This is a genomic window from Pseudomonas baetica (assembly GCF_051216495.1).
In the GTDB taxonomy this organism is placed as follows: Bacteria; Pseudomonadota; Gammaproteobacteria; order Pseudomonadales; family Pseudomonadaceae; genus Aquipseudomonas; species Aquipseudomonas baetica_B.
This window is the reverse complement of the sequence record NZ_JBPKAM010000044.1, coordinates 1-53480: the sequence shown is the minus strand read 5'-3', so window position 1 is coordinate 53480 and position 53480 is coordinate 1. Positions and strand designations below refer to the sequence as shown.

The following is a 53480-nucleotide window of genomic DNA, read 5'->3' as shown; positions in this document are numbered from 1 at the left end:
CCCCCTCCCCCCCCCCCCCCCCCCCCCCCCCCCCCCCCCCCCCCCCCCCCCCCCCCCCCCCCCCCCCCCCCCCCCCCCCCCCCCCCCCCCCCCCCCCCCACAGGGGTAGAGTCGTCGGTGATATTCAAGGAAGAAGGGGAAAGGTGTGCTTGAGTTGTTGAACCAATGGCCGTTCGACGCAATGGATTGGCTGGTGATTGGAGCAGGGGTCGCTCTGGCTTACATCGTATTCGGTATCGCCGGATTCGGTACCGCATTGGTAGCCGGGCCGATACTGATCCTGTTCATGCCATTGTCGAAAATCGTGCCGCTGCTGGTGTTGCTGGATTTCGTCGCCGCGTTTGGCAATCTGTTGCCTTCACGACGGGACGTGGCCAGGCCGGAGCTATTGCGACTGTTGCCCTGCATGGCCCTGGGCTGCACCCTGGGGGTGATTTTTCTGCTGAATCTGAAATCCGATCTGTTGCTGCTGATGATGGGGCTGTTCATCAGTGCCTATGCGATTTACAGCCTGTGGATAAAGACCCGTCCGGCGCGACTGTCTGCGGTTTGGGCGCTACCGATGGGCACGGTGGGCGGGATGTTCGGCGCGTTGTTTGGCAGCGGCGGTTTTTTGTATGCGATCTATCTGAACAGTCGATTGCCCAAGGACGCAGCGCGGGCGACCCAAAGCGCGTTGATCAGTTGCAGCACGGTGGTGCGGCTGAGTCTGTTTGTAATTGCAGGAGTGTATGCCGAGTTGCCGTTGCTGGTGCTGGCGCTGTGTCTGTTGCCGGCTATGGCGCTGGGTCTGTGGGCCGGGCGACGTTTGACCAGGCGCTTGTCTCGCGAGGCCTTCGTGCGGCTGGTGACGTGGCTGGTGCTGGCGAGCGGGATCGCGTTGATCGGGCGCTATCTCAGTACCTGAACGTGTAGGAGCGAGCTTGCTCGCGAAAAACTCAAGGACGCCGCAGGGCATCTGATTTTACGCGTTATCGTTCGCGTTCTTCGCGAGCAAGCTCGCTCCTACAGTAAAACGGTACGCTGTACTCAGTCGTTGTACTGACTCAACAACCGCTCCAACCGTGCACTCAGGCGACGTTTGATTTCGGTTTCGATGTGCGGGGCGAAGTCGTCGATCACGTCTTGCATGATCAATTGCGCGGCGGCGCGCAGTTCGCTGTCGAGGTACAGCAATGCGTCGGCGTTCTGGCTGGCGCTTGGCGCCGGTTCGGCGGCGGGCTTGGGAGGTGTTGGTTCGACGGTCGGCACGGGGTCGTTGACGGTGTCGAACAGCATGGGAATCTGTTCCTGGTCACCGGCTTCGACCGTGTCGGTCAGTAGCGGCGGTTGCAGGTTGTCATCGCCGAGCAATTGGCGGATCGACTCAAGATCGTCCAGCAATTCCACGGGTTTTTGCAGCGGTTTTGGAGTGTCCATCGGAATGCTCAGAGTCGCTGTAAACGGTGATCTTGCAGAGGATAGCCCTGTTCGCGGTAGAAGCGGAAACTCTCCCGCGCGGCCTGGCGGATCACCGGGTCTTCGACCACCACTTCCGCCACGCGGGCGAAGCGTTGGGCAAAGGCCGGGACCTTCAGGTCGAGGTTGACCAGTAAATCGTGATGCTGACCGCAGTCATCGCCACATCCCAGTACGATCAGGCTGTCCGGTTCGCTTTCGGCAGGGCCGTGGGGCACGAAACTTTCGCCCTTGAAGGCCCACAGGCGCGTATCGAGATCGTCGCGCTGGGTGGCATCGCTGCAATGCAGGTAGACGCGGTGGCCCATGCGCCAGGCTTTCTCGGTGAGCTTGCAGGCGAAGTCCAGGCGTGCCGAGGGATCGGCACTGGGCAGGATATAGAAGTCGACTTTGGTCATTGCATTTCCTGAGCCCTGAGCGGCGTCCCCCGTAAGAGACGCCGCCCGGGGTCATCGGTTTCAGGCTTTGGCGCGGTCCAGCAGGTATTGGGTCAGCAGGGGAACCGGACGGCCAGTGGCGCCCTTGTCCTTGCCGCCGCTGGTCCAGGCGGTGCCAGCGATGTCCAGGTGAGCCCAGTTCAGGTTCTTGGCGAAGCGCGACAGGAAGCAGGCCGCGGTGATGGTGCCTGCTTTCGGGCCGCCGATGTTGGCGATGTCGGCGAACGGGCTGTCCAGTTGCTCCTGGTACTCATCGAACAGCGGCAGCTGCCAGGCACGGTCGTCGGCCGCCTTGCCGGCGCTCAGCAGTTGATCGATCAGTTCGTCGTTGTTGCCCAGCAGGCCCGACGTGTGGGAACCCAGAGCCACCACGCAGGCGCCGGTCAGGGTAGCGATGTCGATCACCGCTTGCGGTTTGAAACGCTCGGAGTAGGTCAGGGCGTCGCACAGCACCAAACGGCCTTCGGCGTCGGTGTTGAGGATTTCCACGGTCTGGCCGCTCATGGTGGTGACGATGTCGCCAGGGCGCGAAGCGGTGCCGCTCGGCATGTTTTCGGCGCAGGCCAGGATGCACACCAGGTTAATCGGCAGTTTCAGCTCGAGCACGGCACGCAGGGTACCGAACACACTGGCGGCGCCGCCCATGTCGTACTTCATTTCATCCATGCCGGCGCCCGGCTTGAGGCTGATGCCGCCGGTGTCGAAGGTGATGCCCTTGCCAACCAGTGCGTACGGCTTCTCGGATTTCTTGCCGCCGTTGTATTGCATGACGATCAGGCGCGGTGGCTGGGCGCTGCCTTGGCCGACGGCGTAGAACGAGCCCATGCCCAGTGCCTTGATCTTCTTTTCGTCGAGGACTTCGACTTTCAGATCCTTGAATTCCTTGCCGAGGTTTTTCGCCTGCTCACCGAGGAAGGTCGGGTGGCAGATGTTCGGCGGCAGGTTGCCCAGGTTGCGGGTGAAGGCCATGCCGTTGGCGATGGCGGTGGCGTGGGTCACGGCGCGCTGCACTTCAGCCTGAGCGGCCTTGATGGTCAGCAGGGTGATTTTCTTCAGGGCGCGCGGTTCGGCTTTCTGGCTCTTGAACTGGTCGAACTGGTACTCGCCGTCCACCAGGGTTTCGGCCAGCAGGCGGGTCTTGCCGTAGCTGTCGCGGCCTTTCACCACGATTTCGTCCAGAGCCAGTACCGCGTCGCTGCCGCCCAGGCCTTTGAGGGTGTTGAGCACGCCCGCGACGATTTTGCGGAACGGACGGTCGCCCAGTTCTTCATCTTTGCCAACGCCGACCAGCAGAACGCGTTCGGCTTTCAGGTTCGGCAGGCTGTGCAGCAACAGGCTCTGACCGACTTTGCCGACCAGGTCGCCACGCTTGAGCACGGCGCTGATCGCGCCGCCACTGAGTTCGTCGAGTTGTTTGGCGGCGGCACCGAGCTTGCGGCCTTCGCCGACGGCGACTACCAGCGTGGCGGTCTTCAACGTTTCCGGGTTAACGCTTTTTACAACCAGTTCCATGTCCGGGTCCCTGAATTGATGGTCAACTCGCAAGCGCTCGTCAGCAGGTGTGCGTCGCTTGCTTATAAAAAAGAAGGCGCCGGTAATGTCCGGCGACGAAGGCCGCAGTTTGAACCTCGCTACCGGCGCCTGACAACCCTCGACAACATTAATGTGCAGGAGCGAGCCTGCTCGCGATGGGCATCCCGTCAACGCTGGCTTTCAGTCAGTTCGCGTCATCGTTGACGCCCATCGCGGGCAGGCTCGCTCCCACAAGGGAGAGATGCATTGCGCAGTGACAGGCGCACCCAATCACAGGATAATGCGCCATCTTTTTCGGCGGCTCTGTCTTGCGGGCTGTCTGATCTGTTTGCTTGTTCGGCCGCCTTAGCCTGACAACCCTGGAGTGTCTGGTTTGATCGTCTTCCGTTATCTATCCCGCGAAGTCCTGTTGACCTTGAGCGCCGTCAGCGCCGTGCTGCTGGTCATCATCATGAGCGGACGTTTCATCAAATACCTCGCGCAAGCGGCCTCGGGTCAGCTGGATCCGGGTTCGCTGTTCCTGATCATGGGCTTTCGTCTGCCGGGCTTCCTGCAACTGATCCTGCCGCTGGGCCTGTTTCTCGGGATCCTGCTGGCGTACGGCCGCCTGTATCTCGAAAGTGAAATGACCGTGCTTTCCGCCACCGGTATGAGCCAGCAACGCCTGTTTCGCATGACCCTGTTCCCGGCCACGCTGGTGGCGCTGGTGGTTGCATGGTTGAGCCTGAGCCTGGCGCCACAGGGGGCCAATCAGTTTCAGCTGCTGCTGAACAAGCAAGATGCCCTGACCGAATTCGATACCTTGGAGCCCGGGCGTTTCCAGGCCTTGCGCGACGGAACCCGGGTGACGTACACCGAACAGTTGTCGGATGACCGTATCAATCTGGGTGGCGTGTTCATTTCGCAAAAGAACATCAGCTCCGACAAGAAGGACCGCGGGATTTCCGTGCTGGTGGCGGAGAAGGGGCGTCAGGAAATTCGCCCTGACGGCAATCGCTACCTGATTCTCGACAATGGCTACCGTTATGACGGTAATCCGGGGCAAGCCGATTACCGGGCGATCAAGTACGAAGAGTACGGCGTGCTGCTGCCCAAGCCGGATGTCAGCGACGAAGTGACAGATCGGGATGCCATGACCACCGCGTCCTTGATGGGTAATGATGACATCCGTTCCCGTACCGAGCTGCAATGGCGATTGTCCTTGCCGCTGCTGGTGTTCGTCGTGACCTTGATGGCGGTACCGCTGTCGCGGGTCAATCCGCGCCAGGGTCGTTTCCTCAAGCTGCTGCCGGCGATTCTTCTTTATATGGCGTACCTGACCATCCTGATTGCCGCTCGCGGCGCCCTTGAAAAGGGCAAGATCCCGCCGGCAATCGGCTTGTGGTGGGTACACGGGATTTTCCTGATCATTGGCCTTGGCTTGCTTTACTGGGAGCCCTTGCGCCTGAAAATGGCGAGTCGCCGCGCAGCGCTGGAGGTGGCCCGTGGTTAAACTGGACCGCTATATCGGCAGCAGTGTGTTCATGGCGATCCTGGCGGTGCTGGGGATCATTCTCGGCCTGGCGACCCTGTTCGCGTTCATCGACGAGATGAGTGAAGCCAGTGACACCTACACCCTGGTCGATATCCTCAGTTATGTATTGCTGACCGCACCGCGCCGGCTTTACGACATGCTGCCGATGGCCGCGCTGATCGGTTGCCTGATCGGTCTCGGCAGCCTGGCCAGCAACAGCGAACTGACCATCATGCGCGCCGCCGGGGTCTCGATCGGACGGATCGTCTGGGCGGTCATGAAGCCAATGCTGGTGCTGATGGTGGTGGGGTTGCTGATTGGTGAGTACGTCGCGCCAGCCACCGAAAGCACCGCACAGGCCAATCGTTCGCTGGCCCAGGGCAGTGGCGATGCGCAGAGCGCCAAGCACGGTTTGTGGCACCGTCAGGGTGAGGAGTTCATCCACGTCAACTCCGTTCAACCCAACGGCCTGCTGTATGGGGTGACCCGCTATCGCTTCGACGATCAGCGCCACATGCTGTCGTCGAGCTTCGCCAAGCGTGCGGAGTTCGATAAGGATCACTGGCAGTTGAGTGATGTCACCACCACGCTGTTCCATGAAAAGAGCACGGAAGTGGTCAGCGCACCGGTCGAGCGCTGGGACGTGGCGTTGAGCCCGCAGTTGCTGAGCACGGTAGTCATGGCGCCTGACTCGCTGTCGATCAGCGGTCTGTGGGGGTACATCCACTACCTGGCGGATCAAGGATTGAACAATGGCCGGTACTGGCTGGCATTTTGGGTCAAGGTGTTGCAGCCACTGGTCACCGCCGCACTGGTGCTGATGGCGATTTCCTTTATTTTCGGTCCGTTGCGCTCGGTGACCCTCGGCCAGCGGGTGTTTACCGGTGTGCTGGTGGGTTTCACCTTCCGTATTGCCCAGGATTTGCTGGGGCCTTCGAGCCTGGTGTTCGGTTTCTCGCCGCTCTTTGCGGTGCTGGTGCCGGCCAGTATTTGCGCCCTGGCCGGGCTCTGGCTGTTGCGCCGCGCCGGCTGAGGGCGAGGTATTCCCGGTTTCACGCGTCAAAATAACGCCCCTGTCCTAGGACCGGGGCGTTTTTGTACGCGCCGTCTGACCTGCGAACGTGACGCTTGCGCCGTGGATCAGGTACAATTCCCGGCTATTTTTCGGCGGGCTATGCCTGCAGCCTTTTTGAGTGTTGATCCGTGAGTGATTTGAGTCATATCCGCAATTTCTCCATCATCGCCCACATTGACCATGGCAAGTCGACGCTGGCCGATCGTTTCATCCAGATGTGCGGCGGCCTGGCCGAGCGTGAAATGGAAGCCCAGGTACTGGATTCCATGGACCTTGAGCGTGAGCGCGGGATCACCATCAAGGCTCACAGCGTTACTCTCTATTACAAAGCCAAAGATGGTATCAACTACCAGCTGAACTTCATTGACACCCCGGGCCACGTTGACTTCACCTACGAAGTCAGCCGCTCGCTGGCGGCCTGTGAAGGCGCGCTGCTGGTGGTCGATGCCGGTCAGGGCGTGGAAGCACAGTCGGTTGCCAACTGCTACACGGCGATCGAGCAGGGCCTGGAAGTGATGCCGGTTCTGAACAAGATCGACCTGCCACAGGCCGAGCCAGAGCGCGTCAAGGACGAGATCGAGAAGATCATCGGCATCGACGCCACCGACGCCGTCACTTGCAGCGCCAAGACCGGCCTGGGTGTCGACGAAGTGCTCGAGCGTCTGGTAACGACCATTCCTGCGCCGACGGGCAACATCGAAGATCCGCTGCAAGCGTTGATCATCGACTCCTGGTTCGACAATTACCTGGGCGTTGTGTCCTTGGTGCGTGTGCGCCACGGTCGCGTGAAAAAGGGTGACAAGATTCTGGTCAAATCCACCGGCAAGGTCCACCTGGTGGACAGCGTCGGTGTATTCAACCCCAAACACACCGCGACTGCCGACCTGAAAGCCGGCGAAGTGGGTTTCATCATCGCAAGCATCAAGGACATTCACGGTGCACCGGTGGGTGACACCCTGACCCTTGCTTCCACACCGGACGTCGAGGTTCTGCCTGGTTTCAAACGCATCCAGCCGCAGGTATATGCCGGTCTGTTCCCGGTCAGTTCCGACGATTTCGAGGACTTCCGCGAAGCGCTGCAAAAGCTGACCCTCAATGACTCGTCGCTGCAATACACGCCGGAAAGCTCCGATGCCTTGGGCTTCGGTTTCCGTTGCGGTTTCCTCGGCATGTTGCACATGGAAATCATCCAGGAGCGCCTGGAGCGCGAATATGACCTGGATCTGATCACCACGGCGCCGACGGTAATCTTCGAACTGGTGCTCAAAACCGGTGAGACGATCTACGTCGACAACCCGTCCAAGCTGCCAGATGTCTCGTCGATCGAAGACATGCGCGAGCCGATCGTGCGCGCCAATATCCTGGTGCCGCAGGAGCATCTGGGCAACGTCATTACCCTGTGCATCGAAAAACGCGGTGTTCAGGTCGACATGCTGTTCCTTGGTTCCCAGGTGCAAGTGACTTACGACCTGCCGATGAACGAAGTGGTCCTGGACTTCTTCGACCGCCTGAAATCCACCAGCCGCGGCTATGCTTCGCTGGACTACCATTTCGATCGATACCAATCGGCTAATCTGGTGAAACTGGACGTGCTGATCAACGGCGACAAGGTCGATGCCCTGGCGCTGATCGTGCACCGTGACAACTCGCACTACAAAGGTCGCCAGTTGACCGAGAAGATGAAAGACCTGATTCCGCGGCAGATGTTCGACGTGGCAATCCAGGCCGCCATTGGCGGTCAGATTGTGGCGCGTACAACCGTCAAGGCACTCAGAAAGAACGTATTGGCCAAATGCTACGGCGGTGACGTCAGCCGTAAGAAAAAGCTGCTGGAAAAGCAAAAGGCCGGTAAAAAACGCATGAAACAGGTCGGTAACGTGGAAATTCCACAAGAAGCCTTCCTTGCCGTGCTCAGGTTGGATAGTTAGGTCCTATGTCACTAAATTTCCCGCTGTTGCTGGTCATCGCCGTGTTCGTCTGCGGCCTGTTGGCGTTGCTTGATGTGCTGTTCCTGGCGCCGCGTCGGCGGGCTGCCGTCGCCTCCTACGAGGGCAGCGTCAGCCAGCCCGATGTGGTGGTGGTCGAGAAGCTGAACAAAGAGCCGCTGCTGGTTGAATACGGCAAGTCGTTCTTCCCGGTGTTGTTCATCGTGCTGGTGCTGCGTTCGTTCCTGGTGGAACCGTTCCAGATCCCGTCCGGTTCGATGAAGCCGACCCTGGACGTTGGCGACTTCATTCTGGTGAGCAAGTTTTCCTACGGGATCCGCTTGCCGGTGATCGACAAGAAAATCATCGAGGTCGGTGAACCACAACGCGGTGATGTGATGGTCTTCCGCTATCCGAGCGACCCTAACGTCAACTACATCAAGCGTGTCGTTGGCTTGCCGGGTGATCAGGTTCGTTACACCGCCGACAAGCGCCTGTTCGTCAACGGTGAGTCGATTGCCGAGCAACTGGTCGGTTCTGAACCGGGCACGTTGGGCAGTGCCGAGCTTTACAAGGAAAAACTCGGTGTCGCCGAGCACCTGATCCGCAAGGAAATGAGCCGCTACCGGGCAACGCCGGACCGTACCTGGACCGTGCCTGCCGGGCACTACTTCATGATGGGCGACAACCGCGACAACTCGAACGACAGTCGCTACTGGGATGATCCGAGCATTCCCAAGGATCTGCTGGGCATGGTTCCCGACAAGAATATCGTCGGCAAGGCCTTTGCAGTCTGGATGAGCTGGCCGGAACCCAAACTCAGTCACCTGCCGAATTTCTCGCGGGTTGGCCTGATCCAGTAATCAAACACGGCGCTGTTGAACACAGCGCCGAATGCATTTCTGGAGCCGGCACAATCGGCACCGGAAGCATGAAGCCAACGATATTCAGGACGTTATTTTTGAACACAGCTTTAATTGTCCCTAGCCTGCGCCAATTTCCGGCGATGGCGGTGGAATCCAACCACGAACTCAGCGTGGGTAAACCGTGAGCGTCTCCTTAAGCCGTCTCGAGCGTCAGCTCGGTTACACCTTCAAGGATCAGGAACTGATGGTCCTGGCCCTGACTCACCGCAGTTTTGCCGGGCGTAACAACGAACGCCTGGAATTCCTCGGTGATGCCATCCTCAACTTCGTCGCTGGCGAGGCGCTGTTCGATCGCTTCCCGTTGGCCCGCGAAGGCCAGTTGTCGCGTTTGCGCGCACGCTTGGTGAAAGGTGAGACCCTGGCCGTGCTGGCCCGTGGTTTCGATCTGGGCGAATACCTGCGCCTGGGTTCCGGCGAGTTGAAAAGCGGCGGTTTTCGTCGTGAGTCGATTCTGGCTGATGCCCTGGAAGCGTTGATCGGTGCGATCTATCTGGACGCTGGCATCGAAGTCGCCCGTGAGCGCGTACTGGCCTGGCTGGCCGGCGAGTTCGAAGGCTTGACGCTGGTCGACACCAACAAGGATCCGAAAACCCGCCTGCAAGAGTTCTTGCAGTCCCGTGGTTGTGAGCTGCCGCGTTACGAAGTGGTGGATATCCAGGGTGAACCGCATTGCCGGACGTTCTTCGTCGAATGCGAAATCATCCTACTGAATGAAAAAAGCCGAGGTCAGGGTGTGAGCCGTCGTATTGCCGAACAGGTAGCGGCCGCCGCAGCACTGATTGCCCTGGGCGTGGAGAATGGCAATGACTGATTCAAACGCAACTCGCTGTGGCTATGTTGCCATCGTCGGCCGTCCGAACGTGGGCAAGTCCACGCTGCTGAACCACATCCTGGGTCAGAAGCTGGCAATCACCTCGCGCAAGCCGCAAACCACCCGTCATAACATGCTCGGCATCAAGACCGAAGGCGACGTGCAAGCGATCTATGTCGACACGCCTGGCATGCACAAGGGTGGCGAAAAGGCCCTGAATCGCTACATGAACAAGACCGCTTCGGCGGCGTTGAAAGACGTCGACGTGGTGATCTTCGTGGTTGATCGCACCAAGTGGACCGAAGAGGACCAGATGGTCCTGGAGCGCGTGCAATACGTGACCGGCCCGCTGATCGTCGCGTTGAACAAGACTGACCGCATCGAGGACAAGGCTGAGCTGATGCCGCACCTGTCCTGGTTGCAGGAACAGCTGCCGAACGCGCAGATCATCCCGATTTCGGCCCAGCACGGGCACAACCTCGATGCGCTGGAGCGAGTGATTGCCGAGCAACTTCCGGAAAACGATCACTTCTTCCCGGAAGACCAGATTACCGACCGTAGCAGTCGTTTCCTGGCCGCTGAGCTGGTGCGCGAAAAAATCATGCGCCAAATGGGCGCCGAGCTGCCGTACCAGATCACCGTCGAAATCGAAGAGTTCAAGCAGCAGGGGAAAACCCTGCACATTCATGCGTTGATCCTCGTCGAACGTGACGGCCAGAAGAAAATCATCATTGGCGACAAGGGCGAGCGCATCAAGCGCATCGGCACCGAGGCGCGCAAGGACATGGAGCTGCTGTTCGACTCCAAGATCATGCTTAACCTCTGGGTGAAAGTTAAGGGTGGCTGGTCCGATGACGAGCGTGCACTGCGTTCGTTGGGTTACGGCGACCTGTAAGTCAACAAAGATCCACTGTGGGAGCGAGCCTGCTCGCGAAGAGGATGTAACATTCAGCATTGATGTTGACTGTTATATCGCTTTCGCGAGCAGGCTCGCTCCCACATTGGTTTTTGGGTGGTTGTAAAACCGTTTCCTTACTGAGAGCTCCATGTCCCAGCCCCTCGGCCAACCCGCCTACGTCCTCCACTCCCGCGCCTACCGCGAAAGCAGTGCGCTGGTGGACTTCCTGACGCCGCAAGGTCGGCTGCGGGCGGTATTGCGCAGTGCGCGGGGCAAGGCAGGCACATTGGCGAGACCGTTCGTGCCACTGGAAGTCGAATTTCGTGGGCGTGGCGAGCTGAAGAATGTCGGGCGTATGGAAAGTGCCGGTGTGTCGACCTGGCTCCACGGCGAGGCGCTGTTCAGTGGCTTGTACCTCAATGAACTGCTGATCCGCCTGTTGCCTGCCGAGGACCCGCATCCCGGCGTGTTCGACCATTACGCCGCCACATTGCTGGCCCTGGCTGAGGGGCGACCGCTGGAGCCGCTGTTGCGTTCGTTCGAATGGCGATTGCTGGACGATCTCGGTTATGGCTTCGCACTCAATACCGACCTGCATGGTGAGCCTATCGCCCCGGATGGCCTTTATCGCCTGCAAGTGGATGCTGGACTGGAACGAGTCCATCTACTGCAACCGGGGCTGTTCAATGGCGTCGAGTTGCTGGCGATGGCTGAAGCCGACTGGTCTGCGCCTGGTGCGTTGTCCGCCGCCAAGCGTCTGATGCGTCAGGCATTGGCTGTCCACTTGGGCGGCCGGCCACTGGTTTCCAGAGAGTTGTTTCGAAAGCCGTAAATTCCCCGTGTATGCTGTGCACCGAACTTTCTCTTCTTCTGGAGCGCTTCCGTGACCACCAGCACCCGCATTCTTCTTGGCGTGAACATCGACCACGTTGCCACCCTGCGTCAGGCCCGGGGGACACGCTACCCGGACCCGGTCAAGGCTGCACTGGATGCGGAAGAGGCGGGCGCTGACGGCATCACCGTGCATTTGCGTGAAGACCGCCGGCATATCCAGGAGCGCGACGTACTGCTGCTCAAGGATGTGCTGCAAACCCGCATGAACTTCGAAATGGGCGTCACCGAAGAAATGATGGCGTTCGCCGAGCGCATTCGCCCGGCACACATTTGCCTGGTCCCGGAAACCCGTCAGGAGCTGACGACCGAAGGCGGTCTGGACGTGGCGGGACAGGAAGCGCGGATCAAGGCCGCTGTGGAGCGCCTGTCGAAGATCGGCTCGGAAGTATCGCTGTTCATCGATGCCGACGAGCGGCAGATCGAGGCTTCCCGTCGCGTTGGGGCCCCGGCCATCGAGCTGCACACCGGCCGTTACGCCGATGCCGAAACGCCGACCGACGTGGCTGAGGAGTTGAAGCGCGTTGCCGATGGCGTGGCGTTCGGTCTGGCCCAGGGGCTGATCGTCAATGCCGGCCACGGTCTGCATTATCACAACGTTGAGGCAGTGGCAGCGATCAAGGGTATCAACGAACTGAACATCGGCCATGCGTTGGTGGCCCATGCCTTGTTTGTAGGCTTTAAATCGGCTGTTTCGGAGATGAAGGCACTGATTCTGGCGGCGGCTGCCAAGGCTTAAGCAACAACACAAAACCAATGTGGGAGCCAGCCTGCTGGCGATGGCGGAGTGTCAGTCAACAAAGATGTTGAATGATAAACCTCTATCGCCAGCAGGCTGGCTCCCACATTTGATTGAAGGTGTCGGGATCAGAGTGGTGCAGGTTCCTGGGCCGGCTTGGTCTTGTCGATACCCGGTACCAACAGTTTGCCCTCGGCCACCTGATCGCCTTCAAGCTGCGGCTGCGTGACCCAGGTCAGGATGTCGTAGTAGCGACGGATGTTGGCCACGAAATGTACGGGTTCGCCGCCCCGGGCGTAGCCGTAACGGGTCTTGCTGTACCACTTCTTCTCGGACAGGCGCGGCAGGATCTTCTTCACGTCCAGCCACTTGTCCGGGTTCAGCCCTTCCTTGGCCGCCAGTTTGCGCGCGTCATCCAGGTGTCCGCTGCCCACGTTGTAGGCTGCCAGGGCAAACCAGGTGCGATCCGGTTCCTGAATTGACTCATCCAACTGATCTTTCATGTAAGCCAGGTACTTGGCGCCGCCCATGATGCTTTGCTTGGGGTCGAGGCGGTTGGACACGCCCATCGCTTGCGCGGTGTTCTGGGTCAGCATCATCAGGCCGCGCACGCCGGTCTTGGAGGTCACGGCCGGTTGCCACAGGGATTCCTGGTAGCCGACTGCCGCCAGCAGGCGCCAGTCGACTTTCTCTTTCTTGGCGTAGGCCTTGAAGTGCTGTTCGTACTTGGGCAGGCGTTGCTGCAAGTGTTGGGCGAAGGTCGTGGCGCCCATGTAGCCGAGGACGTCGACGTGCCCGTAGTAGCGGTCTTTGAGGCGTTGCAGGGTGCCGTTTTTCTTGACCTTGTCCAGGTAGTCGTTGATCTCGTTGAGCAGGCTGTTGTCATCGCCAGGTGCCACGGCCCAGCTCTGGTCCCTGGCGTCGCCCAGGTCAAAGGCCACCCGGATGTTGGTGAAATACACCTGGTTCATCGCGACTTCGTTGGAATCCACCAGGGTCAGGTCGATCTGACCTTCGTCCACCATGCGCAGGAGATCGACGACCTCGACTGCGTCGGACTCTTCGTATTCGATGCCGGGAAATTTCTGTTTCAGTTGCGCCAGTTGTTCGGCGTGGGTGCTGCCCTTGAGCACCATGATCTTCTTGCCCACCAGGTCTTTCGCCTCGGTAGGGCGGGACTGGCCATTGCGGTAGATGACTTGTGGGGTGACTTCCAGATAAGAGTGGGAAAACCGCACCTGCTTCTTGCGTTCTTCGCTGCTGACCAGGCCGGCAGCCGCCAGCACCGGGCCGTTTGGCTTGCCCACCTGATTGAACAGGTCGTCGAGGTTGTCGGCGGTCTCGATCTTCAGCTCGACCCCCAGATCGTCGGCGAAGCGTTTCACCAGCTCGTATTCGAAGCCGGTTTCACCGTTGCGATCCTGAAAGTAGGTGGCGGGGCTGTTACGGGTGACCACCCGCAGCACACCATCCTCCTTTACGCGCTCGAGCGTGTTGGGTTTATCAACACAGCCACCGAGCATCAGGAAGAGTCCGGTTGCGATCAGCCATTTGGCGAATCGCGGACGCAAAGCCGTTGGGGAAAACATTTGCGCAGTATACGCAAAGGACCACGAGCGCCATATCTCGACAGCAAAGGGCTTGTCTGCTAGGCATCACAAAACCGGTCGAAACCCCGCAGAAATGGGCCTTGACGGCGTTTTGTCGTAGCGAAAATAAGCTGTCGTCGAACGCCCGATTAACCTGACTTTCGAGGCAGAAACACAGAATGGCACCTGAGTGCAACCGTGCGTAGCGTTTCGGGTGATGTCGCGAGCTGTTTAGGCTAGAATGCACGGCCTCAAAGCACACCCCTTCCCGAGGCTGTCCCGAAGATGTTGATCCTGCGCGGCGCTCCTGCCCTTTCTGCCTTTCGCCACAGCAAACTCCTTGAGCAACTGAGCCAGAAGGTTCCGGCTGTCAGTGGCTTGTATGCTGAATTCGCTCACTTCGCCGAAGTTACCGGCGTCCTGACCGGCGACGAACAGCAGGTGCTGGCGCGCCTTCTGAAGTACGGTCCAAGCGTTCCGGTCCAGGAGCCGACCGGTCGTCTGTTCCTGGTGCTGCCACGTTTCGGCACCATCTCGCCATGGTCGAGCAAGGCCAGCGACATCGCTCGCAACTGCGGCCTGACCAAGATCCAGCGCCTGGAGCGCGGCATTGCCTTCTACGTGGCCGGCCAGTTCAGCGACGCTGAGGCACAACTGATCGCCGATGCGCTGCACGACCGTATGACCCAGATCGTCCTGGGCAACCTCGAACAGGCCGCCGGTCTGTTCAGCCATGCCGAACCCAAGCCACTGACCGCGATCGACCTGCTGGGTGGCGGCCGTGCCGCGCTGGAAAAAGCCAACACCGAGCTGGGCCTGGCCCTGGCCGAAGACGAGATCGACTATCTGGTCAACGCCTTCGTCGGCTTGAAGCGCAACCCGCACGACATCGAACTGATGATGTTCGCCCAGGCGAACTCCGAGCACTGCCGTCACAAGATCTTCAACGCGAGTTGGGACATCGACGGCGAGAGCCAGGAAAAAAGCCTGTTCGGCATGATCAAGAACACCTATCAGATGCACAACGAAGGCGTTCTGTCCGCTTACAAGGACAACGCTTCGGTGATCGTCGGTTCCGTGGCCGGGCGTTTCTTCCCGGACCCTGAAACCCGCCAGTACGGCGCGGTGCAGGAGCCGGTGCACATCCTGATGAAAGTCGAGACCCACAACCACCCGACCGCGATTGCCCCGTTCCCGGGTGCGTCCACCGGTTCCGGTGGCGAGATTCGCGACGAAGGCGCGACCGGCCGTGGCGCCAAGCCAAAGGCGGGCCTGACCGGTTTCACCGTGTCCAACCTGCAAATCCCTGGCTTCGAACAGCCGTGGGAAGTGCCATACGGCAAGCCTGAGCGCATCGTCAACGCGCTGGACATCATGATCGAAGGCCCGTTGGGCGGCGCTGCATTCAACAACGAATTCGGCCGTCCGGCGCTGACCGGTTATTTCCGTACCTTCGAACAATCCATCACCACCCCGCACGGTGATGAAGTTCGCGGTTACCACAAGCCAATCATGCTGGCTGGCGGCATGGGCAACATCCGTGAAGAACACGTCAAGAAAGGCGAGATCGTCGTCGGTTCCAAGCTGATCGTGCTGGGTGGCCCGGCGATGCTGATTGGCCTGGGCGGCGGCGCGGCTTCTTCCATGGCCACCGGCACCAGCTCGGCGGACCTGGACTTCGCTTCGGTACAACGCGAAAACCCGGAAATGGAACGTCGCTGCCAGGAAGTCATCGACCGTTGCTGGCAGTTGGGTGACAAGAACCCGATCAGCTTCATCCATGACGTGGGCGCGGGCGGTCTGTCCAACGCCTTCCCGGAGCTGGTCAACGACGGCGACCGCGGTGGCCGCTTCGAACTGCGCAACATTCCAAATGACGAGCCAGGCATGGCTCCGCACGAAATCTGGTCCAACGAATCCCAGGAACGTTACGTTCTGGCGGTCGGCCCGGCCGACTTCGAGCGCTTCAAGGCTATCTGCGAACGCGAGCGCTGCCCGTTCGCCGTGGTCGGCGAAGCCACTGCCGAGCCACAACTGACCGTCACCGACAGCCACTTCGGCAACAGCCCGGTGGACATGCCGCTGGAAGTGCTGCTGGGCAAAGCCCCGCGCATGCACCGTTCGGTGGTTCGCGAAACCGAGCTGGGCGACGATTTCGATCCGTCGGCCCTGAACATCGCCGACTGCGTCGAGCGTGTTCTGCATCACCCGGCCGTGGCGAGCAAAAGCTTCCTGATCACCATCGGTGACCGCACCATCACCGGCCTCGTGGCCCGCGACCAGATGGTCGGCCCATGGCAGGTTCCGGTGGCCGACGTTGCCGTCACCGCCACCAGCTTCGACGTCTACACCGGTGAAGCCATGGCCATGGGCGAGCGTACTCCGCTGGCTCTGCTGGACGCTCCGGCGTCGGGCCGCATGGCCATCGGCGAAACCCTGACCAACATCGCGGCTTCGCGTATCGGCAAGATTTCCGACATCAAACTGTCGGCGAACTGGATGTCTGCTGCCGGTCATCCGGGCGAAGACGCGCGTCTGTACGACACCGTGAAAGCGGTCGGCATGGAGTTGTGCCCTGAGCTGGGCATCACCATTCCGGTGGGCAAGGACTCGATGTCCATGGCCACTCGCTGGAACGAAGACGGCGTGGACAAGGCCGTGACTTCGCCGATGTCGCTGATCGTGACCGGTTTCGCGCCAGTGACCGACATCCGTCAGACCCTGACCCCGCAACTGCGCATGGACAAGGGCACCACCGACCTGATCCTGATCGACCTGGGCCGTGGCCAGAACCGCATGGGCGCCTCGATCCTGGCCCAGGTTCACGGCAAGCTCGGCAAACAGGCACCGGACGTCGATGACGCCGAAGACCTGAAAGCGTTCTTCGCCGTGATCCAGGGTCTCAACGCCGACGGTCACCTGCTGGCTTACCACGACCGTTCCGACGGTGGTCTGCTGACCTCCGTGGTGGAAATGGCTTTCGCCGGCCACTGCGGCCTGAGCCTGAACCTGGACAGCGTCGCCGCAACCTCGGCGGAAATCGCTGCCATCCTGTTCAACGAAGAACTGGGTGCCGTGATCCAGGTTCGCCAGGACGCCACCCCGGACATCCTCGCGCAGTTCAGCGCGGCCGGTCTGGGCGATTGTGTGTCGGTGATCGGTCAGCCGATCAACAACGGTGAGATCAACATCACCTTCAACGGTGACACCGTGTTCGAAGGCCAGCGTCGTCTGCTGCAGCGCCAATGGGCCGAGACCAGCTACCAGATCCAGCGCCTGCGTGACAACGCCGACTGCGCGGATCAGGAATTCGACGTCCTGCTGGAAGAAGACAACCCGGGCCTGAACTTCAAGCTCAGCTACGACGTCAACCAGGACGTCGCCGCGCCTTACATCAAGAAAGGCATCCGCCCACAGGTTGCCGTGCTGCGTGAGCAGGGCGTCAACGGTCAGGTGGAAATGGCGGCCGCGTTCGACCGTGCCGGTTTCAACGCGATCGACGTGCACATGAGCGACATTCTGGCTGGCCGTGTCGACCTGAACGACTTCAAGGGCATGGTCGCTTGCGGCGGCTTCTCCTATGGCGACGTACTGGGTGCCGGTGAAGGCTGGGCCAAGTCGGCCTTGTTCAACAGCCGTGCCCGCGATGCGTTCCAGGGCTTCTTCGAACGTAACGACAGCTTCACCCTCGGCGTGTGCAACGGTTGCCAGATGATGTCCAACCTGCACGAGCTGATCCCGGGCAGCGAGTTCTGGCCGCACTTCGTGCGTAACCGTTCCGAGCAGTTCGAAGCCCGTGTAGCCATGGTGCAGATCCAGGAGTCGAATTCGATCTTCCTGCAAGGCATGGCCGGTTCGCGTATGCCGATCGCCATCGCCCACGGTGAAGGCCATGCCGAGTTCGCCAGCGAAGAAGCACTGCTGGAAGCGGATCTGTCCGGTTGCGTGGCGATGCGTTTCGTCGACAACCACGGCAAGGTCACCGAGAACTACCCGGCCAACCCGAACGGCTCGCCGCGCGGGATCACTGGCCTGACCAGCCGCGACGGTCGTGTGACCATCATGATGCCGCACCCGGAGCGTGTGTTCCGCGCCGTGCAGAACTCGTGGCGTTCGGACGACTGGAACGAAGACGCACCTTGGATGCGCATGTTCCGTAATGCGCGCGTCTGGGTGAACTAAGAGCCGTGTACAAGCTCAGCTTTTTCGTTCCCGACAGCCATGTCGAAGTGGTCAAAAGTGCCGTATTCGCCGCCGGTGGCGGGCGGATCGGCACTTACGATCATTGCGCCTGGCAGGTGTTGGGCCAGGGGCAGTTTCGACCATTGGACGGCAGTCAGCCGTTCATTGGCGAAGCTGGGCAGGTCGAACGGGTCGAGGAATGGAAGGTTGAGCTGGTAGTGGCTGATGAGTTGATTCGCCAGGTGGTGGCGGCTTTGAAGCAGAGCCATCCCTATGAGACACCGGCTTATGAGGTGTGGCGGTTGGAGGATTTCTGATCCTCCAAGCTGCTGAAATGAGAAACCCGCTGAAGTGATTTCAGCGGGTTTTTTTATGCCTGGGTTTTTGTGTTGATAATCAGGGCCTCATCGCTGGCAAGCCAGCTCCCACAGTGTTTTATGTCCTTCACAAATGCTGTGTACATCCGAGAACCCTGTGGGAGCTGGCTTGCCAGCGATGAGTCCCGCCCAAGCACCGACAATCTAAACCTTGGCACTCACCTCATTGCGATTGACCAAAGCCTCCAACGCCTGGCTCAAACTCGCGGCCTTGTCCCCAACCAACAGATGCCAGATCCCGCCCTCAAGCTGACTCACACCCTGACACCCCAGCATCTTCAAATCGCACTCCGACAACGCCTTGCCATCCGCCAGTTGCAGGCGAATGCGGGTCATGGCCACGCAGTCCAGTTGCAGCACATTGTCGCCCCCGCCAAGGGCCTTCAGCCATTGCTCGGCTTCGGAAGTTGCCACGGCGATCGTTGGCGTTGCATCGACAGTGACCTCCGGGGTGGTGATTAGAGTGCGACCCAGCGCCGGCATCGCCAGGCGAATCTCATCGGCAATGCTGTCGGCCATTGGCCCCACCACCACTTGCAAACTGCCGCCCTTGCCCGGTCGCACCACCGCCATGGCGCCCAATGCCTTCAAGTCCGCATCGGAGGCCTTGTTGCGATCAACCATGTCCAGGCGCAGGCGCGTGGTGCAGGCGCCGACGGTGATCAGGTTCTCGGCGCCACCCAGTGCCTTGATGTAGGCGCCGGCGCGGTCACTTTCCGCCACCGTTGTTTTTTCGACAGTAGCAGCGTCTTCGCGCCCCGGCGTCTTGAGATTGAAGCGACGAATACAGAAATCGAACACCATGTAGTAGATCACCGCATAGACCAGACCGACCGGGACCACCAACCAGCCGTTGGTGGATTTGCCCCAGCCGAGAATCATGTCGATGAATCCGCCGGAGAAAGTAAATCCCAGGTGAATGTTCAGCAGGTTGGTGACAGCCATGGCCAGGCCGGTCAGCAGTGCGTGCAACAGAAACAGCATCGGCGCAAGGAACATGAAGGCGAATTCGATGGGTTCGGTAACGCCGGTCAAAAACGAGGTCAGGGCCATCGACAGGAAAATCCCGCCCATGATTTTGCGCCGTTCCGGCAAGGCGTTGCGGTACATCGCCAGGCACGCGGCCGGCAGACCGAAGAGCATCACCGGGAACATGCCGGTCATGAACTGGCCGCCTTTGGGATCACCGGCGAAGTAGCGCGACAGGTCGCCAGTGACGAGGGCGCCGGTGGTCGGATCGGTGAAGTTGCCAAACACGAACCACGCCATGTTGTTGAGGATGTGGTGCAGGCCGGTGACGATCAGCAGGCGATTGAACACGCCGAAGACGAACGCGCCGAAGCTGCCGCTTTCCAGCAGCAGGGCACCAAAGCTGTTGATGCCATGCTGGATTGGCGGCCAGATCAGGCCAAACACCACGCCCAGGCCGACCGCGCTGAAACCGGTAACGATCGGCACGAAACGTCGGCCACCGAAGAACGCCAGGTACTCCGGCAACTTGATGTCCTTGAAACGGTTGTACAGCGCCCCGGCCATCAAGCCGCTGATGATCCCGGCGAGCATGCCCATGTTGATGCTTGCATCCAACACCTTGAGCGTGGAGACCATCACCAGATAACCAATGGCACCGGCCAGACCGGCCGTGCCGTTATTGTCCTTGGCGAAACCGACGGCGATACCGATGGCGAAGATCATGGCCAGGTTGGCGAAAATCACCTGGCCGGCATCGTGGATGATCGCGATGTTCAAAAGATCCGTGTCGCCGAGGCGCAGCAGGAGGCCGGCAATCGGCAAAATCGCGATCGGCAGCATCAGTGCACGGCCGAGGCGCTGCAGGCCTTCGATAAAGTATTGGTACATGGCGGTTCTCCCTGGATTTTTTGTTGTTCTTCAGCTCAGAGGCCAATGCTGATGACAGGCATGACGCACCGCCGTGGCGCTGCTGAGCTTGAGCAGGTCCTGGCTGATGCGATGGCATTGGCTGGCGTCTAGGTGGCGTACGCGATCCTTGATTTCACCGATTTGCACCGGGCTCACCGACAGTTCGCTCACGCCTAGCCCGATCAGCACCGGTGTCGCCAATGGGTCGGAGGCCAGCGCCCCGCAAACTCCGACCCAACGCCCGTGCTGCGCAGCACCGGTGCAAGTCTGGGCAATCAATCGCAGCAGCGCCGGGTGCAGGGCATCGACCCGCGAGGCGAGGCCGGCGTGGTCGCGGTCCATGGCCAGGGTGTATTGCGACAGATCATTGGTGCCGATGGACAGGAAATCCGCGTGCTCCGCCAACTGTTCGGCCAGAAGCGCCGCGGCCGGCACTTCGATCATCACGCCCAGTTCAGGGCGTTCGCTCAGACCCAGTTCGGTGCACAGGGCGTCGAGGCGGCGGCGGATATGCAGCAGCTCATCGACTTCGGTGACCATTGGCAACAGGATCCGGCAACGGGACAACGGTGTGACGTGCAGCAGGGCGCGCAGTTGCTGGTCGAGCAATTCCGGGCGAGCCTGGGCCAAGCGAATGCCGCGCAGGCCAAGCACGGGGTTGGCTTCGGCGGGCAGGGGCAAGTAGTCAAGTTGCTTATCGCCGCCTACGTCGATGGTGCGGATGATCACGGACTTGTCGCCCATGGCATCGAGGACGGATTGATAGGCGTGGTGTTGCTCCTGTTCGTCCGGCGCGGTGCTGCGGTCGACAAACAAAAATTCGGTACGCAGCAGGCCGACGCCGTCAGCGCCGTTGGCCAGTGCGTCCGCGGCTTCGGCGCTGGAGGCGACATTGGCCGCGACTTCGATACGCCGGCCATCGAGGGTGTGTGCCGGCGTGTGCGCTTGAGCCTGCTGCTCGGCGCGACGCTGCTGACGTTGTCGTTGCGCCTGATTCACTTCGGCCAGGCGTTCGGCGCTCGGCATCAGTTCGAGGCGACCGCCGTCGGCGTCCAGGACCACCGCCTGGCCTTGTTCCTGATCCAGCAGCGACGAGCCGAGCGCGACCAGGCACGGCAAGCCTTTACCCCGGGCGAGGATCGCAACGTGGGAAGTCGCACCACCTTCGGCCATGCACAACCCGGCGACGCCTTGCTGACTCAGTTGCAGCAAATCGGAAGGGGTCAGCTCATGGGCGGCGACGATGGCGCCGGGCGCTACGTCGTAATGCCAGGCTTCACCGAGCAGGGCGCGCAGCACCCGTTGCTTGAGGTCGCGCAGGTCGTTGGCGCGTTCGGCCAGCAGCGAACTGCCCAGTTGCTGAAGCATGTCGCATTGCGCGTCGATGGATTGGTGCCAGGCGTGAGTCGCCCCAGTGCCGATATCAATGGACAGATAGGCCGCGTTCAGTAGGGCCGGATCTTCCAGCAACGCCATATGCGCAGCGAAGATCGCTTCTTCGTCGGTGTTCTTGTGTTTTCTGGCTTGGGCCAGGGTGCCGGCGATTTCGCTGCGGACCTGGATCAGCGCGGTGTCGAGCAGCTGCCGTTGTTGCGCCGGATCATTGTGTCCGGTATCGGCAGGCAGGTTGATCGCGTTCAAGTGAATCAGCGGGCCGCCCACCAGTCCCGGGGCGGCACAAACGCCGTGCAATACACCCGCTTCAGCTGCGCGGTTGCGCTGGATCGTCGGTGTTGGCGCAAGGGCGTGATGCTCTTCGGGCAGGGCTGTGGACAACGCCGTCAGCAGGGCTTGCAGTGCGGCTTCGGCGTCCAGGCCCTGGCAACTGACTTGCACTTCGTCCTGCTCACCGATGGCCAGCCCCATCAGTCCGATCAGGCTGTCACAGGTGGCCGATTTGCCGTTGAAATGCAGCTGCGACTTGCTCTTGAAACCCTGGGCCGTCTGACGGATCAGCGCGGCGGGTCGTGCATGCAAGCCGCCACGGTGGGCGATGCGGATGTGGCCAACCCGTACTTCGCCGGCGACTTCCACGTCCGATTTTGCACCCACGCCATGGCGGCGAATGATGTGCAGCAGCGGCTCGCCGACCTTCACCGATTTAAGCGTGATGGGGCGTGCCTGAAAGTCCTGGCTATTGGTGAGGATCAGCAGGCTGACCAGGCTTTTGCATTGTTGCGCGACCTTGTCCTGATCGTAGCGCAGCAGCGGTTGGCCGTTGGCGACCCGAGCGCCTTCCTGAACCAGTATCGAAAAGCCCTGGCCTTGCAGTTCGACGGTGTCGAGGCCCAGGTGCAGCAGCAATTCGGCGCCGTTGTCGGCGCGCAGGGTCACGGCGTGGCCGGTGCGCGCGATATGCACCACGACGCCAGCGCACGGCGCGTGCAGGGTGTCATTCAACGGGTCGATGGCGATCCCGTCACCCATGGCACCGCTGGCGAACACCGCATCCGGAACTTTGGCGAGCGTGAGCACCGGGCCGCTGAGCGGGGCGCTTAAGGTCAGCTCTTTATTGTTGTTGTGCATGGCTCGGTCTCATCAAAAATAACTACGATTCGGAAATTCGCCCGGACCCTGTAGGAGCGAGCCTGCTCGCGAAGAACGACAGAGCACCACGGGGGTGTCAGGCTGCCAGCGTCATCGTTAACGACCATCGCGAGCAGGCTCGCTCCTACAGGGGTAGGTGTCTTTAATGGGTGCGCGTCACTTTGCTCAGGTGTCTTGGCTGGTCCGGGTCCATGCCGCGTGCGACCGCCAGACCGGCGGCCATCACGTAGAAGCTCTGGATCGCCAGGATCGGATCGAGGGCCGGGTGTTCGGCGCGGGTCAGGGTCAGGTCGCGTTCGCTCACGTCATCCGGTGCCGCCAGCAACACCCGGGCACCCCGTTGACGCATATCCGCCGCCAGGCTCAGCAGTCCGGCCTGCTCGGCTCCGCGCGGGGCGAAGATCAGCAACGGGTAGTTCTCGTCGATCAGTGCCATCGGGCCGTGACGGACTTCGGCGCTGCTGAAGGCTTCGGCCTGTATTGCCGAGGTCTCCTTGAACTTGAGCGCTGCTTCCTGAGCAATGGCGAAACCGGCGCCGCGACCGATGACCATCAAACGCTGGCAATCGCGCAGGGCTGCAATGGCCGGGCTCCAGTCCTGCCGGGCGGCCTCGCGCAGGCCATCGGGCAAGGCGCGGCCGGCTTCGAGCAGTTCAGCGTCTTCTTTCCAGTGGCCGATCAAACGGGCGCTGGCACTGAGGGTGGCAATGAAGCTCTTGGTCGCGGCGACGCTGCTTTCGGTGCCGGCCAGCAGTGGCAGGCTGAATTCGCAGGCAGCCTCCAGCGGCGAGTCGGCAGCGTTGACCATCGAGACGCTCAGTGCACCACGTTTGCGCAACAGGCGCAGGCTGTTGACCAGATCCGGACTCTGCCCCGATTGCGAAAAGGCGAATGCGACCTGACCGCTGACCTTCAGCGGTGCCTGTTGCATGGTCACCACTGACATCGGCAGCGAGGCCACCGGGATACCCAGCAGTTGCATGGTCAGGTAGGCGAAGTAACTGGCGGCATGGTCGGAACTGCCGCGGGCGACGGTCATGGCCACTTGCGGCGGCTGCCTGCGCAGGCGACCGGCGATCTCGATCATCTGCGGGTCGAGCTGCTGCAGTTGGGCATGAATGGCCTCAAACGAGGACAGCGCCTCTTCAAGCATTTTTGAAGTCAATGTCTTCTCCTTCGACCATGACGGCGGTCAGTTTCAGTGAGCGATCCAGGCGCACGCAGTCGGCCCAGGCACCGGGTTGCAGGCGGCCGCGTTCGGTGATGCCGAGGTAGTCGGCGGGAAATTGCGACAGGCGTTGCGAGGCTTCGGCGATGGGCAGGCCGATCTTCACCAGATTGCGCAAGGCCTGGTCCATGGTCAGGGTGCTGCCGGCCAGGGTGCCGTCGGGCAGGCGCACGCCACCCAGGCATTTGGTCACGGTGTGGCTGCCAAGCTTGTATTCGCCGTCGGGCATGCCCGCTGCGGCGGTGGAATCGGTGACGCAATACAGGCACGGGATCGAGCGCAGGGCGACGCGGATCGCTCCGGGGTGCACATGCAGCAGGTCGGGGATCAACTCGGCATATTTTGCGTGGGCCAGCGCCGCGCCGACGATGCCCGGCTCGCGGTGATGCAACGGGCTCATGGCGTTGTAAAGGTGAGTGAAACTGGTGGCGCCGGCGTCCAGCGCAGCCACGCCCTCTTCGTAACTGCCGAGGGTATGACCGATCTGCATGCGCACGCCACGAGCGCTGAGTGCGCGGATCAGCGCCTCATGACCCGCAATTTCCGGGGCGATGGTGATGACGCGAATCGGCGCCAGGGCCAGGTACTCCTCGACTTCAGTCATCATCGCGGTGTGGGCGAAATTCGGTTGCGCACCGAGTTTTCCGGGGTTGATGTAGGGGCCTTCGAGGTGCACGCCAAGTACCCGGGCGCTGCCCTTCGGCCGATCCGTGCAGAACTCGCCGACCGCTTTGAGCACCGCGGAAATCTCTTCGCTCGGCGCGGTCATGGTGGTGGCCAGCAGCGAAGTGGTGCCGAAACGCACGTGGGTCCGGGTGATGGTTTCGAAGGCCGGCGCGCCCTCCATGATGTCTTTGCCGCCGCCGCCGTGAACGTGCAGGTCGATGAAACCGGGCAGTAGATAGGGCAGGTCGTTGTCCGCCGGATCGCAGGGCACGCCTTCGATGGACACGACCTTGCCGTGTTCGTGGACCAGCCGGCCGCGAACCCAGCCTTGGGCGGTGAGGATGTTGTCTTCGGACATTTCAGGTTCCCGAGTTTTTAGCGACGCAGCTCTGCCACAAAATCGTAGTAATCGTTGCGGCAATAGGTGTCGGTGACTTCGATGGGCGTGTTGTCTTCGAGGTAGCCCACCCGGGTCATCAGCAACATGGCAGTACCGGGGGCGATGCCGACCAGCGCGGCGAACTCGTCCGAGGCGTTGATGGCCTGGATGTGCTGCAAGGCGCGCACAACGGGTTTGCCGATGCCATCGAGGTATTCGTAAAGGGAGTCGCCGACGGCCAGAGGTTTGGGAATGATCGAGGCGGGCAGGGTGCTCATTTCGATGGCCATCACCGTGTCGTCGGCTTTGCGCAGGCGTTTGAGGCGCGCCACCTTATCGTTGGGTGACAGGCCGAGGCGGATCAGCTCTTCGTGGGTCGGCAGGGTGATTTCCCGTTCCAGCCACTGGGAGCCGGGTACAAACCCCTTGAGGCGCAACATTTCGCTGAAGCCCGACAGGCGCGAGAGTGGTTGTTCCAGGCGTGGGGTGATGAACGTGCCGGAACCCTGATTGCGTCGGATCAGGCCTTGTTCGAGCAACACTTCCAGCGCCTTGCGTGCCGTGACCCGGGAAATCCCCAGCATTTCGCTGAGATTACGTTCCGACGGCATCGCCTGCTCGGCTTTCCATTGGCCGGCATGGATCGCCGTTTCCAGGTTGCGCGCCAGTTGCAGGTACAGCGGCGTGGGTTGGGAGTCGTCCGGACGCAGGGCGTGAAGGTCGTTCATGTAGGTCTTCCGATGCGGATATAGGATTGTTGTCGCACGGTGGTGGGACAAAACCTAATACCACTTGAATACCATGTCAACGCGATGGCCGAGTGTGGTGTGTAGTAAAACTGGGCTTTTTAGGTGCTGTGGAAGGGGGTTGGTTTGAAGTGGTATTAGGGGTGGGGATTTTTGAAGCAAAGATCGCAGCCTTCGGCAGCTCCTACAGGTGGGAGTGGTATCTGTCCTGTAGGCGCTGCCGAAGGCTGCGATCTTTTGAATTTATTTTTCGAGGCCGACCGAAGGTAGCGGTCGGAAGAGGAAATGACGGCTGGCACGATTCATTGTGGCGAGGGGATTTATCCCCGTTGCGCTGCGAAGCAGTGCCAAAACCAGTCATTAGGTTCCGGCTGGCACACCGCGTTTGCTGATTTTGCGACTGCTGCGCAGCCGAACGGGGATAAATCCCCTCGCCACAGAGGTCCATCGCAGACCGAGGGGTTACGGACGGATTTCGATCATCGTGCCGTCCGGCACCAGGTTCCAGATTTCACGCATGTCCACGTTGCGCATGGCGACGCAGCCATCGGTCCAGTCAAGAGTGTGGAACAGCGCTTCAGGGTTGTCTTCGGTGTCCGGCGTACCGTGAATCATGATCATGCCGCCCGGATCGACATTTTCGCGGCGGGCGCGGACCGAGTCGCTGATGTTCGGATAGGAGATGTGCATTGCCAGGTTGAATTTGTCACTGACCTTGCGCCAGTCGATCCAATAGAAGCCTTCCGGGGTGCGGCGGTCGCCTTCCATCAGTTTCTGGCCTCTGGGGTTGCGGCCCAGGGAGATGCGATAGGTCTTGAGCGGCTTGCCGTCATTGATCAATTGCAATTGATGGGCAGATTTGAGAACCAGGACTTTCTCGATGACCTTGCCGTCGTACATCCCCACGGCAGAAGCCTGGGAGAGCGCAGCGAACGACAAACAGAAAAGGGCAAGCAACCAGCGCATTGAAACGATTCCCCAGAAGGTGTCGCGACTATATGTATTTATAGGTGTTTTTAGTTGGCAGGCTGAGCCAGCGGCGGGATCGATTCAGACCGTACGGGATAGACCTCGGCCCGCCGGTCAGCGAAGAAGCATTCTAAGGTACGGCCCACCGTGCGGAAAGCCAGCTCGTCCCAAGGGATGTCCGCTTCGTCGAATAATTGCACTTCGAGGCTTTCGGGACCGGCGGAAAAGTTCAAGTCGGCCAGTACGGCGCGGAAAAATACGTGTACCTGGCTGATATGGGGTACATCGATCAGCGTATAGATGCTCAGGTTGCGCACCCGGGCGCAGGCTTCCTCGGCGGTTTCGCGAATGGCCGCCTGTTCGATGGTTTCGCCGTTTTCCATGAATCCGGCGGGCAGGGTCCAGTAACCCCGGCGCGGCTCGATGGCGCGGCGGCACAACAAGACCTGGGTGCCCCAGGTCGCCAGGCAGCCGGCGACGATGTTGGGGTTCTGGTAATGAATGGCCTGGCAACTGTCGCAGACGAAACGCAGGCGCGAATCGCCTTCGGGAATGCGTTGGGTCACCGGGTTGCCGCACTGGCTGCAAAATTTCATGCTTGGGTTCCTGAATGCTGCACCTATCTTGGCGTGCGGCGGTATCTGTCGGCAAGTTGTCGTTTAGCGACACACCGCAATCCGGGGGCTTGGGCGACCGAAGCGATTGGTGCATGATGCGAGTAAGGCACAGATCGAGAACACTCATGCTGGATGAGCTACTGCATCGGGTAAGTCACCATACACCGCGTACGCTGGAGACTGACCGACGTTTTCCCGAGGCCGCCGTGCTGGTGCCCATTACCCGCAGTGACGAGCCGGAATTGGTATTGACCCTGCGAGCCAGCGGGCTTTCGACCCACGGCGGCGAAGTCGCCTTCCCCGGTGGTCGGCGCGACCCCGAAGACCCTGACCTGGTGTTCACCGCCTTGCGCGAGGCCGAAGAAGAGATCGGCCTGCCACCGGGATTGGTCGAGGTGATCGGCCCGCTCAGCCCGCTGATCTCCCTGCACGGCATCAAGGTCACCCCTTATGTCGGGGTGATTCCGGATTTCGTCGAATACCAGGCCAACGATGCCGAAATCGCCGCGGTGTTCAGTGTCCCTCTCGAATTCTTCCGCGAAGACCCGCGGGAACACACCCACCGCATCGATTATCAGGGCCGTAGCTGGTACGTGCCGAGTTATCGCTATGGCGAGTACAAAATCTGGGGGCTGACGGCGATCATGGTGGTCGAGTTGATCAACTTGCTCTATGACGCGAAAATCAGCCTGCACCAGCCACCGAAAAGCTTTATCAATACCTGAAGCCATCACTCGAATGGCCTGAACCTGTGACGCCTGAGGACATCCTGATGAAATACCGCCTGGGCGACGCCCGTGTCGAGACTCACCCACAGAGCTGGGTCGCACCCAATGCCGTGCTGGTGGGCAAGGTCAAACTGGAAGAGGGCGCCAACGTCTGGTTCAACGCCGTGCTGCGCGGCGACAACGAGTTGATCCTGATCGGCAAGAACAGCAACGTCCAGGACGGCACCGTGATGCATACCGACATGGGCTATCCGCTGACCATCGGCACTGGCGTGACCATTGGCCACAACGCGATGCTGCATGGCTGCACCGTAGGCGACTACAGCCTGATTGGCATCAATGCGGTGATTCTCAACGGCGCGAAGATCGGCAAGAACTGCATCATCGGCGCCAACTCGCTGATCGGTGAAGGCAAGGAGATTCCCGACGGTTCGCTGGTCATGGGTTCACCCGGCAAGGTGGTGCGTGAACTGACCGAGCCGCAGAAAAAGATGCTGGAAGCCAGCGCTGCCCACTATGTGCATAACTCACAGCGTTATGCCCGTGATCTGGTCGAGCAGGAAGAATGACCACGCCAGAACGTCCGGTGCTATCGCCCTGTGTGAATATTTGTGCGCTGGATGACGATGACATCTGCACCGGTTGCCAGCGCACGGTGGAAGAAATCACCCGCTGGAGCCGAATGGACAACACCGAGCGACGCAAGGTGCTGGAGTTGTGTCATGAACGGGCCAAGTCCAGTGGGTTGGTGTGGATGATCGGGGGCAAACCCGGGGATTGAGTCGCGGCCTCTGTAGGAGCGAGCCTGCTCGCGATGGACTCAAGAACAACGCGGGGAACCAGACTCCCCGCGTTTTCGTTAACGACCATCGCGAGCATGCTCGCTCCTACAGTATTCTGTGCGGCAATTTCACAGGTACTTCCCCACCCATGCTCTTCCTCATCGCCTACATCAGCAGCGTCGTGCTGATCAACTTCGCTTTTTCCACCGCCCCGCACCTGGACATCATCTGGTCGGCCTGGGGCGGGCTGGTGTTTATCCTGCGCGACATGGTGCAGACCCGCTTCGGCCACGGCGCGATTGCGGCGATGTTGGCGGCACTGGTGTTGTCCTATGCCACATCCGATCCGTCCATCGCCCTGGCCAGCGCCACGGCGTTCGCGGTGTCCGAGTGCATCGACTGGCTGGTGTTCAGCATCACCAAGCGTCCGCTGCACGACCGCCTGTGGATAAGTTCGGCCCTGAGCATTCCCCTCGATACCTTCATCTTCTTCGGCATGATCGATGCGCTGACCCCCGGCGTAGTTCTCACCGCCCTGGGCTCGAAGTTCGCCGGCGTGACCGCTGTGTGGCTGATCATGGCCTGGCGCCTGCGAAACCAGACCGTCGTCAGCTGAAGCCAAAGCCTGCGGTTCATGTAAAATGCCGCGCTTTCCCCCTATGGGAAGCGTGCCAGGCGCCGCATCCCTCGATGATCCGCTTCTTGAGGACCTTCAGATGACCCGTATCGGAACTCCATTGTCGCCCACCGCGACCCGCGTATTGATGTGTGGCTGTGGCGAGTTGGGCAAGGAAGTGGTGATCGAGCTGCAACGCCTGGGCGTTGAAGTGATTGCCGTGGACCGTTACGCCAACGCGCCGGCCATGCAGGTTGCTCACCGCAGCCACGTGGTCAATATGCTCGACGGCGCGGCCCTGCGTGCAGTGATCGAAGCCGAGAAGCCGCACTTCATCGTGCCGGAAATCGAAGCCATCGCCACCGCGACCTTGGTGGAACTGGAAGCCGAAGGCTTCACCGTGATCCCGACCGCACGCGCCACGCAGTTGACCATGAACCGCGAAGGCATCCGCCGCCTGGCCGCCGAAGAACTGGACCTGCCGACCTCGCCGTACCACTTCGCCGACACCTTCGAGGATTACAGCAAAGCGGTCGAAGACCTTGGTTTCCCGTGCGTAGTCAAACCGGTCATGAGCTCGTCGGGCAAAGGCCAGAGCCTGCTGCGCAGCGTCGATGACGTGAAGAAGGCCTGGGACTATGCACAGGAAGGCGGTCGCGCCGGCAAAGGTCGGGTGATCATCGAAGGCTTCATCGATTTCGACTACGAAATTACCCTGCTGACCGTGCGTCACGTTGGCGGCACCACATTCCTCGCGCCGGTCGGCCACCGTCAGGAGAAGGGCGACTACCAGGAATCCTGGCAACCACAAGCCATGAGCCCGATCGCTCTGGCGGAATCCGAGCGCGTGGCCAAGGCTGTTACCGAAGCCTTGGGCGGTCGCGGTCTGTTTGGGGTCGAACTGTTTATCAAAGGCGATCAGGTGTGGTTCAGTGAAGTCTCGCCGCGCCCGCACGACACCGGTATGGTCACGATGATTTCCCAGGACCTGTCGCAATTCGCCCTGCATGCACGGGCGATCCTCGGCCTGCCAATCCCGGTGGTGCGCCAGTTCGGGCCTTCGGCTTCGGCGGTCATCCTGGTGGAAGGGCAATCGACCCAAACCGCATTCGCCAACCTGGGCGCCGCGTTGAGCGAGCCGGATACCGCGCTGCGCCTGTTCGGCAAGCCTGAAGTCAACGGCCAGCGCCGGATGGGCGTGGCCTTGGCGCGCGATGAGTCGATCGAAGCGGCTCGCGCCAAGGCAACCCGTGCTTCGCAGGCGGTTGTGGTCGAGCTGTAAAAACCGCTGCGGCGGGCCTATACCTTCTATGGGCTCGTCACAATTCCGGTCCGAAGGTACTGAACTGTGGGAGCGAGCCTGCTCGCGAAGGCGGTTTAACATTCAACAATGATTTTGAATGAAAAACCGTATTCGCGAGCAGGCTCGCTCCCACAGGGATTGCGTTGAATTGACTGTAAAAGTTTTAGGCCTGTACCCCATGAATTCGCAAAGCATCATCGTCCCGAAGATCTCCACACTGCCGGTGCACGAGCCCCGGGCCCGGGCGATCGTGCGTTGGCTGGTGCGCAAGAACATCATCAAGGAAGAACTGACCACGTGTGGCCGGACGGGCAATCGCATGGCTCACGCCATCGGCGAAGGCGCGCGTGACGTAGTGTTGCACCCGCAGGCCCTGCCTTTTGGCGAGCCGATCAACGGCCTGGAGATCATCACCAAGCGCTGCATCTATACGCCAGCCAAGGGGTTTCTGGGCGAGGCGGGTTGCGCCGAGTGCCGCCAGGAAGTGGGCGAAGCCCTGTTTGAAAGCCTGGAAGACTGGATGCCCGGGCGCACCGATAACTTCACCTGCCCCGAGTGCGGGCATGAAGATGACATCAACGGCTTTCTGTTTCTGCAGGAATGCGGCTTCTCCAATCTGGGCTTCATTTTCAACAACTGGGCCGAAGCCGGGTTCAAGCAGAGCTTTCTCGACGAATTCGCCGATTGGCTGGATCAACCCGTCAGCTGGGTCAAAGTCGAACTCTGATGACCTTGTAGGAGCGAGCTTGCTCGCGATGAAAGTGAAGGCAACGCTTGATTCCAGAAAGAACGCGTCATTGTTCACGACCATCGCGAGCAAGCTCGCTCCTACAGGTTTTTGTAGAAAATCCCCCGTCGATCACCCGCATCGATAATAGACAGAGTTTTACATTGAACCCGAAGGGGTGTCTGACTATAATGGCGCGCTTCCATTTTCCCGCTCGGGAGCCCCCGCGATGCTGCGTATCAGCCAAGAAGCTCTGACATTCGACGACATTCTCCTCGTGCCCGGTTATTCCGAGGTACTTCCTAACGAAGTCAGTCTCAAAACCCGTCTTACCCGTGGCATCGAGCTGAACATTCCACTGGTTTCCGCTGCCATGGACACCGTCACTGAGGCCCGTCTGGCAATCGCCATGGCTCAGGAAGGTGGTATCGGCATCATCCACAAGAACATGACCATCGAGCAGCAAGCTGCCGAGGTCCGCAAGGTCAAGAAGTTCGAAGCCGGGGTCGTAAAAGACCCGATCACCATCGAGGCTGACGCCACGGTCCGTGACCTGTTCGAACTGACCCGCCTGCACAACATCTCCGGCGTTCCGGTGCTGCACGATGGCGACCTGGTCGGCATCGTCACGTCCCGTGACGTGCGTTTCGAAAGCCGCCTGGACGCCAGCGTCCGTGAAGTGATGACGCCTAAAGAGCGTCTGGTCACGGTCAAGGAAGGCGCCGACAAGAACGACGTTCGCGAGTTGCTGCACAAGCACCGCATCGAACGCGTGCTGATCGTCGACGACAAGTTCGCCCTCAAGGGCATGATGACCGTCAACGACATCGAAAAAGCCAAGGCTTACCCACTGGCCAGCAAGGACGATCAAGGTCGTCTGCGCGTTGGCGCTGCCGTCGGTACCGGTAAAGACACCGGTGATCGCGTCGCTGCCCTGGTCAATGCCGGCGTTGACGTGGTGGTGGTTGACACCGCTCACGGTCATTCCAAAGGTGTGATCGACCGCGTTCGCTGGGTCAAGGAAAACTATCCACAAGTGCAGGTCATCGGTGGCAACATCGCCACCGGCGCTGCCGCCAAGGCCCTGGCCGAAGCGGGCGCTGACGCGGTCAAGGTCGGCATCGGCCCTGGTTCGATCTGCACCACCCGTATCGTCGCCGGCGTCGGCGTCCCGCAAATCAGTGCCATCGCCAACGTCGCCGCTGCCCTTGAAGGCACCGGTGTACCGTTGATCGCCGACGGCGGCATCCGTTTCTCCGGTGACCTGTCCAAGGCCATCGTGGCCGGTGCTTCCTGCGTGATGATGGGCTCGATGTTCGCCGGTACCGAAGAGGCACCGGGCGAGATCGAACTGTTCCAGGGCCGTTCGTACAAGGCTTACCGTGGCATGGGCTCGCTGGGCGCCATGTCCCAGGCTCAAGGTTCCTCCGACCGTTACTTCCAGGACTCTTCGGCAGGTGCCGAGAAGCTGGTTCCGGAAGGCATCGAAGGGCGTGTTCCGTACAAGGGCACCCTGAGCGCGATCATCCACCAGTTGATGGGCGGCCTGCGTTCCTCGATGGGCTACACCGGTAGCGCCAACATCGAACAAATGCGCACCATCCCTGAATTCGTGCGGATCACCGGCGCTGGCATGGCCGAGTCCCACGTGCATGACGTGCAGATCACCAAGGAAGCGCCAAACTACCGTGTAGGTTGAGCTTTCCAGCAAAAAGTTAAGCAACCGGGGCTGTTTTATTCAGCCCCGAGTTGTTTCTGAATCACGACTGTTTCTGAATGACTTAGACGAGACTGAATCATGGCCCTCGATATTCACGCTCACCGCATCCTGATCCTCGACTTCGGTTCCCAATACACCCAACTGATTGCCCGCCGCGTGCGTGAAATCGGTGTGTACTGCGAACTGCACCCGTTCGACATGGATGACGAAGCGATTCGCGAATTCGCACCGAAGGGGATCATCCTCGCCGGCGGCCCCGAGTCCGTGCACGTAGCCGACAGCCCACGCGCACCACAAGCCGTCTGGGACCTGGGCGTACCGGTGTTCGGTATCTGCTACGGCATGCAGACCATGGCCGAGCAACTGGGCGGCAAGGTAGAAGGCTCCGAACTGCGTGAGTTCGGCTATGCCCGCGTCGACGTAGTCGGCAAGAGCCGCCTGCTTGACGGTATCGAAGACCACATCGACGCCGATGGCCTGTTCGGCCTCGACGTATGGATGAGCCATGGTGACAAGGTCACCAAAATGCCAGGCGACTTCCACATCCTGGCCAGCACCCCGAGCTGCCCGATCGCCGGCATGTTCAACGACGAGCGCGCTTACTACGGTGTGCAGTTCCACCCGGAAGTGACCCACACCAAGCAGGGCGGTCGCATCCTGTCGCGTTTCGTGCTCGACATCTGTGGTTGCGACGCGTTGTGGACACCGTCGCAGATTGCCGAAGACGCCATCGCCAACATCCGTGCCCAGGTCGGCACCGACAACGTGCTGCTGGGTCTGTCCGGTGGTGTCGATTCCTCGGTGGTTGCCGCGCTGCTGCACAAGGCCATTGGTGATCAGCTGACCTGTGTGTTCGTCGACAACGGCCTGCTGCGTCTGCACGAAGGCGAGCAAGTGATGGCCATGTTCGCCGAGAACATGGGCGTCAAGGTGATCCGCGCCAACGCCGAAGAGCAGTTCCTCAACAACCTGGCCGGCGAATCCGACCCGGAGAAGAAGCGTAAGATCATCGGTCGTACATTCATCGACGTGTTCGATGCCGAATCCTGCAAGCTGGAAAACATCAAGTACCTGGCTCAGGGCACCATCTACCCGGACGTGATCGAGTCGGCTGGCGCCAAAAGCGGCAAGGCTCACGTGATCAAGTCGCACCACAACGTGGGTGGCCTGCCGGAAGAAATGAACCTGAAACTGGTCGAGCCGCTGCGCGAACTGTTCAAGGATGAAGTCCGTCGTCTGGGTCTGGAACTGGGCCTGCCGTACGACATGGTCTACCGTCACCCGTTCCCGGGGCCGGGCCTGGGCGTGCGCATCCTCGGCGAAGTGAAGAAGGAGTACGCCGACCTGTTGCGTCGCGCCGACCACATCTTCATCGAAGAACTGCGCAAGGCCGACTGGTACCACAAGGTCAGCCAGGCGTTCGTAGTGTTCCAGCCGGTGAAATCAGTAGGCGTGGTCGGCGATGGCCGTCGTTACGCCTGGGTCGTGGCCCTGCGTGCCGTGGAAACCATCGACTTCATGACCGCGCGTTGGGCACACCTGCCTTACGAACTGCTGGAAACCGTTTCCGGCCGCATCATCAATGAAATCGAAGGCATCTCCCGCGTCACTTACGACGTGTCGAGCAAGCCGCCGGCGACCATTGAGTGGGAATGAGTTAAACAACAAGGGCGCTGTGAGGCGCCCTTGTTGCATCTGCAGGAAACGTTTAAATCTGTTTGTTCGATGCACGCACTGGACGCTGGTGCGTGGATGAAGAGGGGGGCAAAATCAATTCAAATTCGCCGAATCGCTGAATTCGGGTTTCGAAAACATGGATGTGGACCGGCTTGGAACAAGCCTGCGTAAGGGGCATATGGTTTCTATCTACGTGCGCGGTGAAGACAAGACCAAGCAGATCAGCAGCTGGACAATTAGGCGTGTCAGTAGCGGTGATTTTTTGCTGAGTTGCCGTGATCTGTCGGGTAAGAGTACTTCTTATCCGCTCGATGACTGCAAAGTCGATCCTACCCAAGAGGTGAGAGACCAGCTTCTGCGCAAAAAGGGTAGCTCAGTATCAAGCCCCATTGAGATGGCTGCGATTTACGGCGAGAAATATGCCGTCGTTCAGTATCCAGCAAGCACGGCACGTTATCTGTTCAAGATGGACACTATCGAATTCGTCACTCCGACAAGGATGAAGGACGAGCCGACATTCAACTACTTCCTTCGCGTAGCCCAAGGTCGGGTCGAACAAGCCGTGGAGTCCACGGACAAGGTGATTGCTGAAAATGTACTGCGCCAGCTAAGCGCAGTACCGTCGTGCGCGGATACCGCACTGCATGCCTACTGCACCGCGCAGAACGCACGGCGGGAACAAACCGGTGACTTCATCTTTCCTTTCGGAATCAATGAAAGCCAACTCCAGGCCGTCGAGCAGGCCTTCGCCTCGCAGATCTGTCTGATCGAAGGGCCGCCCGGTACCGGTAAGACACAGACCATTTTGAACATCATCGCCAACATCCTGTTGCGTGAGAAAAACGTGGCAGTGGTCTCTAACAACAATTCTGCCGTCGCGAATGTCTGTGAAAAGCTGGGCAAGTCCGGGTTGGATTATCTTGTTGCCAGCTTGGGCAGCACAGAGAACCGAGAGGCATTCTTTGACAATTCGCGGCCTTGTCCTTCGACGGGTCCTGAAGCCGCACCTTCGATGGAGCGCATTCAGGTCGTCCTGCAACAGCTCAAGGGTTTTCTGAGTGCCCGGAACGAAGTGGCGCAGTTGCAGATTGAAATCGACGAACTGGAGGTGGAACGGCGCTATTTGCGCCAATGGCAGCAGGACAACGGGGTGCATATACCCGACCTGGGCAAGTACAAGCTCATCCCGCAAAAAATAGCGGACTTGATGGCTTACCTGACACATCTTGCAGGCAACCGCGTCAGGATAAGGGACAGAATCGAGATGCTGTTCAATTTCAGGATCCTGCGCATAAAGCCATTTGCTAACCGGGAAAAGCGCACATCGGCTTTCTATGGCCTGCAACTTCACTACTATGACAAGGCACTGCAGGAAAAAAAAGCGGCGCTGGTCTCCCATCAACAAGCGTTGAAACTCGGCAACTACCAGGCATTGCTGGATGAATTGACGAGCGCTTCGATGAAGTATCTGAAGCAGCACTTGCATCAGCATGTGCAGGATTCTGAAACCTTTGACATCAAGACTTACAAGCGTAAGTTCGATTTGTTCGTGAAGCGTTATCCGATCATTTCCAGTAGCACGCACTCGATCATCAATTCGCTCGCAGGTGGCGCGGTGCTCGACTACGTGATCATCGACGAGGCCTCGCAACAGGACATCGTTCCGGGAATATTGGCGCTCGGTTGCGCGAAGAACCTGATCATCGTAGGTGATAGAAGGCAACTGGCGCATATCCCGGCAAAGCTGGACATGGCGGCGCCCAAGGATTACTACGATTGCGAGAAGTACAGCCTGCTCGATTCGTGCGTCAGTTTATTCAATGGTTCGATTCCGACGACGTTGCTCAAGGAGCACTACCGCTGCCATCCGCAGATCATTCAGTTCTGCAACCAGCAGTACTACGACAATCAACTGGTCGCGATGACGAAAGACAGCGGAGAAAAACCGTTATCGCTGTTGGTCACCGCCAAGGGCAATCACACGCGAAAGACCACCAATCTGCGGGAGCTGGATTCCCTGCTGGCGACGCTTGAAGGTGAAGGCGAAAGCACATGGGAGGGCGAGAACGGAAGGGGCTTCATCGCGCCGTTCAGAGCCCAGGCCGCGCTATCGGGCACGCTTCTGCCGGCTGATTTCGTCAATGACACCGTGCACAAATTCCAGGGGCGCGAGTGCGACGAGATCGTCTTTTCCACGGTGTTGGACAAAAAAAGCATCACGTCGAAACTCCTGACGTTCGTGGATGATCCACGCATGGTCAATGTGGCGGTATCGCGAGCCAAGCATCACTTCACCCTGGTCACGGGAGACGACGTTTTCACAGCGAACAATGGGCATATCGCGGCGCTGGTGCGCTACATCGAATACTACGCGGAGGAAGGACAGCTACTTCGTGCGCCGGTGATCTCGGCCTTCGACCTGCTCTACAAGGAATATGACCAGTCGCTCGAACGACTCAATTCCCGGTTGAGACAGGGGGACTCCAATTACAAATCCGAGCAGATCGTGGCGCAGATACTGCGTGAGGCGCTGGATCAGGAGGCATGTCGGGGGATTATGTTCCACTCGCAGATCACGCTTAATCAGTTGGCCTCGACAGCCAACGAGAGTATGACGGCGCGCGAGCGTTCATTTATGACAAACGGCGCCAGTTGCGATTTCGTTCTCTATTTCAAAGTCGGGAAAACCCCGTTGGGCGTGATAGAAGTCGACGGAGGGGAGCATGACAAGCCGGAGCAAGCGCAACGGGATGCCCTGAAAGACAGCATCCTGCGTAAGAGTGGTATAGCCTTGCTGCGCTTGCGAACCACCGATACTCGCATTGAGGAACGGGTGGCTGAATTTTTAGCTCAGTGGGCGACCAGCATTTCGAGCGAAGCTGTCTAATAGTTTGTGCCACAGGGGCGCCGTGAGGCGCCCCTTGTTGCATTTGGCGGTCGTGGTTCAGCGGATAACGCGACAACACCGCACTTAATCTTTCTCAGGTGCAGGTGTATCGTATTCGCCTTTTGCAGGCCCCGATGCCTGTCGCTGATTCGTGAGGTAGTTGAGTTCATGTCCTTTACCCGTCGCCAAATCCTCGGTGGCCTGGCCGGTCTTGTTGTCGTTGGCGTCGGAGCGGGGGGCGCGTCGCGTTACTGGCTGGGCAAACGGGCCGATGCCGAGGCGGGGCACGACTATGAACTGATTGCCGCACCGCTGGACGTCGAACTGGTAGCCGGGCACAAGACGCAAGCCTGGGCCTTCGGCCCGTCGGCGCCGGGCACCGAGCTGCGCGTGCGCCAGGGCGAATGGCTGCGGGTGCGCTTCATCAACCACCTGCCGGTGGCGACCACCATTCATTGGCATGGCATTCGCCTGCCGCTGGAAATGGACGGCGTTCCTTACGTATCGCAATTGCCGGTATTACCCGGTGAGTACTTCGATTACAAGTTCCGCGTGCCGGATGCCGGCAGCTACTGGTATCACCCGCACGTGAACAGCAGCGAGGAACTCGGCCGCGGACTGGTTGGCCCGTTGATTGTCGAAGAACGCGAGCCAACCGGTTTCAAGTATGAAAAGACCTTGAGCCTCAAGAGCTGGCATGTCGACGAGGTGGGCAATTTCGTCGAGTTCAGCATTCCCCGTGAAGCGGCCCGTGGCGGTACGGCTGGGCGCCTGGCGACGATCAATGGCGTGCCGCAAGCGATCATCGACTTGCCGGCCGGGCAGATTACCCGGGTGCGTCTGCTCAACCTCGATAACACCCTGACCTATCGCCTCAACATTCCCGGCGTCGAAGCGCAGATCTATGCGCTGGACGGCAACCCCATCGAACCACGGCCGTTGGGCAAGGAATACTGGCTAGGTCCGGGCATGCGCATTTGCCTGGCGATCAAGGCGCCGCCGGCGGGTGAAGAGTTGTCCTTGCGCAACGGGCCTGTTCGACTGGGCACGTTCCGCTCCGTGGCCAACAGCGATTCACCGGCCGAGTGGCCGCCCGCGTTGCCGGCCAATCCGGTGGCCGAGCCGGACCTGGCCAATGCCGAGAAACTCAACTTCAATTTCGAATGGGTGGGTTCGGTGTCGGTCAATGTCGATAATGGCAAGCCGCCAAGCCTGTGGCAGATCAACGGCAAGGCCTGGGACATTACCGACAAGACCTGCGCCGACCGCCCGATTGCCAAGCTCGAGAAGGGCAAGAGCTACATTTTTGAATTGAAGAACATGACTCAGTATCAGCACCCGATCCACCTGCACGGCATGAGCTTCAAGGTCATTGCCTCGAACCGGCACAAGGTCATTCCGTATTTCACCGATACCTATCTGCTGGGTAAGAACGAGCGCGCGCAAGTGGCGCTGGTGGCGGATAACCCTGGTGTGTGGATGTTCCATTGCCACGTGATCGATCACATGGAAACCGGCCTGATGGCCGCCATCGAGGTGGCGTGATGCGTCAGATACGACCTGCCGCAATCATCGACCGCAGCCGCGACCGCGATTTCATGCGTGAGGCACTGGCACTGGCCGCCCAAGGCGCCGCCCTCGGCGAAGTGCCAGTCGGTGCTGTGCTGGTGCAGGACGGCGAAATCATCGGTCGCGGCTTCAACTGCCCGATCAGTGGCAGCGACCCTAGCGCCCACGCCGAAATGGTCGCCATTCGCGCCGCCGCCCAGTCGGTGAGTAACTATCGTCTGCCTGGCAGCACGTTGTACGTGACACTGGAACCGTGCAGCATGTGCGCCGGCCTGATTGTGCATTCGCGGATTGCACGGGTGGTGTACGGTGCCCTGGAGCCCAAGGCGGGGATTGTGCAGAGCCAGGGGCAGTTCTTTACCCAGGGGTTCTTGAATCATCGGGTGTTGTATGAGGGCGGGGTGTTGGCGGAGGAGTGTGGGGCGGTGTTGAGCGACTTCTTCAAGGCCCGGCGAGCCAAGCCAGACATCTAAGAAAACAACACCAACTCTGTGGGAGCTGGCTTGCCAGCGATGGCGTCGGCACTTCAAACATCGATGCCGACTGATTCACCGCTATCGCTGGCAAGCCAGCTCCCACAGGGTTATTGGGTGTCAGGGGGATTGGGCTACTTGCGGGCGACGATGACCGCCCGCATCGGCGCCGGCAGCCCTTCAATGGTCTTGCTGTGATCCTCGGGATCGAGGAAGTCGCTCAGCGACTGATACTTCATCCACTCAGTCCCGCGCTGTTCCTCAACGGTCGTCAGGCTCACGTCGACGCATCTCACATCGGTGAATCCGGCCCGGCGCAGCCACAACTCCAGCGCTGGCACTGAAGGCAGGAACCACACGTTGCGCATCTGTGCATAACGGTCCTCCGGCACCAGCACCTGATGTTTGTCGCCTTCGACCACCAGGGTTTCGAGCACCAGTTCACCGCCCTTGACCAGGCAATCCTTCAGCGCCAGCAAGTGCTCGATCGGCGAACGACGGTGGTAGAACACACCCATCGAGAACACGGTGTCGAAACCTTCGAGGTTCGGCGGCAGGTCTTCAAAGGGAAACGGCAAGTGCCAGGCGTTCGGCTCTGAGAGGTAACGCTGCACCGCCTGGAACTGACAGAAGAACAGCCAGTTCGGATCGACACCAATCACGCTGTCCGCGCCGGCGCCGAGCATGCGCCACATGTAGTAGCCGTTGCCGCAGCCGACATCAAGGATGCGTTTGCCCTTCAGATCCAGATGCGGGGAAACCCGCGACCACTTCCAGTCCGAGCGCCATTCGGTGTCGACGTGCACGCCGAACAAGTCGAACGGCCCCTTGCGCCAGGGCGACAGGCCCATCAACGCCGTGCGCATTTGTGCGCGGGTGGCATCGTCGCAATCGGTGTCCAGCTTCAGGCCGTTCAGAAGATCGACTTCGCTCGGCTGGATCTTCGGCAACGCATCCAGCGCGCTTTGCCAGCGCTCCAGGTCGCCGTGGCCCTTTTCCATCTTCTTGTCGAGTTGCACTTGCAGGGTGTTGGCCCAATCGGCCAGGGGCGTGCCTGCCAGACGGCGGGCGAGGGGGGACAGATCAATCATGGCAAGGCAATCAACGAGGCAAAGTTAAGACACTGGAACCACGGCACGACTTTCGAGAACCCGGCGGCCAACAGGCGCTCGCGGTGTTCTTCGAGGCTGTCGGGCTTCATGACGTTTTCAATGGCGCTGCGCTTCTGGGCGATTTCCAGTTCGCTATAGCCATTGGCGCGCTTGAAGGCGATGTGCAGGTCGGTGAGCAGCGCGTGCTCCTGCTCGTCTTCAAAGCGCAGTTTTTCCGAAAGGATTAGCGCTCCACCTGGCAGCAAGGATTGGCGGATGCGACCGAGCAGCGCAAGACGCTGGTCCGGGGCAATGAACTGCAGAGTGAAGTTCAGCGCCACCACCGAGGCGGGCTGGAAGTCGAGTGCGAGGATGTCGCCCTCGATCACCTCGACGGGCAACAACTCTTGAAACATCGAATCCTGACCATTGAGGTACTCGCGGCAGCGCTCGACCATAGCCGCGGAGTTATCCACCGCGATGACGCGGCAACCCTCCGTGCGCACATGACGGCGCAGGGCCTGGGTCACGGCACCCAGGGACGCGCCGAGATCGTAGAGCACGCTGCCCGGCTGGGCGAACTGGGCGGCGAGCACGCCGAGGTTTTCCACGATGGTCGGATACCCCGGTACCGAGCGCTTGATCATGTCCGGGAACACCCGCACCACGTCCTCGTTAAAGGCGAAGTCAGGCACCTGGGCCAATGGCTGGGCGAAAAGGCGATCGGATTCTTTGCTCACGGCGGTTCCGGCGGTGTCGATGAAAAGGCCGGCATTTTAGCCAAGTTGGCGCGGGGATGCGCGGGTTGTCTGATAAAGCGGTGGGCACGCCCTGATATCGTCGCCGCCGGTGATATCGCTTTCGCGAGCAGGCTCGCTCCCACAGGGGTTGTGCTGTTCCTGTGGGAGCGAGCCTGCTCGCGAAGAATTCAGTGCGGTTTCTGGGCGAACGCCGAAGCAGTGATGCCCCACTGCCCCAACCAATAGCTGAGGATGATCACGTAAGGCGCGGCATCGAACGGCACCACAAAACGGCTGATACCAATCACGCTGTCCGAGAACACAAACGCCACCGCGCCTGCCGCCGCCAGCATTGCCGAGCGCTTGGGCACGTCGGTACCGAGTCGTGCCAGTGCTCGCCAGAGCATTGCGCTGATGGCCAAGCCATAGACGATGACCGGGACCAGCAACGGTCCCAGACCGTGGGCGATCAGAATCCCCAGGAGAACAGCACCCACACTCAGGGCGATGATCAGCGGCAATACCGCCAGCCGCCGGCAATCGCTCAAATACGCTTTCAGATAGGCCAGGTGCGCCACCAGAAACGCCCCAAGACCAAACACGAACAAATCCCCCGGCCACGCCAGCAGCACGTCCCCGATCAGGGAGAAGATCAAGCCGAGGCTGATCCAGCGTCGATAGTCGCCCGGTGGCGCGTCGTGCAGCCAGCCGAGCAGAGCCAGGACGGGCATCGGTTTGACCAGCAGGCACAGCAGCGAGGCGTGCACGCTCAGGCCATAGATAAAGGTCACCGCGCCCATCAGCGCCAGAATCAGCCAACCCACGGTCAGTTAACCGAGATCGCGCAGTCGAAGGATTCCACCGGCAGCACTTCCGGCGCCCAAGGCTGTTGCGAGGTCAGGCGTAAACGTCCGGTGCCGGGGGCGAATGCCTGGAAACGCCAGGTCGACACACCAGCAGCGCCGACGACGCCGGCGTCTTCCGGGTTGCGATAAACCTCGGGTCCCAACGACCGTAATACACCACCGGCCGAATCCTGAATGGCCCAGCGGTAGCCCGTGGTCGGGTTGCTCGGCAGGGTCAGGATCAGGTTTTGTCCATTAGTAAGCTTTACCGGACATTCGCTTTGTTTTTCCACGGTCACGTTGTGTTTCGGTTGCGTGGCGCAAGCGGCCAGCAGCGCGAGCGCGAGGGCGAGGGGGACGAACAGGCGGGTGGGGGACATAGGGTCAGTGGCTCCGGCGTTTACGACGAACGGCGAGCATAACCGAGATGAGACAAAATGTGACAGGGGCCGGGAAATGGCGGTGTGAGTGCCGACGCCATCGCGAGCAGGCTCGCTCCCACAGGGTTTTGCGGTGGGCACAAAATGTGTGGACACCACCAACCACTGTGGGAGCGAGCCTGCTCGCGAAAGCTATCGCACAAGCACTACATGTACATCAGAACAACACCTTCGCCACATCCGCAAACCGCTTGGCAAAGTGCACGGTAATGCCTTCCTTCAGATACTCCGGCAACTCCTCGAAATTCCCGCGATTGGCTTCCGGCAGAATCAACTCGAACAGTTTCTGCCGCCGCGCCGCAATCACCTTCTCGCGCACGCCGCCAATGGGCAGTACATGCCCGGTCAACGTCAGCTCGCCAGTCATGGCCACGCCTTTTTTCGGCGGCTGGTTGCGGGCGAGCGAGAGCAGGGCGCTGGCCATGGTCACGCCGGCGCTCGGGCCGTCCTTCGGTGTTGCGCCTTCCGGTACGTGCAGGTGCACGAAGGCTTCGTCGAAGAACTTCGGATCGCCGCCGAACGACTTCAAATGGGAACTGACGTAGCTGTAGGCGATTTCCGCGGACTCCTTCATCACGTCACCCAATTGCCCGGTCAGCTTGAAACCGCGGTTCAACGTATGAATACGTGTCGCTTCGATCGGCAGGGTAGCGCCGCCCATGCTGGTCCAGGCCAAACCGGTGATCACGCCAGTGCCGGACAGCACCTGCTCGTTGCGGAACACCGGGTGGCCGAGGGAGGCTTCCAGGTCTTTCGGGCCGAGCTTGATGACCGCGTTGGGGTCGTCGATCAGCTTCATCACCGCCTTGCGCACCAGTTTGCCCATTTGTTTTTCCAACTGCCGAACGCCAGCTTCACGGGCATAGCCGTCGATCAGGGCTTTCAATGCGTTGTCGCTGATGGACAGACTGCTCTTGGAAACCCCGGCTTTTTCCAACAATTTGGGCCACAGATGACGCTTGGCGATGGCGACTTTTTCCTCGGTGATGTAACCCGACAGGCGAATCACTTCCATCCGGTCCAGCAACGGGCCCGGGATCGAATCCAGGGTGTTGGCGGTGCAGACGAACAGCACTTTCGACAGGTCCATCCGCAGATCGAGATAGTGGTCGAGGAATTCGACGTTCTGTTCCGGATCCAGGGTTTCCAGCAGCGCCGAGGCCGGGTCGCCCTGGTAGCTCTGGCCCATCTTGTCGATCTCGTCGAGCATGATCACCGGGTTCATCACTTCGACGTCTTTCAACGCCTGCACCAGTTTGCCCGGCTGTGCGCCGATGTAGGTGCGGCGGTGGCCCTTGATCTCGGCCTCGTCGCGCATGCCGCCAAGACTGAAGCGGTAGAACGGCCGGCCGAGGGATTCGGCGATGGATTTGCCGACACTGGTCTTGCCCACGCCCGGCGGGCCCACCAGCAGCACGATGGAGCCGCTGATCTCGCCCTTGTAGGCGCCGACCGCGAGGAATTCGAGAATGCGATCCTTGATGTCGTCGAGGCCGGCGTGGTGCTTATCCAGCACTTTTCGCGCGTGCTTGAGGTCGAGCTTGTCCTCGCCGTACACGCCCCACGGCACCGAAGTGGCCCAGTCGATGTAGTTGCGGGTCACCGCATACTCTGGCGAGCCTGTTTCAAGGATCGACAGCTTGTTCATTTCTTCTTCGAGGCGTTTCTGCACCTGCGCCGGCAGGACTTTACCCACCAGCCGTTGTTCGAACTGTTCGAGGTCGGCGCTGCGGTCGTCCTTCGTAAGACCAAGCTCCTGCTGGATGACCTTGAGTTGTTCCTTGAGGAAGAACTCGCGCTGATGCTCTCCGATCTTGCGGTTCACCTCGGCGGAGATTTCCTTTTGCAGGCGCGCGACTTCGACTTCCTTGCGCAGCATCGGCAGGACTTTTTCCATGCGCTTGAGCATCGGCACGCAGTCGAGTACTTCCTGCAACTCATTGCCGGTGGCCGAGGTGAGGGCGGCGGCAAAGTCGGTCAGTGGCGACGGATCATTGGGGCTGAAACGATTGAGATAATTCTTCAACTCCTCGCTGTACAGCGGGTTGAGTGGCAGCAATTCCTTGATCGCATTGATCAGCGCCATGCCGTAGGCCTTGACCTCGTCGGTCGGTTCGGTGGGCTGGTGCGGGTATTCGACTTCCACCAGGTACGGCGGACGATGGTGCTTGAGCCAGGTCTTGAGGCGAACGCGGGTCAGGCCCTGGGCGACGAATTGCAGTTTGCCGTTTTCGCGGCTGGCGTGGTGCACCTTGACCAGCGTGCCGTACAGCGGCAGGGCCGAGGTGTCGAAATGGCGAGGATCTTCCTGGGGCGTGTCCATGTAGAACAGGGCAAGGGAGTGGTGCTCGGACTTGGCCACCAGGTCCAGGGTTTCCGCCCACGGCTCTTCATTGACGATGACCGGCAGCACCTGGGCCGGGAAGAACGGACGGTTGTGGATCGGGATGATGTAGACCTTGTCCGGCAGGTTCTGGCCGGGCAGGGCCAGGCCTTTACCGTCAGTGTGGCGAGGGGCGTTTTCCGGATCGGCGTATTCGCTCGGGTCTTCGGGGAATTCCTGCTGGTCGCTCATTTGGGCACCTGCGCAATGGGTATGGGTCTTAGATGGGGCAGGTTGGCGGTGGTTTCAACGGTCACTTTCTGCGAGTCGATGTTTCGAAAGTGTGTTCAGCAGGGATTCAGGTTAGCTGGAATTTGGCGGGGGCTCGCTCACAAGCTGCCCCGGTAGTCGCTTAAAACAGATGACGTTCCAACTGACGGGGACCGTCGCCCGCCTGATCGAAGATCCAGCGAACGACGCCGGGCAGCGAACTCAGCGCGGCGAAAACCGCCGACCGATGCTGCGCCGTACACAGCACGTGGACATTGGGGCCTGCATCCATCGTGGCACACACTTGCAGCCCTTCGCTGCGCAGTTGGCGTACCCGCTCCAGAAGTGCCAGTGTTGCCGGTTGCCAGTAGAACACCGGTGGCCGGGAGGTCATGGCGATCATGTGCAGTTCAATGCTTTCGCGCTCCACGGCGTCGGCCAGTGCATCAAAGTCCCGATTGAGGATGGCCATGCGCACGGTATTCAGACGTTCAGGAAGCAGCTCAAGACGGGTTTGGTAGAAAGGGCTGCTGGCGGCCAGGTGATGACCCTGGCGAGAGCTGATTTTCTTGTGCCTGGCGTCGATCACGGCGATCAGGTCATGCAGGGGCCAGTGCTGCGCGGGGGCAAATTGTTGTGCCGGCCCGTCAAGCTGTCCGGCATCGCCAGGCCACTGAACGTATCCGCCAAACACTGAGCGCACGGCGGAGCCGGAGCCGGACAGGCGGGCCAGTTCGCTGACACGTTGGGCGTCGAACGCCTGATCGCAATGCAGGGCAAAAGCCATGGCCAGGGCACTGAAACCCGCTGCCGACGAGGCGATTCCGGCGCCGGTCGGGAAGCTGTTACTGGTGGCGATCCGCAAGGGTTGCCAGTGATCGAAGTGCTGGCGTAATTGCCCCAGGTGATAGTCGATACCAAAGCGCAACGAGGCGTTGGCTGGGACCAGTTTGCCGTCCCGGGTTCTCCACAGGATCTCATCGGTGGCGCCACCGGGCAGCGGTGCGATTGTGCAGAGACTGACACATTGGCTCAGGGTCATGGACAGCGAGGCATTGTTAGGCAGCGTCCGTTGTTCATCGCTCATGCCCCAGTATTTGATCAAGGCGATATTGCTGGGCGATGAGACGCTGATCCGGTTCACTGTTCGCTGACCTCCAGGCCGCTGACCCCCAGTGTTGTGTCGATCCTTTGGTAGCGCTCCAGTGCCGGCAGCGCCGGTGCGCCCATTACCAGCAGCGCACCGGCGCTTTCTCCGGAAAGCGCTCCGGCCCCACAGACCTTTGCCGCGCCGCCGGCCTTTTCGATGGCGCGTATCACCTCGGCGACCGCTGTCGGCACTACGCCGAGCTGTTCCAGATCGGCTTCATAATCGCGCAACACCGCCTTGAGTGTTTCAGGCATCGGGCGCGTTTGCTGTAACAGCGAACTGAAACGCTCCGTGTTGCGACACATACTGGCGAGCAGCGGATTGTCATTGCCTGCCAATCTGTGCCGGGTGGCGGCGATGACTTGCCCGGTGCTCTCGCGGGCGGCGCCGGTGTGATAGATCTGCAAGCCGTGCAGCGCGCCCAGGCTTTCGGCAGGCCATGGCGTCAGGCTGAAACCACCTTCCCCGTCCGATCGCCGCTCGACCACCGAGCCGAGCAAACTGGTGTTGTGGTCGATGCCGGAGGGCTGGCCGTGTGCATAGCGCTCAATGATTTGCGCCAGGGATGGCACCGGATTGTCCATCGCTCGCAGTCTGAACAGCCGCAGCAGCGCCGCCACCAGCGTCACCGCCAAAGCGCCGGAGCTGCCGAACCCGGCATCGGCAGGAATCTGCGATCGCACCCGCAGGGAAAAACCGCGCCAGTCCTGCGGCGCCAGCCTGAGCAGGATCTCTCCGATGGCGCATTTGACCAGATGATCAGAGTCCTGGCCTTTGACTTCGGCAAAGGTCCTGGCGGTCGGATCGGTCATGTAGCGCTTCCACGCCTGGCGCACTTGCAAGGTGTAATCGGCCAGTTGCAGTGGATCGTAAATCCGTTGGATCGCAAGGTCAGGTAATTTCAATTCAATCTGTCCGTCGCGACGCGGATGTACCCAGACCTTGCAATACAGCCCGACGGAACTGGCGATCACCGGGCAACCTTGTAGCACGGCATGTTCGCCCATAAGTATGATCTTGCCCGGGGCGCAGGCTTGAATGGCAATCATCCTTTAACGACCCAATTTGACATGGGCATCGACCAGTTGATGAGAAGCCTGCGCCGCCATGATGGACAGCTCGCCTGCCAATACCAGGGCGCCGAGTATTTCCGCCAGGCGATGTGTGTCCGCCCCCGGTTTTTTTTTGCCGGGCACAATGCCCATCAACGCCAGGGCTTCGGATTGCGTGTCCAGGCCCGTGCCACCGCCGACCGTGCCCAGGGGCGTGTCTGGCAATAGAACCGAGGCGTAGAGGGCGCCATGCTCGCGGGCTTCGATGCAGGTGATGCCGATGGCGCTTTCGGCGACCTGGGCAACGTCCTGGCCGGTGGCGATGAAAAACGCGGCGAGAATGTTGGCATGGTGGGCATTGCACCCGATCGCCCCGGCCATGGCCGAGCCCAGCAGGTTTTTCCGGTACTGCAGCTCACACAGGGCCGTTGCATCGGTTTTGAGAATGTCGCGCAAGATATCGGCGCTCAGGTGTGCTTCGGCATAAATACGTTTGCCGCGACCGTTGAGAAAGTTGACCAGCGCCGGCTTTTTATCGATGCAGTAATTACCGGAAATGCTGACACATCGCACACCTGTCGCCGGACTGATCAATTGGCTGACCGCACGGTCGCAGGCGATGCTTGCCATGTTCATGCCCATCGCATCGTCGCAGTGAAAGCGAAAGCGCAGGTAGATCGAGGTGCCGACCACGGCCGGCTCGATATCCTGTAACCACAAATGAGCGCTGTCTTGTTCGCACAGCTGTTTGATGGCCTCGTAATGTTCGCGAATCCAGGCCAGGAATGCCTGGGTTTGCACGATGCCGCTGGAGCAAAACACCGGTGCCCGTGTGATACCGATATCCTCGACACGAACCACCGCGCCACCGGCGGCATACAGGGCACTGCAACCGCGGGAGATGCTGGCGATCAATGCGCCTTCCGTGGTGGCCAGCGGTGCAAACACCTGCTTCGGTGGATTGATCGCTTCACCCTTGACCAGCAGCGGCCCGACAACAGCCAATGGAATCTGAGTGGCACCAATAAAGTTCTCGCATTTGGCCGGCTTCGCACTGAAGGTGTAATTGCCTATGGTGTGCAGTGAAATTCCGGTGATGCGCTGCAGGGCCTCGCGACGAATGTACGCGGCTTCATCCCGGGAAAAAGCTTTTGGCAACTGGTGCAGCTTGATTTCACCTTCGGCCAATGCTTCGATCCAGTCAGTGGCATTGCGAGTCAGCATCATCATTTGCATCTCGGTTGAACGGCGAGCGCTTGCAGCGTTCGGTTGAGGATGCGTAGAAATGAAAAAGACAGATACTGTCAAAGTTGACAGTTTCTTAGATCGATTGGCGATGAATTCTCAGGTGTTGCGCGCGCAAAAAAAGGTGGCGCCCCTTGCGAGGCACCACCATTTTTATTGCCGCTAAAGCTTACTCGGACAGTTTATACGCAATCACATAGTCACCCTGCTTGGTGCCTAGTGAGCCGTGACCGCCGGCAACGACGAGCACGTATTGCTTGTCGTCCTTGCCGGTGTAGGTCATCGGCGTGGTCTGCGCGCCGGCCGGCAGGCGACCTTCCCACAGTTGCTTGCCGTTCTTCACGTCATAGGCGCGCAGGTACTGGTCGAGGGTGCCGCTGAGGAAACCGACGCCACCGGCGGTGGTGAAGGTGCCGCCCAGGCTTGGCACACCCATGCTCAATGGAATCGGAACCGGCGAGCTGTCGCGCACGGTGCCGTTCTTGTGCATCCAGATGGTTTTTTGCGTGGTCAGGTCAATCGCGGCCACGTAGCCCCAGGCGGGTGCCTGGCACGGCAGGCCCATTGGCGACAGCAGGGGTTCGAGAACTACGCCGTATGGCGCGCCCTTGTTTGGCTGCACACCTTCGGTTTCGCTTTTACGCGGGCCTTGGGCGGCGATTTCGGCGGCAGGAATCATCTTCGATTTGAAGGCCATCCAGTCCGGGTTCACGAACGCGATCTGACGCACCGGATCGACCGAGATACCGCCCCAGTCGAAAACACCGAAGTTGCCTGGGTACACGATCGAACCTTGCAGCGATGGGGGCGTGAACGGACCGTCGTAGCGCATGGATTTGAAAGTGATCCGGCAAACGAGCTGGTCGAACGGGGTGACGCCCCACATGTCACGTTCTTTGAGCGGCGGTGGCATGAAGTTGAGGTCGGATTTCGGTTGGGTCGGCGAGGTGTGGTCGCCTTCCACCGCGCCTTGCGGCACCGGCACTTCATTGATCGGCACGATGGCCTGGCCGGTGCTGCGGTCCAGTACGTAGATGCTGCCTTGCTTGGTGGAGGCCAAAACGGCTTGCTTCACGCCGTCAGCGGTTTTCAGGTCCATCAGGGTTGGTTGGCCACCGACGTCCATGTCCCACAGGTCGTGGTGAGTGAACTGGAAGTGCCAGCGCACTTTACCGGTGGCGATGTCCAGGGCGGTCAGGCCGGCGGCGTGCAGTTCCGACTCTGGGGTGCGCGCACCGCCGAACTGGTCCGGGGTCTGGTTGCCCATCGGCAGGTAGAGCATGCCGAGTTTTTCATCGACGGCGAACATGGACCACATGTTCGGCGAGTTGCGGGTGTAGACCTTGCCCTCGGCGATCGGCGTGGTGTCGTCCGGGTTGCCGCTGTCCCAGTTCCACACCAGTTTGCCGGTGTGCACGTCGAACGCGCGGATCACGCCGCTTGGCTCGTCGGTGGAGACGTTGTCGGTGACGTGGCCGCCAATCACCACCAGGTCCTTGGTAACTGCCGGTGGCGACGTGGAGTAGTAACCGCCGGCGGTGAAGCCGCCGATGTTGGCGCGCAGGTCGACCTGGCCCTTGTCGCCGAAGTCTTCGCACATCTTGCCGGTGTCGGCGTTGAGGGCGATCAGGCGGGTGTCGGCGGTCGGCAGGAAGATCCGGCGCGGGCAGACGCTGGCCACCGGTGCGCTGGCGCTGCCGGTCGGGCTCTGTGCGGAGGCATATACGGCGTCATCGTGATAGGTCACGCCACGGCAGGTCATATGCGCCCAACCCTTGAAGTTCGCCGCATTCTGCGTGGAGAGCTTCGGATCGAAACGCCAGATTTCCTTGCCGGTGTCCGGGTCCAGGGCGATTACCTGGCTGTGTGGCGTGCACACGTAGAGCATGCCGTTGACTTTCAGCGGGGTGTTTTCGGCGGTGGTTTCGCCCGGGTCGTTCGGCCCTGGCAGGTCGCCGGTGCGGTAGGTCCAGGCGGGCACCAGTTTGTGCACGTTCTGCGGGGTGATCTGCGCCAGGGGCGAGTAACGATCGCCGTGGGCGCTGCGGCCATAGGAGTTCCAGTCACCGTCCGGCATGGCCGGTGCGGTGTTGGTCATGCCAGGCACGCTGTCGCGGTCCAGCTGACCTTTGATCTCGCCCGGGTTGGTGAACTGGCTGGCCAGTGCAGTGGCACCGGCGATGACCACGGCCACGCTCAGGGCGCCAGTGCCCAGCGGTGCAGCGCCGGCGCGCAACAGCGGACGGCGGAACCACGGCAGCAACATCACCAGGCCCAGGGCAAACAACAGCGCCAGGCGCGGCACCAGTTGCCACCAGTCGAGGCCGACTTCCCACAAGGCCCACATGGTGCTGGCGAACAGCACCAGTGCATACAGGCCCAACGCGGCACGACGAGCGGCGATCAGCAGGATGCCGGTCAGCGCCAGGCCGATACCGGCCAGCAGGTAATACAGCGAGCCGCCGAGCAGGCTCAGCTTGATCCCCCCGGCCAGCATGGCCAGGCCCATTAGCAGAAGCAGGATGCCGAGCAGGCTCGGCAGCAGACGGCTTCGACTCAAAGCACCATCAGTGCTCATAGTGTGGTTCTCCGTGACGTTTCAAGTAGTCCCGCGCAGGTTCACTGTAGATGATGATCCTTAGCGGGCGTGGTTCAGATAATTGTGGTGGGCACTGCTTTTCCCTGTAGGAGCGAGCTTGCTCGCGAAGAACCGGAGCACGCTGCGGGGTGTCAGATTTGCAGCGTCATCGTTGACGACCATCGCGAGCGAGCTCGCTCCTACAGGGGTTTTGTGTGAGTTTTAGAACGACGACTGGATCTTGATCCCGCCAATCAGCGCGTCGTCCACATCGTCCACACCACCGGGGTGGCGGATGTATTGCAGGTTCGGGCGCACGGTCAGCCAGTTCGTGACGTGCACGCCGTAATAGAGTTCGGCGCTGTATTCGGTGTCCTGGGGCGGCAGGAACGATGGATCGTCGTAGTCGAAAACCCCGTGGGCCTGATTAGTCGCCTCGGCATTCTTGCGATACGCCGGGTTGACGTGCACGCGGGCCAGGGCGAAACCGATGTCGTCCTTGGCGCGGGCGTCGAAAAGGCCTTTGTAGACGACGCCGGCCTGGACGTAGTTGTCGATGGCGTTGGTTTTCTTGTCGTGCATCGTGCCATTGGCGAACACGCTCAGACCGCGTGAATGGTCGCTGGCAATGCTGGTGATTTGTTGCTGAATGCCGAGCCACATTCCGTGCTTGCTCGAGGCACTGCGGTACGCTTCGCCGCTCAGGGCGGCGGGTTGGCCGTTGCTGTCCTTGTAGACGTCGGTGGCGTTGGCGCTGCTGTAGTAATAACCGGCGCGGTATTCGCCCGGCAGACCGTTGAGCTTCGGCGTCCACACCAGTTCCACCGGCAGGATCGCACCCTGGGTGCCGCTGCCGCTGAGCTTGAAGCCGTTGCCTCGATCGAGGTTCGACGGGTTTTGCTCATAGGCGCCGACTTGTGCGTACAGCTCAGGCGTCAGGTGATACTTGACCCGCAGCGCCCACTGGCTGACGGGCCAGTTGTACCAGATGCCACCGTCCCAGTTGCCGACCTGGGAGCCGCAGAACGCCAGGTTCTGGAAGTCGCAGGGGAAGCTGTTGAAGTCTTCGCCTTCACCAAATCGGCCGACCTTGATGTCGAGCGTCTGATCGAAGAATTTCTGCTGATACCACATCTGCGTCAGCCGCCAGGTTTGCCCGCGACCCCAGACTTCCTGGGCCGAGGTGAAACCGCCGACACGGGGATCGTTGATCCGGTCATTGCTGATGTTGTTGCCGCTGCGCTCGGTGATGGTCAGCTGAAATTCCGCATCGTCCCAGCCAAGGATCTTCTGCAAATCCAGGTGGGTACCGAAGCCAAATTGATCGCTGTAACGGGCAGTGCGGTCATGGTCATAACCACCGTGAAGATTGCTGCCCATTTCGCCGGTGTAATCGACTTTGAAGTCGTAGCCTTTTTCCGCCAGTTCGCTGCGCGTGCCGTTCCAGTCGCCGAGCATCCAGGGGGAATCACTGTCGAAGGCCGGAGCGGCCTGAACGCAGGTGGCGAGGCTGAGCACGGTGAATCCACCGATCAGGTTCAGGGATGTGCGGCAGATGGCAGGTATAGAGACAGCGCTGTCTTGCGACAATCGGAAATCAGGCATAGAGAGGAAATTCTTGATCTTTTTCTGGGGAATAAACGGAAACGAGAGGCGAAACTGGTAGCGGAAGCGTTTCAGCTAGGTGCGTGCGTAAGGATAATGTTCTGTTACAAATAGAGAAAGGACTTTTGCTGACATGCATCCTTGCGGATTTAGTAACAGTCAGCTCTTTTGTGGGGGGGGGGGGGGGGGGGGGGGGGGGGGGGGGGGGGAGAGGGGGGGGGGAGGGGGGGGGGGGGGGGAGGGGGGGGGGGGGGGGGGGGGGGGGGGGGGGG

The 53480-nt window shown here is 60.5% G+C and carries 43 protein-coding genes; 22 read left to right on the top strand and 21 right to left on the bottom strand.

Features of this window, described 5'->3' with window-relative positions; translation table 11 throughout:
* The first annotated feature begins 181 nt into the window (after positions 1–181).
* Positions 182–907, top strand: a complete 726-nt coding sequence (locus ACSFE6_RS16900) for a sulfite exporter TauE/SafE family protein (RefSeq protein WP_435428695.1) — start codon at positions 182–184, stop codon at positions 905–907.
* Positions 908–1029: 122 nt separating this feature from the next.
* On the opposite strand, the gene ACSFE6_RS16895 is transcribed toward ACSFE6_RS16900, so the two are convergent.
* Genes ACSFE6_RS16895 through ACSFE6_RS16885 form a run of 3 tightly spaced genes read right to left on the bottom strand, consistent with a single transcriptional unit; the run spans position 1030 to position 3407 of the window.
* Complete coding sequence (locus ACSFE6_RS16895) at positions 1030–1419, bottom strand: DNA polymerase III subunit chi (RefSeq protein WP_435428693.1); 390 nt, start codon at positions 1417–1419, stop codon at positions 1030–1032.
* A gap of 8 nt (positions 1420–1427) precedes the next feature.
* Positions 1428–1856, bottom strand: coding sequence for a DNA polymerase III subunit chi (locus ACSFE6_RS16890; RefSeq protein ID WP_435428692.1), 429 nt, complete (start codon positions 1854–1856; stop codon positions 1428–1430).
* Positions 1857–1916: 60 nt separating this feature from the next.
* Positions 1917–3407: a leucyl aminopeptidase gene (locus ACSFE6_RS16885; protein ID WP_435428691.1), complete on the bottom strand. Its 1491-nt coding sequence runs from the start codon at positions 3405–3407 to the stop codon at positions 1917–1919.
* 394 nt (positions 3408–3801) lie between these two features.
* Here ACSFE6_RS16885 and lptF point away from each other — a divergent pair, with 394 nt between their 5' ends.
* From lptF to pdxJ, 8 genes are all read left to right on the top strand, one after another.
* Positions 3802–4920, top strand: a complete 1119-nt coding sequence (gene lptF, locus ACSFE6_RS16880) for an LPS export ABC transporter permease LptF (RefSeq protein ID WP_435428690.1) — start codon at positions 3802–3804, stop codon at positions 4918–4920.
* Positions 4913–5974, top strand: a complete 1062-nt coding sequence (gene lptG / locus ACSFE6_RS16875) for an LPS export ABC transporter permease LptG (protein WP_435428689.1) — start codon at positions 4913–4915, stop codon at positions 5972–5974. The genes lptF and lptG overlap by 8 nt, the downstream gene beginning before the upstream one ends.
* Positions 5975–6144: 170 nt before the next feature.
* Positions 6145–7944 carry a translation elongation factor 4 gene (gene lepA / locus ACSFE6_RS16870; RefSeq protein ID WP_435428688.1) on the top strand — a complete coding sequence of 600 codons (1800 nt, stop codon included), beginning with the start codon at positions 6145–6147 and terminating at the stop codon, positions 7942–7944.
* A gap of 5 nt (positions 7945–7949) precedes the next feature.
* Entirely contained in the window at positions 7950–8804 is an 855-nt protein-coding gene (gene lepB / locus ACSFE6_RS16865; RefSeq protein WP_435428687.1) for a signal peptidase I, read from the top strand.
* A 184-nt stretch (positions 8805–8988) separates the two neighbouring features.
* Entirely contained in the window at positions 8989–9678 is a 690-nt protein-coding gene (gene rnc, locus ACSFE6_RS16860) for a ribonuclease III (protein WP_095193756.1), read from the top strand.
* On the top strand, positions 9671–10573 hold the full coding sequence (gene era / locus ACSFE6_RS16855) for a GTPase Era (protein WP_433767444.1): 903 nt from the start codon (positions 9671–9673) through the stop codon (positions 10571–10573). Before rnc ends, era begins: the two co-directional genes overlap by 8 nt.
* A gap of 151 nt (positions 10574–10724) precedes the next feature.
* Positions 10725–11408 (top strand): DNA repair protein RecO, encoded by a 684-nt coding sequence (gene recO, locus ACSFE6_RS16850; protein ID WP_435428686.1) that lies wholly within the window; start codon positions 10725–10727, stop codon positions 11406–11408.
* A gap of 51 nt (positions 11409–11459) precedes the next feature.
* Positions 11460–12206 (top strand): pyridoxine 5'-phosphate synthase, encoded by a 747-nt coding sequence (gene pdxJ, locus ACSFE6_RS16845; protein WP_435428685.1) that lies wholly within the window; start codon positions 11460–11462, stop codon positions 12204–12206.
* Between the two features lie 128 nt (positions 12207–12334).
* Here pdxJ and mltF read toward each other — a convergent pair whose 3' ends face one another.
* The gene (mltF, locus tag ACSFE6_RS16840) at positions 12335–13795 is read right to left on the bottom strand and encodes a membrane-bound lytic murein transglycosylase MltF (RefSeq protein WP_435428684.1); all 1461 of its coding nucleotides are present in this window, start codon (positions 13793–13795) and stop codon (positions 12335–12337) included.
* Between the two features lie 285 nt (positions 13796–14080).
* On the opposite strand from mltF, the gene purL reads away from it, so the two are divergent.
* Together purL and ACSFE6_RS16830 are read left to right on the top strand one after the other, a co-directional pair.
* Positions 14081–17977: a phosphoribosylformylglycinamidine synthase gene (gene purL / locus ACSFE6_RS16835; RefSeq protein ID WP_435428683.1), complete on the top strand. Its 3897-nt coding sequence runs from the start codon at positions 14081–14083 to the stop codon at positions 17975–17977.
* Positions 17978–17982: 5 nt separating this feature from the next.
* On the top strand, positions 17983–18294 hold the full coding sequence (locus ACSFE6_RS16830) for an NGG1p interacting factor NIF3 (RefSeq protein ID WP_435428682.1): 312 nt from the start codon (positions 17983–17985) through the stop codon (positions 18292–18294).
* 204 nt (positions 18295–18498) lie between these two features.
* Here the strand turns inward: ACSFE6_RS16830 and nagE are convergent, their stop codons facing one another.
* From nagE to ACSFE6_RS16795, 7 genes are all read right to left on the bottom strand, one after another.
* Positions 18499–20214 (bottom strand): N-acetylglucosamine-specific PTS transporter subunit IIBC, encoded by a 1716-nt coding sequence (gene nagE, locus ACSFE6_RS16825; RefSeq protein WP_435428681.1) that lies wholly within the window; start codon positions 20212–20214, stop codon positions 18499–18501.
* A 30-nt stretch (positions 20215–20244) separates the two neighbouring features.
* Positions 20245–22761, bottom strand: a complete 2517-nt coding sequence (gene ptsP, locus ACSFE6_RS16820; RefSeq protein WP_435428680.1) for a phosphoenolpyruvate--protein phosphotransferase — start codon at positions 22759–22761, stop codon at positions 20245–20247.
* 163 nt (positions 22762–22924) lie between these two features.
* Positions 22925–23947 carry an SIS domain-containing protein gene (locus tag ACSFE6_RS16815; protein WP_435428679.1) on the bottom strand — a complete coding sequence of 341 codons (1023 nt, stop codon included), beginning with the start codon at positions 23945–23947 and terminating at the stop codon, positions 22925–22927.
* Positions 23928–25034: an N-acetylglucosamine-6-phosphate deacetylase gene (nagA, locus tag ACSFE6_RS16810; protein WP_435428678.1), complete on the bottom strand. Its 1107-nt coding sequence runs from the start codon at positions 25032–25034 to the stop codon at positions 23928–23930. The genes ACSFE6_RS16815 and nagA overlap by 20 nt, the downstream gene beginning before the upstream one ends.
* Before the next feature lie 17 nt (positions 25035–25051).
* The gene (locus tag ACSFE6_RS16805; RefSeq protein WP_435428677.1) at positions 25052–25783 is read right to left on the bottom strand and encodes a GntR family transcriptional regulator; all 732 of its coding nucleotides are present in this window, start codon (positions 25781–25783) and stop codon (positions 25052–25054) included.
* 480 nt (positions 25784–26263) lie between these two features.
* Positions 26264–26767, bottom strand: a complete 504-nt coding sequence (locus ACSFE6_RS16800; RefSeq protein WP_435428676.1) for a L,D-transpeptidase family protein — start codon at positions 26765–26767, stop codon at positions 26264–26266.
* Positions 26768–26817: 50 nt separating this feature from the next.
* Positions 26818–27366 (bottom strand): NUDIX hydrolase, encoded by a 549-nt coding sequence (locus tag ACSFE6_RS16795; RefSeq protein ID WP_435428675.1) that lies wholly within the window; start codon positions 27364–27366, stop codon positions 26818–26820.
* A 146-nt stretch (positions 27367–27512) separates the two neighbouring features.
* Between ACSFE6_RS16795 and ACSFE6_RS16790 the strand changes: the two genes are divergently transcribed.
* From ACSFE6_RS16790 to tadA, 11 genes are all read left to right on the top strand, one after another.
* Positions 27513–28112: a CoA pyrophosphatase gene (locus ACSFE6_RS16790; protein ID WP_435428674.1), complete on the top strand. Its 600-nt coding sequence runs from the start codon at positions 27513–27515 to the stop codon at positions 28110–28112.
* Positions 28113–28159: 47 nt separating this feature from the next.
* Positions 28160–28684 carry a gamma carbonic anhydrase family protein gene (locus ACSFE6_RS16785; RefSeq protein WP_007954617.1) on the top strand — a complete coding sequence of 175 codons (525 nt, stop codon included), beginning with the start codon at positions 28160–28162 and terminating at the stop codon, positions 28682–28684.
* Positions 28681–28896 (top strand): DUF1289 domain-containing protein, encoded by a 216-nt coding sequence (locus ACSFE6_RS16780; protein ID WP_435428673.1) that lies wholly within the window; start codon positions 28681–28683, stop codon positions 28894–28896. The genes ACSFE6_RS16785 and ACSFE6_RS16780 overlap by 4 nt, the downstream gene beginning before the upstream one ends.
* A 149-nt stretch (positions 28897–29045) precedes the next feature.
* Positions 29046–29513, top strand: a complete 468-nt coding sequence (locus tag ACSFE6_RS16775; RefSeq protein WP_435428672.1) for a preQ0 transporter — start codon at positions 29046–29048, stop codon at positions 29511–29513.
* Between the two features lie 100 nt (positions 29514–29613).
* Positions 29614–30795, top strand: a complete 1182-nt coding sequence (gene purT, locus ACSFE6_RS16770) for a formate-dependent phosphoribosylglycinamide formyltransferase (RefSeq protein ID WP_435428671.1) — start codon at positions 29614–29616, stop codon at positions 30793–30795.
* Positions 30796–30994: 199 nt separating this feature from the next.
* Entirely contained in the window at positions 30995–31543 is a 549-nt protein-coding gene (locus tag ACSFE6_RS16765) for a sugar ABC transporter ATPase (RefSeq protein ID WP_435428670.1), read from the top strand.
* 229 nt (positions 31544–31772) lie between these two features.
* Positions 31773–33242, top strand: coding sequence for an IMP dehydrogenase (gene guaB, locus ACSFE6_RS16760; protein WP_110966536.1), 1470 nt, complete (start codon positions 31773–31775; stop codon positions 33240–33242).
* Positions 33243–33341: 99 nt separating this feature from the next.
* Positions 33342–34919, top strand: coding sequence for a glutamine-hydrolyzing GMP synthase (gene guaA, locus ACSFE6_RS16755; protein ID WP_435428669.1), 1578 nt, complete (start codon positions 33342–33344; stop codon positions 34917–34919).
* A gap of 199 nt (positions 34920–35118) precedes the next feature.
* Positions 35119–37827 (top strand): AAA domain-containing protein, encoded by a 2709-nt coding sequence (locus tag ACSFE6_RS16750; protein ID WP_435428694.1) that lies wholly within the window; start codon positions 35119–35121, stop codon positions 37825–37827.
* Between the two features lie 168 nt (positions 37828–37995).
* Positions 37996–39372, top strand: a complete 1377-nt coding sequence (locus tag ACSFE6_RS16745) for a multicopper oxidase family protein (RefSeq protein WP_435428668.1) — start codon at positions 37996–37998, stop codon at positions 39370–39372.
* Complete coding sequence (gene tadA / locus ACSFE6_RS16740; protein ID WP_435428667.1) at positions 39372–39869, top strand: tRNA adenosine(34) deaminase TadA; 498 nt, start codon at positions 39372–39374, stop codon at positions 39867–39869. Before ACSFE6_RS16745 ends, tadA begins: the two co-directional genes overlap by 1 nt.
* A 134-nt stretch (positions 39870–40003) precedes the next feature.
* Here tadA and cmoB read toward each other — a convergent pair whose 3' ends face one another.
* The 10 genes from cmoB to ACSFE6_RS16690 all read right to left on the bottom strand — a co-directional run bounded on the left by cmoB (position 40004) and on the right by ACSFE6_RS16690 (position 53208).
* Positions 40004–40960 (bottom strand): tRNA 5-methoxyuridine(34)/uridine 5-oxyacetic acid(34) synthase CmoB, encoded by a 957-nt coding sequence (gene cmoB / locus ACSFE6_RS16735; RefSeq protein ID WP_435428666.1) that lies wholly within the window; start codon positions 40958–40960, stop codon positions 40004–40006.
* Positions 40957–41700 (bottom strand): carboxy-S-adenosyl-L-methionine synthase CmoA, encoded by a 744-nt coding sequence (cmoA, locus tag ACSFE6_RS16730; protein WP_435428665.1) that lies wholly within the window; start codon positions 41698–41700, stop codon positions 40957–40959. Before cmoA ends, cmoB begins: the two co-directional genes overlap by 4 nt.
* A gap of 188 nt (positions 41701–41888) precedes the next feature.
* Positions 41889–42524 carry a lysoplasmalogenase gene (locus ACSFE6_RS16725; protein ID WP_435428664.1) on the bottom strand — a complete coding sequence of 212 codons (636 nt, stop codon included), beginning with the start codon at positions 42522–42524 and terminating at the stop codon, positions 41889–41891.
* 2 nt (positions 42525–42526) lie between these two features.
* The gene (locus ACSFE6_RS16720) at positions 42527–42925 is read right to left on the bottom strand and encodes a protease inhibitor I42 family protein (RefSeq protein WP_435428663.1); all 399 of its coding nucleotides are present in this window, start codon (positions 42923–42925) and stop codon (positions 42527–42529) included.
* 217 nt (positions 42926–43142) lie between these two features.
* Positions 43143–45560 carry an endopeptidase La gene (gene lon / locus ACSFE6_RS16715; protein WP_435428662.1) on the bottom strand — a complete coding sequence of 806 codons (2418 nt, stop codon included), beginning with the start codon at positions 45558–45560 and terminating at the stop codon, positions 43143–43145.
* Between the two features lie 160 nt (positions 45561–45720).
* Positions 45721–46722 carry a diphosphomevalonate decarboxylase gene (gene mvaD / locus ACSFE6_RS16710; RefSeq protein WP_435428661.1) on the bottom strand — a complete coding sequence of 334 codons (1002 nt, stop codon included), beginning with the start codon at positions 46720–46722 and terminating at the stop codon, positions 45721–45723.
* Complete coding sequence (locus ACSFE6_RS16705) at positions 46719–47735, bottom strand: mevalonate kinase family protein (RefSeq protein ID WP_435428660.1); 1017 nt, start codon at positions 47733–47735, stop codon at positions 46719–46721. The genes mvaD and ACSFE6_RS16705 overlap by 4 nt, the downstream gene beginning before the upstream one ends.
* A 45-nt stretch (positions 47736–47780) precedes the next feature.
* Positions 47781–49010, bottom strand: a complete 1230-nt coding sequence (locus ACSFE6_RS16700) for a hydroxymethylglutaryl-CoA reductase (protein WP_435428659.1) — start codon at positions 49008–49010, stop codon at positions 47781–47783.
* A 184-nt stretch (positions 49011–49194) separates the two neighbouring features.
* Positions 49195–51603 (bottom strand): glucose/quinate/shikimate family membrane-bound PQQ-dependent dehydrogenase, encoded by a 2409-nt coding sequence (locus tag ACSFE6_RS16695; protein ID WP_435428658.1) that lies wholly within the window; start codon positions 51601–51603, stop codon positions 49195–49197.
* 222 nt (positions 51604–51825) lie between these two features.
* On the bottom strand, positions 51826–53208 hold the full coding sequence (locus ACSFE6_RS16690) for a carbohydrate porin (protein WP_435428657.1): 1383 nt from the start codon (positions 53206–53208) through the stop codon (positions 51826–51828).
* Positions 53209–53480: the final 272 nt, after the last annotated feature.

Excerpts from the sequence above, each read along its gene's own strand:
- ACSFE6_RS16805 (WP_435428677.1), bottom strand. The coding sequence starts at position 25,783 with ATGAACGACCTTCACGCCCTGCGTCCGGACGACTCCCAACCCACGCCG.
- ACSFE6_RS16700 (WP_435428659.1), bottom strand. The coding sequence starts at position 49,010 with ATGATGATGCTGACTCGCAATGCCACTGACTGGATCGAAGCATTGGCC.
- ACSFE6_RS16900 (WP_435428695.1), top strand. The coding sequence starts at position 182 with ATGGATTGGCTGGTGATTGGAGCAGGGGTCGCTCTGGCTTACATCGTA.
- era (WP_433767444.1), top strand. The coding sequence starts at position 9,671 with ATGACTGATTCAAACGCAACTCGCTGTGGCTATGTTGCCATCGTCGGC.
- ACSFE6_RS16745 (WP_435428668.1), top strand. The coding sequence starts at position 37,996 with ATGTCCTTTACCCGTCGCCAAATCCTCGGTGGCCTGGCCGGTCTTGTT.
- ACSFE6_RS16720 (WP_435428663.1), bottom strand. The coding sequence starts at position 42,925 with ATGTCCCCCACCCGCCTGTTCGTCCCCCTCGCCCTCGCGCTCGCGCTG.
- ACSFE6_RS16890 (WP_435428692.1), bottom strand. The coding sequence starts at position 1,856 with ATGACCAAAGTCGACTTCTATATCCTGCCCAGTGCCGATCCCTCGGCA.
- recO (WP_435428686.1), top strand. The coding sequence starts at position 10,725 with ATGTCCCAGCCCCTCGGCCAACCCGCCTACGTCCTCCACTCCCGCGCC.
- nagA (WP_435428678.1), bottom strand. The coding sequence starts at position 25,034 with ATGTCCGAAGACAACATCCTCACCGCCCAAGGCTGGGTTCGCGGCCGG.
- mltF (WP_435428684.1), bottom strand. The coding sequence starts at position 13,795 with ATGTTTTCCCCAACGGCTTTGCGTCCGCGATTCGCCAAATGGCTGATC.
- lon (WP_435428662.1), bottom strand. The coding sequence starts at position 45,560 with ATGAGCGACCAGCAGGAATTCCCCGAAGACCCGAGCGAATACGCCGAT.
- ptsP (WP_435428680.1), bottom strand. The coding sequence starts at position 22,761 with ATGCACAACAACAATAAAGAGCTGACCTTAAGCGCCCCGCTCAGCGGC.
- ACSFE6_RS16795 (WP_435428675.1), bottom strand. The coding sequence starts at position 27,366 with ATGAAATTTTGCAGCCAGTGCGGCAACCCGGTGACCCAACGCATTCCC.
- cmoB (WP_435428666.1), bottom strand. The coding sequence starts at position 40,960 with ATGATTGATCTGTCCCCCCTCGCCCGCCGTCTGGCAGGCACGCCCCTG.
- ACSFE6_RS16800 (WP_435428676.1), bottom strand. The coding sequence starts at position 26,767 with ATGCGCTGGTTGCTTGCCCTTTTCTGTTTGTCGTTCGCTGCGCTCTCC.
- ACSFE6_RS16775 (WP_435428672.1), top strand. The coding sequence starts at position 29,046 with ATGCTCTTCCTCATCGCCTACATCAGCAGCGTCGTGCTGATCAACTTC.
- nagE (WP_435428681.1), bottom strand. The coding sequence starts at position 20,214 with ATGTACCAATACTTTATCGAAGGCCTGCAGCGCCTCGGCCGTGCACTG.
- ACSFE6_RS16765 (WP_435428670.1), top strand. The coding sequence starts at position 30,995 with ATGAATTCGCAAAGCATCATCGTCCCGAAGATCTCCACACTGCCGGTG.
- ACSFE6_RS16705 (WP_435428660.1), bottom strand. The coding sequence starts at position 47,735 with ATGGGCGAACATGCCGTGCTACAAGGTTGCCCGGTGATCGCCAGTTCC.
- purL (WP_435428683.1), top strand. The coding sequence starts at position 14,081 with ATGTTGATCCTGCGCGGCGCTCCTGCCCTTTCTGCCTTTCGCCACAGC.
- guaB (WP_110966536.1), top strand. The coding sequence starts at position 31,773 with ATGCTGCGTATCAGCCAAGAAGCTCTGACATTCGACGACATTCTCCTC.
- ACSFE6_RS16690 (WP_435428657.1), bottom strand. The coding sequence starts at position 53,208 with ATGCCTGATTTCCGATTGTCGCAAGACAGCGCTGTCTCTATACCTGCC.
- lepB (WP_435428687.1), top strand. The coding sequence starts at position 7,950 with ATGTCACTAAATTTCCCGCTGTTGCTGGTCATCGCCGTGTTCGTCTGC.
- tadA (WP_435428667.1), top strand. The coding sequence starts at position 39,372 with ATGCGTCAGATACGACCTGCCGCAATCATCGACCGCAGCCGCGACCGC.
- guaA (WP_435428669.1), top strand. The coding sequence starts at position 33,342 with ATGGCCCTCGATATTCACGCTCACCGCATCCTGATCCTCGACTTCGGT.
- ACSFE6_RS16780 (WP_435428673.1), top strand. The coding sequence starts at position 28,681 with ATGACCACGCCAGAACGTCCGGTGCTATCGCCCTGTGTGAATATTTGT.
- ACSFE6_RS16885 (WP_435428691.1), bottom strand. The coding sequence starts at position 3,407 with ATGGAACTGGTTGTAAAAAGCGTTAACCCGGAAACGTTGAAGACCGCC.
- ACSFE6_RS16895 (WP_435428693.1), bottom strand. The coding sequence starts at position 1,419 with ATGGACACTCCAAAACCGCTGCAAAAACCCGTGGAATTGCTGGACGAT.
- ACSFE6_RS16750 (WP_435428694.1), top strand. The coding sequence starts at position 35,119 with ATGGTTTCTATCTACGTGCGCGGTGAAGACAAGACCAAGCAGATCAGC.
- purT (WP_435428671.1), top strand. The coding sequence starts at position 29,614 with ATGACCCGTATCGGAACTCCATTGTCGCCCACCGCGACCCGCGTATTG.
- ACSFE6_RS16695 (WP_435428658.1), bottom strand. The coding sequence starts at position 51,603 with ATGAGCACTGATGGTGCTTTGAGTCGAAGCCGTCTGCTGCCGAGCCTG.
- ACSFE6_RS16790 (WP_435428674.1), top strand. The coding sequence starts at position 27,513 with ATGCTGGATGAGCTACTGCATCGGGTAAGTCACCATACACCGCGTACG.
- ACSFE6_RS16785 (WP_007954617.1), top strand. The coding sequence starts at position 28,160 with ATGAAATACCGCCTGGGCGACGCCCGTGTCGAGACTCACCCACAGAGC.